General features: G+C 61.4%; 58 protein-coding genes, 2 tRNA genes and 1 pseudogene (1 of these 61 cut by a window edge). 38 read left to right on the forward strand and 23 right to left on the reverse strand.

Annotated elements, in window-relative coordinates; all coding sequences use genetic code 11:
* The first annotated feature begins 362 nt into the window (after positions 1-362).
* From AC0L2P_RS22365 to AC0L2P_RS22375, 3 genes are all read left to right on the forward strand, one after another.
* Positions 363-448: transfer RNA gene (locus AC0L2P_RS22365), tRNA-Leu, on the forward strand.
* Positions 449-742: 294 nt separating this feature from the next.
* Positions 743-1,018, forward strand: coding sequence for a type II toxin-antitoxin system TacA family antitoxin (locus tag AC0L2P_RS22370; RefSeq protein WP_473504082.1), 276 nt, complete (start codon positions 743-745; stop codon positions 1,016-1,018).
* Positions 1,015-1,533 (forward strand): GNAT family N-acetyltransferase, encoded by a 519-nt coding sequence (locus AC0L2P_RS22375; protein ID WP_473504084.1) that lies wholly within the window; start codon positions 1,015-1,017, stop codon positions 1,531-1,533. Before AC0L2P_RS22370 ends, AC0L2P_RS22375 begins: the two co-directional genes overlap by 4 nt.
* A gap of 190 nt (positions 1,534-1,723) precedes the next feature.
* Here the strand turns inward: AC0L2P_RS22375 and AC0L2P_RS22380 are convergent, their stop codons facing one another.
* Positions 1,724-2,302 carry an NUDIX domain-containing protein gene (locus AC0L2P_RS22380; protein ID WP_473504085.1) on the reverse strand — a complete coding sequence of 193 codons (579 nt, stop codon included), beginning with the start codon at positions 2,300-2,302 and terminating at the stop codon, positions 1,724-1,726.
* Between the two features lie 153 nt (positions 2,303-2,455).
* On the opposite strand from AC0L2P_RS22380, the gene AC0L2P_RS22385 reads away from it, so the two are divergent.
* From AC0L2P_RS22385 to AC0L2P_RS22450, 14 genes are all read left to right on the forward strand, one after another.
* A complete protein-coding gene (locus AC0L2P_RS22385) occupies positions 2,456-3,556 on the forward strand; it encodes an NADH:flavin oxidoreductase/NADH oxidase (protein WP_473504087.1) in 1,101 nt (366 codons plus the stop codon).
* A 177-nt stretch (positions 3,557-3,733) separates the two neighbouring features.
* A complete protein-coding gene (locus tag AC0L2P_RS22390; protein ID WP_473504089.1) occupies positions 3,734-4,015 on the forward strand; it encodes a DUF982 domain-containing protein in 282 nt (93 codons plus the stop codon).
* Between the two features lie 28 nt (positions 4,016-4,043).
* Positions 4,044-4,283 carry a DUF2188 domain-containing protein gene (locus AC0L2P_RS22395; protein WP_023674770.1) on the forward strand — a complete coding sequence of 80 codons (240 nt, stop codon included), beginning with the start codon at positions 4,044-4,046 and terminating at the stop codon, positions 4,281-4,283.
* Positions 4,284-4,447: 164 nt separating this feature from the next.
* Complete coding sequence (locus tag AC0L2P_RS22400; RefSeq protein ID WP_473504091.1) at positions 4,448-5,533, forward strand: ABC transporter ATP-binding protein; 1,086 nt, start codon at positions 4,448-4,450, stop codon at positions 5,531-5,533.
* Between the two features lie 33 nt (positions 5,534-5,566).
* Complete coding sequence (locus tag AC0L2P_RS22405; protein WP_473504093.1) at positions 5,567-6,892, forward strand: ABC transporter substrate-binding protein; 1,326 nt, start codon at positions 5,567-5,569, stop codon at positions 6,890-6,892.
* A 187-nt stretch (positions 6,893-7,079) separates the two neighbouring features.
* The gene (locus tag AC0L2P_RS22410; protein ID WP_473504186.1) at positions 7,080-7,931 is read left to right on the forward strand and encodes a carbohydrate ABC transporter permease; all 852 of its coding nucleotides are present in this window, start codon (positions 7,080-7,082) and stop codon (positions 7,929-7,931) included.
* Position 7,932: 1 nt separating this feature from the next.
* The gene (locus tag AC0L2P_RS22415) at positions 7,933-8,826 is read left to right on the forward strand and encodes a carbohydrate ABC transporter permease (RefSeq protein ID WP_473504095.1); all 894 of its coding nucleotides are present in this window, start codon (positions 7,933-7,935) and stop codon (positions 8,824-8,826) included.
* 257 nt (positions 8,827-9,083) lie between these two features.
* Positions 9,084-9,833: a competence/damage-inducible protein A gene (locus tag AC0L2P_RS22420; protein WP_473504097.1), complete on the forward strand. Its 750-nt coding sequence runs from the start codon at positions 9,084-9,086 to the stop codon at positions 9,831-9,833.
* A gap of 77 nt (positions 9,834-9,910) precedes the next feature.
* Positions 9,911-10,744, forward strand: coding sequence for a universal stress protein (locus AC0L2P_RS22425; protein ID WP_473504099.1), 834 nt, complete (start codon positions 9,911-9,913; stop codon positions 10,742-10,744).
* Between the two features lie 111 nt (positions 10,745-10,855).
* A complete protein-coding gene (gene gpt, locus AC0L2P_RS22430; RefSeq protein ID WP_473504101.1) occupies positions 10,856-11,356 on the forward strand; it encodes a xanthine phosphoribosyltransferase in 501 nt (166 codons plus the stop codon).
* A 197-nt stretch (positions 11,357-11,553) separates the two neighbouring features.
* Entirely contained in the window at positions 11,554-12,042 is a 489-nt protein-coding gene (locus AC0L2P_RS22435; protein ID WP_473504103.1) for an NUDIX hydrolase, read from the forward strand.
* 639 nt (positions 12,043-12,681) lie between these two features.
* Entirely contained in the window at positions 12,682-16,446 is a 3,765-nt protein-coding gene (locus AC0L2P_RS22440; protein WP_473504105.1) for a vitamin B12-dependent ribonucleotide reductase, read from the forward strand.
* Positions 16,447-16,522: 76 nt separating this feature from the next.
* Positions 16,523-16,855, forward strand: a complete 333-nt coding sequence (locus AC0L2P_RS22445) for an AAA family ATPase (protein WP_473504187.1) — start codon at positions 16,523-16,525, stop codon at positions 16,853-16,855.
* A 285-nt stretch (positions 16,856-17,140) separates the two neighbouring features.
* Positions 17,141-18,160, forward strand: coding sequence for an ATP-dependent nuclease (locus AC0L2P_RS22450; protein ID WP_473504107.1), 1,020 nt, complete (start codon positions 17,141-17,143; stop codon positions 18,158-18,160).
* Positions 18,161-18,214: 54 nt separating this feature from the next.
* Here the strand turns inward: AC0L2P_RS22450 and AC0L2P_RS22455 are convergent, their stop codons facing one another.
* Both AC0L2P_RS22455 and AC0L2P_RS22460 read right to left on the reverse strand, forming a co-directional pair.
* Positions 18,215-18,757: a DUF2314 domain-containing protein gene (locus AC0L2P_RS22455; RefSeq protein WP_473504109.1), complete on the reverse strand. Its 543-nt coding sequence runs from the start codon at positions 18,755-18,757 to the stop codon at positions 18,215-18,217.
* 174 nt (positions 18,758-18,931) lie between these two features.
* The gene (locus AC0L2P_RS22460) at positions 18,932-19,951 is read right to left on the reverse strand and encodes a glycoside hydrolase family 25 protein (protein WP_473504111.1); all 1,020 of its coding nucleotides are present in this window, start codon (positions 19,949-19,951) and stop codon (positions 18,932-18,934) included.
* A gap of 259 nt (positions 19,952-20,210) precedes the next feature.
* On the opposite strand from AC0L2P_RS22460, the gene AC0L2P_RS22465 reads away from it, so the two are divergent.
* Positions 20,211-21,125: a hypothetical protein gene (locus AC0L2P_RS22465; RefSeq protein WP_473504112.1), complete on the forward strand. Its 915-nt coding sequence runs from the start codon at positions 20,211-20,213 to the stop codon at positions 21,123-21,125.
* Between the two features lie 115 nt (positions 21,126-21,240).
* Here AC0L2P_RS22465 and AC0L2P_RS22470 read toward each other — a convergent pair whose 3' ends face one another.
* The 5 genes from AC0L2P_RS22470 to AC0L2P_RS22490 all read right to left on the reverse strand — a co-directional run bounded on the left by AC0L2P_RS22470 (position 21,241) and on the right by AC0L2P_RS22490 (position 24,000).
* Positions 21,241-21,453, reverse strand: coding sequence for a hypothetical protein (locus AC0L2P_RS22470; RefSeq protein ID WP_473504114.1), 213 nt, complete (start codon positions 21,451-21,453; stop codon positions 21,241-21,243).
* Positions 21,454-21,564: 111 nt separating this feature from the next.
* Positions 21,565-21,963 carry a GFA family protein gene (locus tag AC0L2P_RS22475; protein WP_473504116.1) on the reverse strand — a complete coding sequence of 133 codons (399 nt, stop codon included), beginning with the start codon at positions 21,961-21,963 and terminating at the stop codon, positions 21,565-21,567.
* A gap of 199 nt (positions 21,964-22,162) precedes the next feature.
* Positions 22,163-23,119, reverse strand: a complete 957-nt coding sequence (locus AC0L2P_RS22480) for an alpha/beta fold hydrolase (RefSeq protein WP_473504118.1) — start codon at positions 23,117-23,119, stop codon at positions 22,163-22,165.
* A 24-nt stretch (positions 23,120-23,143) separates the two neighbouring features.
* Positions 23,144-23,629 (reverse strand): SRPBCC family protein, encoded by a 486-nt coding sequence (locus tag AC0L2P_RS22485; RefSeq protein ID WP_473504120.1) that lies wholly within the window; start codon positions 23,627-23,629, stop codon positions 23,144-23,146.
* A 122-nt stretch (positions 23,630-23,751) separates the two neighbouring features.
* On the reverse strand, positions 23,752-24,000 hold the full coding sequence (locus AC0L2P_RS22490) for a ParB N-terminal domain-containing protein (protein WP_352492428.1): 249 nt from the start codon (positions 23,998-24,000) through the stop codon (positions 23,752-23,754).
* A gap of 155 nt (positions 24,001-24,155) precedes the next feature.
* Between AC0L2P_RS22490 and AC0L2P_RS22495 the strand changes: the two genes are divergently transcribed.
* The 5 genes from AC0L2P_RS22495 to AC0L2P_RS22515 are packed head-to-tail and all read left to right on the forward strand — an operon-like array spanning position 24,156 to position 29,655.
* Entirely contained in the window at positions 24,156-25,796 is a 1,641-nt protein-coding gene (locus tag AC0L2P_RS22495; RefSeq protein ID WP_473504122.1) for a N,N-dimethylformamidase beta subunit family domain-containing protein, read from the forward strand.
* Between the two features lies 1 nt (position 25,797).
* Entirely contained in the window at positions 25,798-27,165 is a 1,368-nt protein-coding gene (locus tag AC0L2P_RS22500; protein WP_473504124.1) for an aminotransferase family protein, read from the forward strand.
* A gap of 10 nt (positions 27,166-27,175) precedes the next feature.
* Positions 27,176-28,105, forward strand: coding sequence for a 3,5-dioxohexanoate:acetyl-CoA acetone transferase (gene kce, locus AC0L2P_RS22505; RefSeq protein ID WP_473504125.1), 930 nt, complete (start codon positions 27,176-27,178; stop codon positions 28,103-28,105).
* Positions 28,106-28,114: 9 nt separating this feature from the next.
* Positions 28,115-28,627: a GNAT family N-acetyltransferase gene (locus AC0L2P_RS22510; protein ID WP_473504127.1), complete on the forward strand. Its 513-nt coding sequence runs from the start codon at positions 28,115-28,117 to the stop codon at positions 28,625-28,627.
* Complete coding sequence (locus AC0L2P_RS22515; protein ID WP_473504129.1) at positions 28,624-29,655, forward strand: histone deacetylase family protein; 1,032 nt, start codon at positions 28,624-28,626, stop codon at positions 29,653-29,655. The genes AC0L2P_RS22510 and AC0L2P_RS22515 overlap by 4 nt, the downstream gene beginning before the upstream one ends.
* 18 nt (positions 29,656-29,673) lie before the next feature.
* On the opposite strand, the gene AC0L2P_RS22520 is transcribed toward AC0L2P_RS22515, so the two are convergent.
* The 4 genes from AC0L2P_RS22520 to AC0L2P_RS22535 all read right to left on the reverse strand — a co-directional run bounded on the left by AC0L2P_RS22520 (position 29,674) and on the right by AC0L2P_RS22535 (position 34,012).
* Entirely contained in the window at positions 29,674-30,939 is a 1,266-nt protein-coding gene (locus AC0L2P_RS22520) for a cysteine desulfurase-like protein (RefSeq protein WP_473504131.1), read from the reverse strand.
* A gap of 47 nt (positions 30,940-30,986) precedes the next feature.
* Complete coding sequence (locus AC0L2P_RS22525; RefSeq protein WP_473504133.1) at positions 30,987-32,054, reverse strand: aldo/keto reductase; 1,068 nt, start codon at positions 32,052-32,054, stop codon at positions 30,987-30,989.
* A gap of 390 nt (positions 32,055-32,444) precedes the next feature.
* Entirely contained in the window at positions 32,445-33,539 is a 1,095-nt protein-coding gene (locus AC0L2P_RS22530; protein ID WP_473504135.1) for a glycosyltransferase family 4 protein, read from the reverse strand.
* A gap of 149 nt (positions 33,540-33,688) precedes the next feature.
* Positions 33,689-34,012 carry a hypothetical protein gene (locus tag AC0L2P_RS22535; protein ID WP_473504137.1) on the reverse strand — a complete coding sequence of 108 codons (324 nt, stop codon included), beginning with the start codon at positions 34,010-34,012 and terminating at the stop codon, positions 33,689-33,691.
* 23 nt (positions 34,013-34,035) lie between these two features.
* On the opposite strand from AC0L2P_RS22535, the gene AC0L2P_RS22540 reads away from it, so the two are divergent.
* The 10 genes and pseudogenes from AC0L2P_RS22540 (at position 34,036) to AC0L2P_RS22585 (ending at position 41,214) form a co-directional block, all read left to right on the forward strand.
* Complete coding sequence (locus AC0L2P_RS22540) at positions 34,036-34,392, forward strand: SPW repeat protein (RefSeq protein WP_473504139.1); 357 nt, start codon at positions 34,036-34,038, stop codon at positions 34,390-34,392.
* 123 nt (positions 34,393-34,515) lie between these two features.
* The gene (locus AC0L2P_RS22545; protein WP_473504141.1) at positions 34,516-34,956 is read left to right on the forward strand and encodes a DUF2231 domain-containing protein; all 441 of its coding nucleotides are present in this window, start codon (positions 34,516-34,518) and stop codon (positions 34,954-34,956) included.
* A gap of 49 nt (positions 34,957-35,005) precedes the next feature.
* Positions 35,006-35,782: pseudogene (locus AC0L2P_RS22550) on the forward strand (PQQ-dependent sugar dehydrogenase); the annotation flags it as partial.
* 39 nt (positions 35,783-35,821) lie between these two features.
* Positions 35,822-36,013 carry a hypothetical protein gene (locus AC0L2P_RS22555; protein ID WP_473504143.1) on the forward strand — a complete coding sequence of 64 codons (192 nt, stop codon included), beginning with the start codon at positions 35,822-35,824 and terminating at the stop codon, positions 36,011-36,013.
* Positions 36,014-36,073: 60 nt separating this feature from the next.
* Positions 36,074-36,889 (forward strand): cytochrome c oxidase subunit II, encoded by an 816-nt coding sequence (gene coxB, locus AC0L2P_RS22560; protein WP_473504145.1) that lies wholly within the window; start codon positions 36,074-36,076, stop codon positions 36,887-36,889.
* Positions 36,890-36,979: 90 nt separating this feature from the next.
* Positions 36,980-38,749 carry a cytochrome c oxidase subunit I gene (ctaD, locus tag AC0L2P_RS22565; RefSeq protein ID WP_473504147.1) on the forward strand — a complete coding sequence of 590 codons (1,770 nt, stop codon included), beginning with the start codon at positions 36,980-36,982 and terminating at the stop codon, positions 38,747-38,749.
* A complete protein-coding gene (locus AC0L2P_RS22570) occupies positions 38,746-39,450 on the forward strand; it encodes a cytochrome c oxidase subunit 3 (protein WP_473504149.1) in 705 nt (234 codons plus the stop codon). Before ctaD ends, AC0L2P_RS22570 begins: the two co-directional genes overlap by 4 nt.
* 13 nt (positions 39,451-39,463) lie before the next feature.
* Complete coding sequence (locus AC0L2P_RS22575; protein ID WP_473504151.1) at positions 39,464-40,186, forward strand: heme-copper oxidase subunit III family protein; 723 nt, start codon at positions 39,464-39,466, stop codon at positions 40,184-40,186.
* Positions 40,187-40,196: 10 nt separating this feature from the next.
* The gene (locus tag AC0L2P_RS22580; RefSeq protein WP_473504153.1) at positions 40,197-40,601 is read left to right on the forward strand and encodes a cytochrome C oxidase subunit IV family protein; all 405 of its coding nucleotides are present in this window, start codon (positions 40,197-40,199) and stop codon (positions 40,599-40,601) included.
* 139 nt (positions 40,602-40,740) lie between these two features.
* Entirely contained in the window at positions 40,741-41,214 is a 474-nt protein-coding gene (locus AC0L2P_RS22585; RefSeq protein WP_352869084.1) for an aminoacyl-tRNA deacylase, read from the forward strand.
* Positions 41,215-41,277: 63 nt separating this feature from the next.
* Here the strand turns inward: AC0L2P_RS22585 and AC0L2P_RS22590 are convergent, their stop codons facing one another.
* The 5 genes from AC0L2P_RS22590 to tig form a co-directional block, all read right to left on the reverse strand.
* Positions 41,278-42,090 carry a DUF2189 domain-containing protein gene (locus AC0L2P_RS22590; protein WP_473504155.1) on the reverse strand — a complete coding sequence of 271 codons (813 nt, stop codon included), beginning with the start codon at positions 42,088-42,090 and terminating at the stop codon, positions 41,278-41,280.
* A gap of 314 nt (positions 42,091-42,404) precedes the next feature.
* Positions 42,405-43,337, reverse strand: a complete 933-nt coding sequence (locus AC0L2P_RS22595) for a heme o synthase (protein ID WP_473504157.1) — start codon at positions 43,335-43,337, stop codon at positions 42,405-42,407.
* A gap of 147 nt (positions 43,338-43,484) precedes the next feature.
* Positions 43,485-43,865, reverse strand: a complete 381-nt coding sequence (locus tag AC0L2P_RS22600) for a c-type cytochrome (RefSeq protein WP_473504159.1) — start codon at positions 43,863-43,865, stop codon at positions 43,485-43,487.
* A 169-nt stretch (positions 43,866-44,034) separates the two neighbouring features.
* Positions 44,035-44,559, reverse strand: a complete 525-nt coding sequence (locus AC0L2P_RS22605) for a hypothetical protein (RefSeq protein WP_473504161.1) — start codon at positions 44,557-44,559, stop codon at positions 44,035-44,037.
* A 160-nt stretch (positions 44,560-44,719) separates the two neighbouring features.
* A complete protein-coding gene (tig, locus tag AC0L2P_RS22610; protein ID WP_473504189.1) occupies positions 44,720-46,195 on the reverse strand; it encodes a trigger factor in 1,476 nt (491 codons plus the stop codon).
* Positions 46,196-46,538: 343 nt separating this feature from the next.
* On the opposite strand from tig, the gene AC0L2P_RS22615 reads away from it, so the two are divergent.
* A tRNA-Leu gene (locus AC0L2P_RS22615) sits at positions 46,539-46,623 on the forward strand.
* 87 nt (positions 46,624-46,710) lie between these two features.
* Here AC0L2P_RS22615 and AC0L2P_RS22620 read toward each other — a convergent pair.
* Together AC0L2P_RS22620 and AC0L2P_RS22625 are read right to left on the reverse strand one after the other, a co-directional pair.
* Positions 46,711-47,295: a GDYXXLXY domain-containing protein gene (locus tag AC0L2P_RS22620; RefSeq protein ID WP_473504163.1), complete on the reverse strand. Its 585-nt coding sequence runs from the start codon at positions 47,293-47,295 to the stop codon at positions 46,711-46,713.
* Positions 47,292-48,410 carry a DUF2157 domain-containing protein gene (locus AC0L2P_RS22625; protein ID WP_473504165.1) on the reverse strand — a complete coding sequence of 373 codons (1,119 nt, stop codon included), beginning with the start codon at positions 48,408-48,410 and terminating at the stop codon, positions 47,292-47,294. The genes AC0L2P_RS22620 and AC0L2P_RS22625 overlap by 4 nt, the downstream gene beginning before the upstream one ends.
* Before the next feature lie 221 nt (positions 48,411-48,631).
* Here AC0L2P_RS22625 and AC0L2P_RS22630 point away from each other — a divergent pair, with 221 nt between their 5' ends.
* The gene (locus AC0L2P_RS22630) at positions 48,632-48,772 is read left to right on the forward strand and encodes a DUF1127 domain-containing protein (protein ID WP_091596947.1); all 141 of its coding nucleotides are present in this window, start codon (positions 48,632-48,634) and stop codon (positions 48,770-48,772) included.
* A 47-nt stretch (positions 48,773-48,819) separates the two neighbouring features.
* Entirely contained in the window at positions 48,820-48,960 is a 141-nt protein-coding gene (locus tag AC0L2P_RS22635; protein ID WP_023678914.1) for a DUF1127 domain-containing protein, read from the forward strand.
* 349 nt (positions 48,961-49,309) lie between these two features.
* Here AC0L2P_RS22635 and AC0L2P_RS22640 read toward each other — a convergent pair whose 3' ends face one another.
* On the reverse strand, positions 49,310-49,861 hold the full coding sequence (locus AC0L2P_RS22640; RefSeq protein ID WP_473504167.1) for a hypothetical protein: 552 nt from the start codon (positions 49,859-49,861) through the stop codon (positions 49,310-49,312).
* Between the two features lie 149 nt (positions 49,862-50,010).
* Here AC0L2P_RS22640 and trmFO point away from each other — a divergent pair, with 149 nt between their 5' ends.
* The gene (trmFO, locus tag AC0L2P_RS22645) at positions 50,011-51,420 is read left to right on the forward strand and encodes a methylenetetrahydrofolate--tRNA-(uracil(54)-C(5))-methyltransferase (FADH(2)-oxidizing) TrmFO (RefSeq protein ID WP_473504169.1); all 1,410 of its coding nucleotides are present in this window, start codon (positions 50,011-50,013) and stop codon (positions 51,418-51,420) included.
* A gap of 78 nt (positions 51,421-51,498) precedes the next feature.
* Entirely contained in the window at positions 51,499-51,753 is a 255-nt protein-coding gene (locus tag AC0L2P_RS22650; protein WP_473504171.1) for a type II toxin-antitoxin system ParD family antitoxin, read from the forward strand.
* A gap of 17 nt (positions 51,754-51,770) precedes the next feature.
* Here AC0L2P_RS22650 and AC0L2P_RS22655 read toward each other — a convergent pair whose 3' ends face one another.
* The 3 genes in view from AC0L2P_RS22655 to secDF are tightly spaced (at most 25 nt apart) and all read right to left on the reverse strand, a layout consistent with a single transcriptional unit that may run on beyond the window.
* Positions 51,771-52,595, reverse strand: coding sequence for a phytoene/squalene synthase family protein (locus tag AC0L2P_RS22655; RefSeq protein WP_473504191.1), 825 nt, complete (start codon positions 52,593-52,595; stop codon positions 51,771-51,773).
* Between the two features lie 25 nt (positions 52,596-52,620).
* Positions 52,621-53,010, reverse strand: coding sequence for an Mth938-like domain-containing protein (locus tag AC0L2P_RS22660; RefSeq protein WP_473504173.1), 390 nt, complete (start codon positions 53,008-53,010; stop codon positions 52,621-52,623).
* Positions 53,011-53,025: 15 nt separating this feature from the next.
* Positions 53,026-55,500: the 3' portion of a protein translocase subunit SecDF gene (gene secDF / locus AC0L2P_RS22665; protein WP_473504175.1), read on the reverse strand. 78 nt of this gene lie beyond the right edge of the window; 2,475 of the gene's 2,553 nt are visible here — the last part of the coding sequence; the start codon falls outside the window, past its right edge — the gene reads right to left on this strand; its stop codon occupies positions 53,026-53,028.

The raw sequence follows: 55,500 nt of genomic DNA on the forward strand, positions 1-55,500 counted from the left end.
CCCCCCGCCCCACCCCCCCCCGCGGCGGGGGCTCCCCCGCCCCGCCTCTCCCCTACTTTCGTGGGGGCGAGGAACCCCAAGCTGGAATGAAGCCACGATTCTTCGCTGAAGGAGCAATTTTGTTCTTGCTTTGTGCCGGCAGCTATGCTACTAATTTGGCTATGGTGCTAATTGGCTCCAACGACCCGCCCGCCGAGGCGGGTTTTTGTTTTGGCGGGTTTGTCTCAGTTTTCGCGGTGGACACTCGGAACCGCTACGGCTTCGACTCGGAGCTCTCGATGCATCCACCGGCCGCGCCACCAACCCGCGACCGCACAAGACGGCTTGACGGCCCCTGCCCGGCATCTGAAAAGGACTGGCCTGCGGACGTGGCGGAATTGGTAGACGCAAGGGACTTAAAATCCCTCGATCTCTGATCGTACGGGTTCGATTCCCGTCGTCCGCACCAGTTCGTGCCGCCAAACTATACCTAAACAGGTATATTTCTTCTGATGAGCCCGGCCCCATTTCGCGGCAGTGCGAGATTCGACCGAAGGATGAGGCAGCTTTCTATCGCAAGCACGGCCTCTTGCCACCTCAGAGCCGTCCGTTGTCGTTGCTTTTACGGATTGCAACGGCATTGAAGCTGCTCGGTTGAGCCTTAGGCTTAGGTGCCCTCTGAGTTATAACTCAAGCTAAGGCGAAAGGGTTGATGTTGTACGGATTGAATCCGTATTACATAATTAAACCGAAGGATATGCCCATGCCCCGCAATGTCAGTGACAATGGCCGAATCGATCTCCGGATTCCGCCCGAAGCAAAAGCCGTGATCGCACGCGCAGCGGCTTTGTCGAACGTCGGTCTAACCGAGTTCGTCACGCGCTCCGCGCTGCGTGATGCCCAAGCCACGATCGAACGCGCCGAACATCTCGCCCTGTCAGAACGCGACAGCCTGCGCGTCCTCGACCTGCTCGAAAATCCGCCGGCGCCCACCGAACGTCTTATCCGTGCCGCCAAGGCCGGTCAGACCCTCGCGTGAATTCCGTCACCTGGCAGGAAGTGCCGATCAGCAAACAGCTTGACCGTACCGCCTTCGACTGTGGCGACGCGGACCTCAATACCTACCTACAGCGCTTCGCGCGTCAAAACCACGAAAACGGCGGCGCAAAAACCTTCGTCGCCGTGACGGCGGAAGATCCATCGCACATCCTCGGATTCTATTCCCTCAGTCCCGCCTCGATAGACTATGCCCGCACACCGACGATCGCCAGGCGCGGCCTAGGCCGCTACGACGTGCCGGTCTATCGCCTCGGTCGCCTTGCAGTGGATCGCGCGATACAAGGCCGTGGCCTCGCTGGCGGTTTGCTGCTCGCCGCCGGGAAACGCTGCATAGCAGTTGCGCAGGAAGTCGGCGGCGTAGCCCTGTTTATCGACGCCAAAGGCGATCAGGCCGCACGCTGGTACGAGAGCTACGGTGCGGTCCGTCTCGATGACGCGCCGCTATCCCTGGTCCTGCCTTTCGCCGTGATCGCCAAGGCAATAGCTGCGATCTGAACGGCGCGGTATGTGGCCCTGCATGGTGCCAACGTGCTCCTCCCATCAAGTGCGCTTCGCGCTGCTTCTATTGGGAGCGCGTCGATACATGCGCCGAACTATCGCGATACTCCTTCTCGTCGCTCTGCCGAACCGTGACGGCGATATCCACCGACTTGCCCTAATCCGCGCCTAGCCGAGATCGACCACCTCACCTCCCGATCGGATTCAGCTTCAAATGCTGGATTAGGATGATCGTCTTGGCGTCGATAATCCGACCGTCGTAGATGCCGGCCAGTGCTTCGTCGAGCGGCATTTCCAAAACCTCGATGTCCTCGCCTTCGTCGTGGGCGCCGCCGCCGTCGGAAATGCGGTCGGCGGGCGAGTAGCGGGCGACGAAGAACCAGAGCCGCTCGGTAACGCTGCCGGGGCTCATATAGGGCGAAAACAGCCGCTGCACGTCCTTCAGCCGGTAGCCGAGTTCCTCCTCGGCCTCCTTGCGGATGCAGGTTTCGGGATCGTCTTCGTCGAGCAGGCCGGCACAGGCCTCGATCAGCGGATCCTTGTGGCCGGTGACATAGGCCGGGTAGCGGAACTGCCGCACCAGAAGCACCGTCGAGCGGTCGGGATCGAAGGGCAGGATCACCGCGCCGTCGCCGCGATCGTAGGTCTGGCGGGTGTGCGTTTCCCATTTGCCGTCGCGCCGGCGATAGTCGAAGACGGTCTTTTTCAAAACCGCCCATTCGTCGGAAATGACTTCCTCAGAGCGGATGCGAATGCGATCTTCCATAGTGGACTCCCTGTTGCCGCGGCAAGGCGTAGCCGCGAACGGCGGTTCGTGCAATCGGGTCACCAATTGGTCCAGTGCGCCGGTTCACCCTCTCGTGTCTGGCGCATCTGCAAGTGCCTGCCTAAATAGCGGCAACCCTTTCCGGAGTTTTTTATGACCTCATCGCTTTTCCAGCCGATCACCCTCGACGGCCTCACCTTCCCGAACCGCATCGCGGTCGCGCCGATGTGCCAGTATTCAGCCGAGGACGGCTCGGCCAGCGACTGGCACCTCTATCACTGGATGAACCTGGCGATGTCGGGTGCCGGCATGGTCACCGTCGAGATGACCGATGTCGAACGGCGCGGCCGCATCTCGCATGGCTGTCTCGGCCTCTATTCCGAGGACAATGAGGCGGCGGCGCGACGCACGCTGGATGCAGCCAAGCGCGTCGGCGCACCGGGCACGAAATTCGGCACGCAGCTTGCGCATGCCGGCCGCAAGGCCTCGAACCGCAAACCCTGGGAAGGCGGCGGACCGCTGAGCGCCGATCAGGACCCGTGGCCGATCGTGTCGGCCTCGGCGATCGCCTACGACACCGGCTGGCAGGTGCCGCGGGCGCTGGAGGATGACGAAATCCTGCAAATCATCGAACGCTTCGCCGAAGCGGCCCGGCGGGCCGAGCGGGCCGGCTTCGACTTCATCGAGCTGCATGCCGCGCATGGCTATCTGATCTTCCAGTTCCTGTCGCCGCTCTCCAACCAGCGCACCGACCGCTGGGGCGGCTCGCTGGAAAACCGCATGCGCTTCGCCGTCGAGATCGCCAAGGCGGTGAAGAAGGCAGTGCCCAGGCTGATGCTGGGCGCGCGTCTGTCGATCAAGGAATGGGTCGATGGTGGCTTCGAGGTCGAGGATGCGATCGAAGTGGCAAAAGCGCTGAAGGAAGCCGGCGTCGCCTATCTCTGCTGCTCGAGCGGCGGCAATTCGCCGTTGCAGAAGCTGCCCTCCGGGCCCGGCTACCAGGTGCATCTGGCCGAAGCGGTGCGCAAGGCCGTCGGCATCCCGACGCGGGCCGTCGGCCTGATCGACGATCCGAAACAGGCCGAGGCAATCGTTGCCGACGGCCGCGCCGACATGGTGGCGCTGGCGCGCGCCTTTCTTGCCGATCCGCGCTGGGGCTGGCGCGCCGCGGCCACCTTCGGCGAAAAAATCCACCCGGCGCCGCAGCTTGCCCGCTCGGTGACGACGATGCAGCACTGGATGAAGGCGAACTGACGGGGGGGTTCCGCTGAGCCGCCCAAGGCAATCGCTTCGCACGGAAATGGCGCTCGACCGGCCCTCACCTAGGGCAGCGCAAACCTGGAATGATTGCCCCGACTGCGACTATTGAGCTATTTTCGCCTGAGCTAAAATAGCAGTTGCAACCAAATCGGCCGCTCCGCGTTGGCGGCGATGATGGACAGCAAGCCATTTGAAAAGCCGGTCGTGGTCGAACTCGGCCATGTCGGCAAGTATCGGCATATCCGCAGTACCCAGGAGGCGGCGGAGTGCCTGATGACGGTCTGGCCACTCAATCGCGGGCCGCGTCATCGTGATGCCCTCGACACTTGCCTAAAAGTGCTGGAAGGTTATCGTTCGACGGCGGATGCGCGCCGGGCACTGATCGAAGCCGCCAGGGAATCGGACGTGCTGGTCGCAGACGACAGGCTGCCGGCCGACGACAGGCTGCATTGAGGCAACGGGCTTTCAACCGGAGGGTTTCATGGCGAAACTGACCTACAAGATCGTTGAGCATGACGGAGGCTGGGCCTACAAGGTCGGCTCGACATTCTCCGAAACGTTCCCCACCCATCAGGACGCATTGCGCGCCGCCGAGATCGCTTCCGCCGAACAGCAGGTTGCCGGCAACACTGACGGCATCCAGTACGAGGACGCCGACGGCAAATGGCACGACGAGCTCGCAGACGGTCGCGACCGGCCGCAGACCGAGGTTTCGGATTAGCGGTGTGTCGATATCCAGGTGTGCCGGCGTGCTTTACAGCCAGGTTTGGTAGCGCTACCGTCTCACATCGCGCGTGACCGGGGAGGAGCCTGGGCGCTGTCGCGGGCCAGGCAGGAAAGCGGTTTCCTTCGAAGTCGTTGCGGGAATCAATCGGGAGGAGATCGATGGCGTCTGTCGCAATCGGCGATGTCTACAAATCATTTGGAACCGTCGAGGTCCTGCACGGGGTCAGCGTCGATATAAACGACGGCGAGTTCGTCACGCTGGTCGGTCCTTCGGGTTGCGGAAAGTCGACCCTGCTCAGGATGATCGCCGGCCTGGAAAAGATCTCGCGCGGCCAGATCGCGATCGGCAAACGTATCGTCAACAACGTTGCGCCAAAGGAGCGCGACGTCGCCATGGTCTTCCAGAACTATGCGCTCTACCCGCATATGACGGTTGCCGAGAACATGGCATTCTCGCTGATGCTCAAGGGCGTTCCCAAGACGGAGAGCGATGCCGGCGTGCGGCGCGCGGCCGAAATCCTGGGACTGGTGCCGCTGCTCGACCGTTATCCCCGCCAGCTTTCAGGCGGCCAGCGCCAGCGCGTCGCCATGGGCCGGGCGATCGTACGTGACCCGCAGGTCTTCTTGTTCGACGAGCCGCTCTCCAATCTCGATGCCAAGCTCCGGGTGCAGATGCGCGCCGAGATCAAGGAACTGCATCAGCGCCTGAAGACGACGACGGTCTACGTCACCCACGACCAGATCGAAGCGATGACCATGGCCGATAAGATCGTCGTCATGCATGACGGCATCGTCGAGCAGATCGGGCCGCCGCTGGAGCTCTACGACCGGCCGAACAATCTCTTTGTCGCCAGCTTCATCGGCTCGCCTGCCATGAACATGCTGAGGGGCGAGATCGTAACCGACGGCTCGCCGTCATTTCGCGGCGCCGGAGGGATTTCGGTCCCGTTGGCCTCGGCCCTTTCCATCGGCAATGGTGAGCCGGTCGTGCTGGGGATACGGCCCGAGCATTTACGGCTGTCCGACCATCAGGGCATTCCGGTCACCGTCGTGGTGGTCGAGCCGACAGGGTCCGAAGTGCAGCTCATCGGCCGCACCGCCGGCGGCGAGGAGATTGTCGCCAATTTCCGGGAACGCCATTCCTTCACGCCGGGCGAAACCATCCGGCTTACGGCCGAGCCTGGCCTTATCCATCTCTTTCACGGCAAAACCGGACAGCGGTTCGAAACACCCATCAAGCAGTAGGACGGCAAGGACAATAAGCAGGAGGAAGCGAGCATGAAATTCACCAGACGTGACGTGATCCGCACCACCGCCGGCGTGGCGGCGGGAGCCTTGGGAAGCCGGCTCATCGGCTCTCCCGCCTTTGCCCAGGAGGGGTTGAAATACAAGCCCGAGGACGGCGCCAAGCTCAGGCTGCTGCGCTGGTCGCCCTTCGTGCAGGGCGACGAGGATCAATGGCTGGCTAACACCAAGCGCTTCACCGAAGCGACCGGCGTCGAGGTCCGCGTCGACAAGGAAAGCTGGGAGGACATTCGCCCCAAGGCGGCGGTCGCCGCCAATGTCGGCTCCGGCCCGGACCTGATGTTCGTCTGGTTCGACGACCCGCACCAATATCCCGACAAGCTGCACGACGTGACGGAGCTGGGCGAATATCTCGGCTCGAAATATGGAGGCTGGTACGACGGACCGCACCAATATGCGACGCGGCAAGGCAAGTTCCTCGGCCTGCCGCTGGCGACCATCGGCAACGCCATCGTCTATCGCGAAAGCTGGGTGAAGGAGGCCGGCTTCTCCGAGTTTCCGAAGGATACGGCAGGCCTGCTCGAGCTTTGCAAGGCATTGCAGGCGAAGGGGCACCCGGCCGGCTTCACGCATGGCCACGGCGTCGGCGACGGCAATAACTACGCTCACTGGCTGTTGTGGAGCCACGGCGGTAAAATGGTCGACGAGAGCGGCAAAGTGACGATCAACAGCCCCGAGACGCTGAAGGCGATCGAATACGCGCAGGCGCTCTACAAGACCTTCATTCCCGGTACCGAAAGCTGGCTCGACGTCAACAACAACCGCGCCTTCCTGGCCGGCGAATTGAGCGTCATCGCCAACGGCATTTCGGCCTACAACACCGCCAAGATCAACAAGGACAAGGATCCGAAGTTGACCGAGATGGCCAAGGACATCCGCACCACCAATCTGCCGATCGGTCCGGTCGGGAAATCCGTCGAGCTGTTCCAGGTGACCACGGCCGTGATCTTCGACTACACGCCCTACCCCAACGCGGCCAAGGCCTACCTGCAGTTCATGTTCGAGGATCCGCAAATGTCGCAATGGATCACGTCGTCAGCGGGCTATTGCTGCCAGACGCTCAAAGCCTTCGACAACAACCCGGTGTGGACGGCCGATCCGAACAATGCCGCCTACGCCAAGGCCTCGGCGACGCTGCGGCCCAACGGCTATGCCGGCCCGCTCGGCTATGCCTCGGCAGCGACCATGGCCGACTATGTGCTGGTCGACATGTTCGCCAAGGCGGTGACAGGCCAGGCGACGCCGCAAGAAGCGATGGAAGAAGCCGAGAAGCGCGCAAACCGCTACTATCGCGTTTGAGCCGGGTTCAGCCGGGCAGCCATGCTGCCCGGCTTCGAATCGCGCATGGCCGCCCGGCCGTTCAATGAGACCTTAGAGGAGCCGACCCATGGCCGTGACCTCCGCTGCCGCCCAGCCACGCCGGTCGACGCTGTCGCGCATTTTGACGTTCGTGTCTGAAAGTCATAACGCGCTTGGTTTCGGCTTCATGCTGCCGGCGGCGGCATTGCTGCTTGTCTTTCTGACCTATCCGCTCGGGCTCGGCGTCTGGCTCGGCTTCACCGATGCCCGGATCGGCCGCCCCGGCATCTTCATCGGCCTCGAGAACTATGAATATCTGTGGGATGACGCCGTCTTCTGGCTCTCCGTCTTCAACACCTTGCTCTACACGATCAGCGCCTCGATCCTGAAGTTTGCGCTGGGCCTCTGGCTGGCGCTTATCCTCAACCAGAACCTGCCGTTCAAATCGTTCTTCCGCGCGATCGTCCTGCTGCCCTGGGTGGTGCCGACGGTGCTGTCGGCCATTGCCTTCTGGTGGATCTACGATTCGCAGTTCTCGATCCTGTCCTGGGCGCTGATGGAAATGGGCCTGATCGACCATCGCATCAATTTCCTTGGCGATCCCGAGAATGCGCGGGCTTCGGTCATCGCCGCCAATGTCTGGCGCGGCATTCCTTTCGTGGCGATAACGCTGCTTGCCGGCCTGCAGACGATTCCTCAGTCGCTCTACGAGGCCGCCACGCTCGACGGCGCCAGCCGCTGGCAATTGTTCCGCTATGTGACGCTGCCGCTGCTGACGCCGATCATCGCCATCACCATGACGTTTTCGGTGCTGTTCACCTTCACCGACTTCCAGCTGATCTATGTGCTGACGCGCGGCGGGCCGGTGAACGCCACCCACCTGATGGCGACGCTGTCGTTCCAGCGCGGCATTTCCGGAGGCCAGCTTGGCGAAGGCGCCGCGATCGCGGTGGCCATGATCCCGTTCCTGCTGGCGGCGATCCTGTTCAGCTACTTTGGCCTGCAACGCCGCAAATGGCAGCAGGGCGGCGGAGATTGACATGACCGCGATCGAAACAAGCAAACGCCCGGAACTCGACGAAGGCGGCATGGGCTACCTGCAGAGCGTGCCGCGCCGCGTGGTGACGGTCTACCTGCCGCTGCTGATCTTCGTCATCGTGCTGTTGTTTCCGTTCTACTGGATGACGATCACGGCGGTTAAGCCCAATCTCGAGATGACCGACTACGCCAATTTCAATCCGTTCTGGGTGGTGCATCCGACGCTCGAGCATATCCGCTACCTGCTCTTCGAGACATCCTATCCGGGCTGGCTGCTCAACACGATCATCATCTCGACGGCCGCCACGTTCCTGTCGCTACTGGCTGCGGTGTTCGCTGCCTATGCGATCGAACGCTTGCGGTTCTCCGGGGCGCGGCAGGTCGGCCTCGCGGTGTTCCTCGCCTATCTCGTGCCGCCCTCGATCCTGTTTATTCCGCTGTCGGTGATGGTGTTCAACCTTGGGCTTTACGACACGCCCTTCGCGCTCATCCTCACCTATCCGACCTTCCTGATCCCGTTCTGCACATGGCTGCTGATGGGTTACTTCCGTTCGATCCCGTTCGAGCTGGAAGAATGCGCGCTGATCGACGGGGCGAGTCGCTGGCAGATCCTCACCAAGATCGTGCTGCCGCTATCGGTGCCGGGCCTGATTTCCGCGGGCATCTTCGCATTCACCCTGTCATGGAACGAGTTCATCTACGCCTTGACCTTCGTCCAGTCGTCCGAAAACAAGACTGTGCCGGTCGGCGTGCTCACAGAGCTGGTGCGCTCGGACGTCTATGAGTGGGGGGCGCTGATGGCGGGAGCGCTGATCGGCTCGCTGCCGGTGGTGGTGCTCTATTCGTTCTTTGTCGAGCACTATGTTTCCTCGATGACCGGAGCGGTGAAGGAATAGCGCCCGTGGGTGGGCCCTTTCCTTCTCCCCTTGTGGGAGAAGGTGGATTGGCGCGCAGCGCCAAGACGGTTGAGGGGTGCTGGCCGGAGTGCCGACTGCGCCAAGCTGGAGCACCCCTTATCCGACCGAGCTTCGCTCGGCCACCTTCTCCCACAAAGGGAGAAGGAAGAAGCGGCGGCGAGCTGCGCCGGGTCCTGGCGTATTGCCGCCGGCCGTCCGCCGCGCTATCTCAGGCGACCCGTTTGCCGGAGTCTGCCATGACCGAAATCGTCACCGCCGCCATGCTCGTCATCGGCGACGAGATTCTGTCCGGCCGCACGAAGGACAAGAATATCGGCCACCTCGCCGACATCATGACGGCGATCGGCATCGACCTGAAGGAAGTGCGCATCGTTGCGGATGAGGAAGACGAGATCGTCGCTGCGGTGAATGCGCTGCGCGCCCGCTACACTTATGTCTTCACCACCGGCGGCATCGGCCCGACGCATGACGACATCACCGCCGATTCCATCGCCAAGGCCTTTGGCGTGCCATGCGAATACGACGCCAGGGCCTACGCCCTGCTGGAAGCAAGCTATGCTACCCGCGGCATCGAATACACCGAAGCGCGCAAGCGCATGGCGCGGATGCCGCGTGGGGCGGACCACATCGATAATCCGGTGTCGGTTGCACCGGGCTTTCGCATTGGCAACGTCCATGTCATGGCCGGCGTGCCGGCGATTTTCCAGGCGATGCTCGACAATGTCGTGCCGACATTGCGGGCCGGCACCAAAATGCTGTCGGCAACCGTGGAATGCCCCTTCGGCGAAGGCCTGATCGGCGGGCCGCTGGGCGATATCCAGAAGATGCATCCGGATGCGATCATCGGCTCCTACCCGAAATATGGCGACGGCAAGTTCTGGACGGAACTGGTGGTGCGGGCCCGCAGCCAGCAGGCGCTGGACTCGGCACGCTCCGACGTAGAGGTTATGGTGGCGAGCTTGACCAGGGCAAGCAGGGTGGGCTGATCGGCCGGCCCGACGGAACCAGCATCGCGCAGTGACGTTTGTCACGCGTGGGATTGCCGTAAAACTGAGGGATTGCAATGCGCTTCAAGACCATCGTCGCCATATTGCAGAACGAACTGGACGCCGAGCGCGTCCTCGACTGCGCGATCCCGCTGGCCAGCCGATTCCAGAGCCATCTGATCGGCATCCATGCCGAGGCGCTGCCCGTGCCCTACACCTCGGCCACCGGCTTTCCGGATACCGAGTTCCTGCAGGTTTCCGCCGACATGAACCGGGAGCGCGCCGAGAAGCTGCAGGCGGCCTTTCACAAGAGCGTCGAGAATTCCGGCCTGTCGTTCGAATGGCGCAGCCTCGAGAGTTTTTCCGGCGACAGTGCGCTGACCGGCATCTCGACCGTCCGCACCGCGGACCTTATCATCGCTGCGCAGCGGGAATCGAGCGGCGATCCCAGCGCCGACGTCGACACGCTGGTCTACGATGCCGGCCGGCCGGTGCTGGTGGTGCCGCATTCGGGTCCCCTCGTCACCAGCTTCAAGCATGTGCTGCTCGCCTGGAACGGCAGCAAGGAAGCCGCGCGCGCTGCCTTCGATGCCCTGCCCTTCATCATCGAGGCCGAAAAGACGGACATCGTCGTCATCGACCCGCCGGACACGCTCGACGAGGCGCCGGAAACAGCCGGCGCAGAGATCGCCGCCTCGTTGTCCAGGCATGGCGCGACCGTCAGCGTCTCGGTACTGAGGTCCGGCGGCGCCTCGGTCGACGACATCATCCAGACCAGGGTCGCCGAAACGGGTGCGGACCTGCTCGTGCTTGGCGCCTACAGCCATTCCTGGCTGCGCCAGCTGCTGTTCGGCGGAGTGACGCGAACCGTGCTGCGCACCGCACCGGTGGCGGCTTTCCTGTCGCGGTAAGTTCACAGAGATAGCTTGCCACTCCCCTTGCCAAGGCCAAGCCTTTCCAGTTAATTCCGCGCGCATTCCATAGTGTCTGCGCGATGCGCGCTTTGCGGAGTGCCGGAAAAAATGTCCCTGCCCGAAAAAGCCTTCCCGGTCTCCTGGGACCAGTTCCACCGCGACGCGCGCGCGCTCGCCTGGCGGCTTGCCGGCGCCAACAAGGGGCAATGGAGGGCGATCGTCTGCATCACGCGCGGCGGCCTGGTTCCGGCCGCCATCATTTCGCGCGAGCTCGGTATCCGCATCATCGAGACGGTCTGCGTCGCCTCCTACCACGATTATACCAGCCAGGGGCAGTTGCAGGTGCTGAAGGAGGTCACGCCGGCGCTGCTCGCCGATGACGGGGCCGGCGTGCTGATCATCGACGACCTCACCGACACCGGCAAGACGGCGGGCATCGTGCGCGCGATGATGCCCAAGGCGCATTTCGCCACCGTCTATGCCAAACCGAAAGGCAGGCCGATGGTCGACACCTTCGTCACCGAGGTCAGCCAGGACACCTGGATCTATTTCCCATGGGACATGGGCTTTACCTACCAGAAGCCGATCGCCGACGATCACGCCGGGTGATTCGCGCAATGTGTTCCCTTCGGAACGCACTGGCGCATACTCCTTGAAAAAGTGCCGTCGCGGACGATATTTCCTGAATCTACGCCTCTCGGCGTAGTTAACAAGTCGATATGAAGTTTTTTACTTTCATTGCTTATGATTAGCCGTAAGATTCACGAGACGGCAAATGATTCTGGGAGCTGGGGCAAGCTTCTCCGATGTTGACGAGGCCAACGACGCATAACCATCTGGCCGAAAGGGTCCGGCGACTCTTCGGTACGGCGCCGTGTCGCCTGCAGGTTGCGGCCTTGCCCTGGCGCGATAGCGGGCACGGCGTCGAGATCATGCTGATCACCAGCCGCGACACCGGCCGCTGGGTGCTTCCCAAGGGCTGGCCGGAAGCAAAAGAGCCGCTTTGCGAAGCGGCGGCGCGCGAGGCCGGGGAAGAGGCCGGGCTGCGCGGCACGATCTCGCATCATGAGGCCGGCCGCTATTTCTATGCTAAGGTGCTGGCATCCGGCGAGGAAGTGCCCTGCGAGGTGCTGGTGTTTCCGCTGCAGGTCGACAAAGTTGCCGACCGGTGGAAGGAAAAGCGCGCCCGCATCCGCAAATGGGTCAGCGCCGACGAGGCTGTACGCATGATCAACGAGCCCGACCTTTGCCAGATCATCGCCCATTTCGGTGCTGACCCGCATCGCTTCAACTGAGTCGGCTTCGGCCCTCGCCGCGGCGAACGGCCTGCGAGTGTCGCCGACACCAGGCTTGTCGCTGCAAAAACGGAAATCAGCGCGCTTCTGTCCCCGTTATCCACATATGTGACACACAAGATGTTGGGGTCATAAAAGCTACGCAAACGAATCCTTGACGCCGCAAAACGAGTCGCCTTTTATAGGCCATGCGCTCCTGTTGAGAGCGCGACCGGAAAAGTTTCGAGGCCGGTCTTTTTCCCGGAATATGTGCGTTTTGATCCGCATTCCCGCCTGTTCACGAGGCTGGCGAAGGCGTGGGATTTTGAAGTCTTGGGGGCGAAAGAGGAGGATTGTCGGACTTGAATAAATTGTCTGTTAATACTATATTTAGTGTTTGCAGGTAGGTTCGACGCTAGATAATGTGAATTTCCCTCGACCGAGGGCGTTACAAAAAGTTTTCAGTTTTGAGGGACCCACAGGGTCCGTGAGCGCGTCGGACAGCGGCCTCGCAAGAGGTTCGACCGGCGGGGCGGCGGAGACTGTGACGATGAGAGCCGGGGTTTTCGAACGCCGGTAGACGGCGGACATGCGCGTTTCGTCAAGAGGGCAGAAATCCTCTGGGAAAAGCGCTATATGTAGACAAAAGGGACCGGACCAATGCGCATCGAGCGTCGTTTCACCAAGCCAGGACAATCTGCCTATGCGGAGATCGAATTCCGCAAGGCGCTTTCCGAGATCAAGAATCCGGATGGCTCGGTGGTGTTCCGCTTGGACAACATCGATGTGCCGGCGCAGTTCTCCCAGGTTGCCGCCGATATCCTGGCGCAGAAATATTTCCGCAAGGCGGGCGTTCCCGCGCGGCTGAAGAAGGTCGAGGAGAGGCAAGTCCCCTCCTTCCTGTGGCGCTCCGTCGCCGACGAGGCGGAATTGGCCAAGCTGCCGGAAGCCGAGCGCTACGGTTCCGAGACCGACGCCCGCCAGGTCTTCGACCGGCTTGCCGGCACCTGGACCTATTGGGGCTGGAAGGGCGGCTACTTCAAGTCAGAGCAAGACGCGCGCGCCTTCCGCGACGAGCTCGCCTACATGCTGGCCACCCAGCGCGTCGCGCCGAATTCGCCGCAATGGTTCAACACCGGCCTGCACTGGGCCTATGGCATCGACGGCCCGAGCCAGGGCCATTTCTATGTCGACCCGTTCACCGGCAAGCTGACCAAGTCCAAGTCTTCCTATGAGCATCCGCAACCGCATGCCTGCTTCATCCAGGGCGTGCAGGACGACCTCGTCAACGAGGGCGGCATCATGGACCTGTGGGTGCGTGAGGCGCGCCTATTCAAATATGGCTCCGGCACCGGTTCCAACTTCTCGTTCCTGCGTGGCGAAGGCGAAAAGCTGTCGGGCGGCGGCCGCTCGTCGGGGCTGATGAGCTTCCTCAAGATCGGCGACCGCGCGGCGGGCGCCATCAAGTCGGGCGGCACGACGCGTCGCGCGGCGAAAATGGTCATCGTCGACGCCGACCATCCCGATATCGAGGAATTCATCGACTGGAAGGTCAATGAGGAGCAGAAGGTCGCATCGCTGGTCACCGGCTCGAAGATCGTCAAGAAGCACCTCGAAGCGATCATGAAGGCCTGTATCAACTGCGAAGGAAATGGCGACGATTGCTTCGACCCGGCGGTCAACACCGCGCTGAAGCGCGAGATCAAGGCGGCTAAGAAGGACGCGGTGCCGGAGAACTACGTCTACCGCGTCATCCAGTTCGCCAAGCAGGGCTACACCTCGATGTCGTTCAAGACCTACGACACCGACTGGGATTCCGATGCCTATCTCACCGTTTCCGGCCAGAACTCCAACAATTCGGTGTCGCTGAAGGACGATTTCCTGCGCGCCGTCGAGCAGGACGGCGACTGGCATCTCACCGCCCGCAAGGACGGCAAGGTGCTGAAGACGCTGAAGGCGCGCGATCTCTGGGAAAAGATCGGCTATGCCGCCTGGGCGTCGGCCGATCCGGGCCTGCATTTCAACACGACAATGAACGACTGGCACACCTGCGCCTCGGCCGGTGCGATCCGGGCGTCCAACCCGTGCTCGGAATACATGTTCCTCGACGACACCGCCTGCAATCTGGCCTCGATCAACCTTCTGCCCTACCGCAATGCCGACGGCACAATCGATATCGCCGCCTACGAGCACACAGTGCGGCTGTGGACCATGGTGCTGGAAATCTCCGTCATGATGGCGCAGTTCCCGTCGAAGGAGATCGCCAAGCTCTCCTACGAATACCGTACGCTCGGCCTCGGCTACGCCAACATCGGCGGCCTGCTGATGACCTCGGGCATTCCCTATGATTCCGACGAGGGCCGCGCAATCTGCGCCGCCCTCACCGCGATCATGACCGGCACCGCCTATGCCACCTCGGCCGAAATGGCCGCCGAGCTCGGCGCCTTCCCCGACTACGACCGCAATGCGCAGAACATGCTGCGCGTCATGCGCAATCACCGCCGCGCGGCTTACGGCGAAAGGGACGGCTACGAGAAGCTCGCCGTCAACCCGGTGCCGCTGGTCGCCTCGGATCTGAGGCAGCAGGAACTTGCCGATCATGCCAAGGCCGCCTGGGACCGCGCCATCGAGCTTGGCGAGGAGCATGGCTACCGCAACGCGCAGGCAACGGTGATCGCACCGACCGGCACGATCGGCCTGGTGATGGATTGCGACACCACCGGCATCGAGCCCGACTTCGCGCTGGTGAAATTCAAGAAGCTCGCCGGCGGCGGCTATTTCAAGATTATCAACCGCGCCGTTCCGGAAGCGCTGCGCACACTCGGCTATTCCGAGAGTCAGATCGCCGAGATCGAGGCCTATGCCGTCGGCCACGGCAATCTCAACCAGGCGCCGGGCATCAATCCCGGCTCGCTCAAGGCAAAAGGCTTTACCGACGAAAAGATCGCGGCGCTCAACGGGGCGTTGAAGTCGGCCTTCGACATCAAGTTTGTCTTCAACCAGTGGACGCTGGGTGCCGACTGGGTGAAGGAGACGTTCGGCTTCACCGACGAGCAGCTCAACGATTTCTCGTTCGAGATGCTGCCGGCGCTTGGTTTTTCCAAGAAAGACATCGAGGCCGCCAACATCCATGTCTGCGGGGCGATGACGCTGGAAGGCGCGCCGTTCCTGAAGCCCGAACACCTGCCGGTGTTCGACTGTGCCAGCCCGTGCGGCAAGATCGGCAAGCGTTCGCTGTCGATCAACAGCCACATCATGATGATGGCGGCGGCGCAGCCCTTCATCTCCGGCGCCATTTCCAAGACCATCAACATGCCAAACGAAGCGACGGTGGAAGACGCCAAAGGCGCCTACATGCTGTCGTGGAAGCTGGCGCTGAAGGCCAACGCGCTCTATCGCGACGGCTCGAAGCTCTCGCAGCCGCTCAATGCTTCCCTGCTCGCCGACGGCGAAGAGGACGAGGACGAAGCCGTTGAGCAGCTGATCGCGGCACCGGCCGCTCAGCGCGCCGTGCAGGTGACCGAAAAGATCGTCGAGCGCGTCGTCGAGCGTCTCTACCGCGACCGCGAAAAACTGCCGAACCGCCGCAAGGGCTATACGCAGAAGGCGGTCGTCGGCGGCCACAAGGTCTATCTCAGGACCGGCGAGTTCGATGATGGCCGCCTCGGTGAGATCTTCATCGACATGCACAAGGAAGGTGCCGCCTTCCGGGCGATGATGAACAACTTCGCCATCGCCATCTCGCTCGGCCTGCAATATGGCGTGCCGCTCGACGAGTATGTCGAGGCCTTCACCTTCACCAAGTTCGAGCCGGCCGGCATGGTGCAGGGCAACGACGCCATCAAGAACGCCACGTCGATCCTCGACTATGTGTTCCGCGAACTGGCCGTGTCCTATCTCGGCCGTCACGATCTCGCCCATGTCGACCAGTCGGATTTCGACAAGACCGCACTCGGGCGCGGCATCAACGAAGGCAAGGCGACGCCCTTCTCCAAGGGCCTGACCCGCGGTGCCTCGCCGGTCAAGCTGGTGTCGGGCATGGGTGCCGAGCCCAAGGGCTTTGCGGGCTCGGGCTCCGGAACTCCAGCCCGTACCGCCCCGACCGCCTTCTCCGGCTCCAACGTGCTGACGCTGAAGCCGGCCAGCGACGAAGCCGTCGCCTACAAGCGCGACTACGAGGAGCGCGCCAGGGAACTGGTCGAGGACATCGTCTACGCGGAAGCCTCCGACCCGACGGAGCTGTTCACCGACGAGGCCGCCAAAGAAGCAGCCGAAGCCAAGGCGCTTGCCGCCAACCGGCGCCAGCAATCGCTGATGCAAGGCTACACCGGCAACGAATGCTCGGAATGCCATAACTTCACGATGGTGCGGAACGGGACTTGCGAGAAGTGCGATACGTGCGGGGCTACGAGCGGGTGTAGCTGAGGAATTCTCGTGGAGACAAACGACCTTGGACAACCGGTCAGATAGGGCATTTCGGTGCCCTATCTGAATGCCTAAGATGCTCTTTTCATACCCAATTAGATTTTCAAATTTCAGATCTATAAGAGAGACAGTTGAGCTACCTTTTTCCAAGAAGATCACATTCGTAGTCGGGCCTAACAATGTTGGAAAGTCCAACGTCCTGCGATTCCTAGCCATACTATTTAATAAAGCAGAGGCGCAGTTAAACGAACTTTACGATTTCCCCACCGGTGAGACCTTTTCAAGAATATCGATTACAGTAGATAAAAACTATACCCAGCAAAAGCTTTCTGAAGCAACAAACGCAAGCCGACTTCTTCAATTCCCAGGGTCGGATAGTTTTGAGCTTTATTATCAAATGGGAAAATAACGATTCACTACAGATCCCGCAGAACACTCTCAGCTTTATTCCGTCTTTGATAACAACTATTTCGCCGACAGTTTCCTTTCAGACTTTGGACAGTCGTCCGGAGTCGATTCAAATAAATCGATGTTCTTACACCGACTCTCGATCGATAGGAACTTAGCCGGCACCACTTACCTACCAAACGTCCGCTTTATCACGGAGCCCGGACAAGAGCCTCCCCAGTTCGCTAAATCACCCTTTCCAGGTGAGACAGCGGCCTTTGGCCAGGTAATAGATCGGTTTTCTCAGATGGACCGGCCCACATATGAAAACTTAGAAAGCTATGGAAGACAGCTAAAACAGATAAGCGATTTTATATGCTTCGTTATGGACAAAAAAACTGTCGAAATAAGCGTCCCAAGAGAGAAGACGACAATTCTGGTTTCGATAAATGGAGAAGTGAGACCCTTAGCAAGCCTTGGCACTGGTATTGAGCAGTTGCTGATGATAGGTCTGGTTTCGATGGGTTTTCCGGGAAAGCTAGTCTTGATCGATGAACCAGAACTGCATCTACACCCTTGGGCCCAAAAGAGGATTATGAAGTACTTAAACGAGCGCGTTGACGCCCAATTCGTAATAGCGACACACTCTGCGGCTGTTCTAGACTCGGTCGATGCGGACATCATACAGATTTCGCAAGATAACGATCAAACTACAGGGCGCACTATTCAAACTAACGCAGAAAGGTTTCGCGCTGTAAGGGACCTAGGACATTCTCCAAGTGAGTTGTTGCAAACAAAGTTTGCGATTTGGGTCGAAGGTCCATCAGACAGAGTGTATATCAATCATTGGATCAAGAAAATCGACACCACACTTGTAGAAGGAATAGACTACACAATAGTTTTTTATGGCGGAAAGATACTAAGCCACCATTCATTCGAGGATATCGAATCAGATTTGGTAAAGGCAATTTCCCTATCCCGTTCTTTCGCAGTCGTGATGGACAGCGATCGGAAGCCTGAGAAACCAAATATAAACTCCACGAAAGGGCGCGTTAGAGACGAAGTGGGCAGAGAAGGCGGGCTCTGCTGGATAACTGACGGTAGAGAGATAGAGAACTACCTTCCAGACCATGTCGTTGAGTTACTAGCGGCAGAAATCAAGGGCGTTTCGGTTCGAGCAGACAAGCGTGAACAGATACTCGATCCAGAGCAAGTAAACAAAACCGACTTCGCTCGGAGGGCAGTAGCCATCGACACCGACGAATGGCCTCTCGACTTAAAGAAGGCGATTACTGAGTTGGTGAACAGAATTCAGGCTGCGCGCTAGCATGGTCTTCTCCATTGTCGGATGGGCAAGGAGAAAGGAAGAGGCGCCCCCCCCTCAATCCTTGAACGTCACCCCGTACCTTTCAGCTTTTTCCTTGGGCATGTCGGCGAGTGCCTGGCGTACCGTGTAGCCACCGTAGATTTCGCCGCCGTTCCTGACCATCCAGTCCTCGACATCGGCTTCGGCGACCGTCATCCTGTCGCCCATCTTGTACTTGTTGCCGTTGACCGGCACGTCGGCGAGCAGGCCGATGAAGCTACCGTCGTCATAGCCGACCAGCTGCATCCAGATGTGCTCGGTGGCGCCGTTCTGTGTCAGCGGGAATTTCACGGTGTAGGTGCCGGGCGTGCCGGCGGCGATCAGCTGGTGGAAACGCGGCAGCGTCGAGCGGCCAGACTTCTTGGCGGCTTTCATCGCCTCGTCGCCAGTATAATAGGCAACGACGTTTTCCTTGACCGGGCGCGGTGCCGTCGGCGAGGCCCCCGGCGCCGCCTCCGGGATTGCAACCGGCTTGTCGCTCGACCGAACTCCCGTGCCATTATAAAACCCGTAGCCGACGCCCGCGACCAGCGCGATTACCAGGACTGGATTGCGCATTGACCCCTCCATGCGATGATCACGCGCCTGTTTACCAAGCCGGCATTGCAGGACCGCTAAGGAACAGGGTGAGCGGGCTGTTAGCAAAACGCTGAAAATTGCTATCGATATCCTGATGCAGCGAAACAGCAGTCGCGGAGGTGCCGTCGGCAATGATGTCGCCCTGTAGGTGTTTCAGTCGGCGTTGGCGACGGTCGTTTGTCCACCGGCCCATGCCCGCCATGCCCGGGCATCGCCATGGAACACGTTAAGGTCGATGCGGCCACTTACGCCGTGCGACAGGCCGGAGCCGGAATATTGCCAGAACAGCCATTTGCGGCCGGGATAGACCTTTGACGGGTGCGCGGCCACGGAGCGCAGCCAGAATGGATAATCCGGGAAGGCACCCTTGAGATTGTCGCGGTAGAAGTCGGGCGCGGTGTAGATGATCGGCCGCTGGCCGTAGTGGCGCTCGAGCTTGTCCATGAACACCTGCATTTTTTCCAGCACCTTTTGCCGCGACGGGCGGCGCTTGCAGCTGGATTCGCCGTTCCACTCGACGTCGATCACCGGCGGCAGCGCGCCCTCGACCCTCGGCACGTTGCGGATGAACCAGTCGGCCTGCTCGCCGGCGGTGCGGCACCAGTAGAAGAAATGATAGGCGCCCCGCTTGAGGCCGGCGGCGTCGGCATTGCGCCAGTTCCTGGTAAACATCGGGTCGAGATGATCGCCGCCGTCGGTCGCCTTGATGTAGGCGAAGTTGGCGCCCTGGGCGCGCAGCTTTTGCCAGTTCACATTGCCCTGCCAGCGCGAAACGTCGACGCCATGGACCGCAAGGCGCCTTGGCGAGGAGGACTTGCCGAAATTGATCGGCTTGGCGTCGCGAAAACCATAGCGCGTGACCGGCTCGGCAAGCATTGCCGGTGCGGCGCGTGTCAGCCGCTTCGGCGGCGACATCAGCGCGATCACCTCGGCCGGCGGTTCGATGCTTTGGTCGGGCTCCAATGTAGCCACCGGCCGTTCGTCCTGCTCCTGTTCGGCAAAAGCTGGCGCAGCATCGGTTTTCGCCACGGATGCCACTGGCGCGGGCGGCCGCACGACCGAGCTGGTGGTCTCGCTGGACGGCACTTGCAGCGCATCCACGCCGGAGGTCGACGTGCAGCCGGCAAGGCACAGCGCTGCGATCGAAAAGATGACGACGCCTGATAACCGCATCTGGACCTGTACGCAAAACACAACAGACCGAAGGCAGGACAGCGCCGCCGGACAAACCAAGCTGGATTCCTAACAAGAAACTACCAACAAAGTTTGAATCGAATTGTTAGGGCTTTGCATCGGGACGTTCGCCCGGACGGAGGGCGTTATCCCTCCAACGTTCGGCCATGTCGCTGCCTCGCAATCCTGCTTGACAACTCACGGCATGAGATTAGCCTTCGCTAATCTTACAGTGTAAGGTCATACTTGGGAGGAAGTCATGCAGCCCGCCGCCCTATCAGAATTGCAGCCTGTAGCCCCGCCGGAGCCACACTCGCCTGCCATCGGGATCGAAAAGATATCCCGCGACCTAAGCCGCGCCATCGAACGCGCCGAGGTCAAGGCATGGCTCGATCTCTATCACGCCGCCCCGGCAGACTTTGCCGCAATGCAAGGCCTTGCCATCGCCGAAGATGGCGATCTCGTCTGGACCACCTGCACGACGATCACGTTCATCCATTTCAACTGCGTCAAGAATTTCGGCGTCGAGAGCGCGGCCACCGAGAGCCGGCTCGATGCGCTCCTTTCGCATTATCGCGACGCCGGCGTTCTGCGGCCCTGGTTCTACACCAATCCGCACACCGAGCCCGCGACGCTGAGCTGCTGGCTCGAGGCACGCGGCCTGCAGCGTCAGGGCGGCTGGGAACGCATCTTTCGCGACGCCACGCCATTACGGGCGGAGCCGCTTTTCCCGACGAAGGATGTCTCGGTCGAGCGGGTGACGCCGGCAACGGCAAGGGAATGGGCAGGGTTCATCGACAGCCAGTACCGGCTGCCGACCTCACCGTGGTTGCTGGCGCTGGCCGGCCGGCGCGGCTGGCATCATTACATGCTGCGGCGGGAAGGCGCGGTGGCGGCGGTGCGTTCGATGTTCATCGGTGCCGACGGCATGGCCTGGAGCGGCATCGACGCGCCGGTTCCCGGCATCATGGCGCCGAGCTTCGACCTCGATGCAATGCTCGGCGAAACGATGGTGCGCGACGGACTTGCGGCCGGTGCAAAACTGTTCGTGGCCGATATCGAGGCGCCGCACGCCGAACGAAACGGGCCGGCTTATCGCCACTATGCGCGCCTCGGCTTCAAGCTCGCTTATTTCCGCAGCCATTACAGCTATTTGCCGGCAAATTCCGGCTGACCGATTCAAGATCCCAACGCATGTCGCGCAAAAGTGTGCAGCGGTTTTGCGATAAGACATGCATCAAAACAGAAACTAAAGCGCGTCGCAGGAGGCCGGTCGAATGCGGCGCGCTTTAGCCGCATAGCCACAGCTTGTGGCAGGTCGTGGCCAGCAGGTGGGCCGGCGGTACAAAACGATCGTTGACCGGCACATCGTCGTCCGCCCGGCGGACCTTTTCCTCGAGCAGCGTGCGAAGTTCCGCCGGCTGCACGCGGTCGCGCTCCATCACCAGCTTGATCATCGGATCACTCAAGAGCTCGTCCAGGGTATTGATGCTGTCGTTCATTCCGTCGCCTCCTCGACTGCCGCCCGCACGCAATAGATAGGCAGCAATGATGGCCCACCAATGACGCTTTGCCGGCTATCTCGTGTCGCTTCGGATTAAATTTTGTCCATCTCAGTTGGGCGGTGGCGCGCCTTCATATTGCGGCAGGCCGTCGTCGAGCTGCACCCAGGGCTGTTTCGAGGCGGTCCAGATATGCATCTCAGGCCTGAACACGCTGGGATCATCGAGCGAGCCGGTAGTGACGCCGACAATGCCGGCGGAATCGCGTCGGGAAAACATCGTCGTGCCGCATCGCGGACAAAAGCCGCGCTTGAGATCCGGCGACGAATTCGCCATCGCCAGCGGTCCGTCGACCATCACATCATCGATGCGGAACAGCACGCGCGCGTTGAAGGCGCCACCCAGCGCCTTCTGGCATAACCGGCAATGGCAGACGCGCTCATTGATCGGTGCCGCCTCGGCGCGGTAACGCACTGCCCCGCACAAACACCCGCCCTGATATCCAGCCATTGCTCTGATCCGTCATTTGGAGAAGATCGGCGAACCGTAGCGACGGGCATGGCAGCGTCAATTGAAAAGCTTTGATAGGGGCGCCATCGGTTCCTGTGATCCGGCCGATACACGATTGGCTCGACGCGCCGGGCCCAAGGCCTCATGGGCGAAAACCGGCCATCTCGCGGGAGATGGCCGGGAGACAGTTGTCCGAATGTCAGTTCGTTTCGTTGACGACCTCATCCCAGGTCTTGACCTTGGTCTCGCCATTGAGGAACGGCAGCGCGGCAGCTGTCAGTTCGGGCGCGAAGAACACATCGTAGTGGGTGCGGTTCGGCAGGATCGCCAGACGGTTCTGCGACAGGTTCTCGCGCATCCAGCCGGCGTCCTTCAATCCGCCGCCAAGCATCTGATAGAACTTGATCTCGTGCTCGGGCCGGTACATGTCGCTGTCGCCGAACACCAGCATCACCGGCATTTTCAGCTTCGGCACATCGGCGGAATAGTCGTAATCCTTGCGCATATAGGCGCCGAGCTGTTCGAGCAGTTTCGGAAAATCCTTCGGATGCGGCGCGACCGCGACGTAGGATTTGTACATCGGCGTGTCCTTCATCATGTCGGCCATCGCCGCGCCGACCTGTGCCTGCTGGCCGCGCATCTCGGCATAGAAACCATCCGCTGCGTAGCCGGTCGAGACCAGGACGAGCCGGCGCACCGCCTCGGGATGCTGGACGGCCATGCGGAAGGCGACGCCGCCACCCAGCGAATAACCCATGACGTCGACCTTGTCGTAGCCGAGCGCCTTGACGATCGCCGCCATGTCGTCGCCTATCGCTTCCAGGCTGAGCGGCCGGTCACCCAGCGCGGTGCGGCCATGGCCCTGCAGGTCGACCCCAATGACGGTGCGGTTTTCGGCAAGTTTCGGCAGGATCGGCGCGAACATGTCGGTGGTGCCGAGACCGCCATGCAGCAGAAGCAGCGGCTCGCCCTTACCATAGACGGCGTAATAATAGTTCAGGCCGTTGATCGGCAGCAGGCCGGATTTGTCCGGCGTCGGCAGTGTTGCGGTTGCGGTCGTCATGGCAGGCTTGGCCTCCTCTGCGTTGATGGTGCCCGGCGCGGCAAACAGCGCGGCGGCCGAGGCGAAAATGGCGAAGAATATCGATCTGGACATGTCAGTCTCCCTCTCCCGTCTGCATCAAAGTCGCTTCGCGACCTCCTCGAGCTGTTCGGCGCACTGGCCCCAGCCGTCGTGAAAACCCATTCTCTCGTGCTGTTCGCGGTCGGCGACCGACCAATGCGCAACCCGGGCGGTGTAGCGGGTCTTGCCCGTGCCCTCGTCCTCGAAGGTCAGCACGACCGTCATGAACGGCTTTTCGGACGGCTCCCACGCCTTGGTATAGGCATCGGTGAAGACGAGCTTTTTGCCCGGTATGACTTCGAGGAAGATGCCTGGATTCGGGAACTCCTTGCCGTCGGGATCGGCCATGACGACAAGGGTTGAGCCACCGGCGCGAACATCCATCTCCGCGCGCGGCGTCGTCCACGGCTTCGGCGCGAACCATTGCGTCAACAGCTTCGGCTCGGTCCAGCAGCGATAGACGTTCTCACGCGGCGCATCGATGATGCGGGCGAGAACCAGCTCGCGGTCGGAGTTGGGTTCGATGTCGAGCTTGGTGGTCATGGCGTTTCCTCACATGTCGGTTTTGGCTTTCGTGTCTAGGACGAACCAACAAGACGCAAGCCGACACGGTCCGTGAGAAAAAATCCGCGGGACGGGAGATTCGAACGGGGAACTGAGTGGCGTCAGTGACGCTTGGCTTGCACCAGATAGGCGTCGATCTCGGTCTCGCCGAGCCACTTGGCCGCTTCCAGCCGATGCAGCCCTTCGACCAGGATGTGGCGCTTGCCATCATGGCGCACCTGGATCGGCATCTTCATGCCGTTTTCCAGAATGTCCTCGGCCAGATGGCGGACGGTTTCGGGATGCAGCGTCTTCTTGCGCGCGGTCGGCACGTAGATGTCGTCGACCCTGACCTTTTGCACTCTCAGCATGTCGGCTCCCGTGCGGACAACGCCGCCCTTTGTGAGATAGTCTGTTTGGCCGGCAAGGCCAAGGGAGCAGCCCGGCAGTCGCTGGCCCGATCGTTTCCAATTGACGGTCGGTGGGCGGATGGCCGAAATGGCGGCCTTCGACCTCAGCGGTGTCCATGAGCCATCTGCCGACCGAGTTTCCCGATTTCGGACTGACGCCGGAGCAGCGACGCCAGGCAGTACGCAGCCATTACTGGGAATGGCCGGGGATGGATGGCGGGCGCGGCGAAATCTGGTGCTACAGCGACCGTTTTTCCTACTGTCCCGGCGAGATGGTGGCGCTGCATGTCAGCTCGACGGCCACCAGTTTCGGCATCGCGATCGTCCGCGACGGCGGTGCGGAAACGATACTGGTCGAAAAGACCGGGATTGCGGCGCGCTGGCAGGATACGCCGGATCAATGTTCGGTCGAGGGCTGCGGCTGGGAAGCCTCCTTTGAAGTCCGCATCGGCGACGATTGGCCGTCCGGCGCCTATCGCGTGACGCTGACGGCAGATGGCCGGGACGGTAATGCGATCCGCTGCCACCATCTTTTCATTGTCGCGCCGCGGCCCGGCAAGAAACCCGGCCGCGTGCTGCAGGTGGCCGCCACCGGCACCTGGCTCGCCTACAATACATGGGGCGGTTCCAACCACTACGAGGGCATCACCGGGCCAGGCCGCGACCAGTATGCACGAATGGTGTCGACCCAGCGGCCGTGGTGCCGCGGCTTCGTCGTGCTACCCAAGGACGCGCCGCGCGTGCCGCTGGAAATCGCGGTGCCGCCGAAAACCGTGCCGCGCTATCCGCATATGGAATGGGCCTTTGCCACCGGCCATTCCAAGAAATACGCCTCGTCAGGCTGGGCAAGCTATGACAGCCATTTCTTCCGCTTCGCCGAGCGTGCCGGCTATGCCGTCGATCTCGCCAGCCAGCACGATCTGCATTTTGCGCCCGACGTCCTCGACGGCTATGACTGCGTCGTCTTCGTCGGCCACGACGAATACTGGACCTGGGAAATGCGCGACGCGGTCGACACCTATGTCGAGCGCGGCGGTCATGCGGCGCGCTTTGCCGGCAATTTCATGTGGCAGACCAGGCTGGAGGACGAAGGCCGCCGGCAGGTCTGCTACAAATACCGCGCCCGCGCCGAGGACCCGGCCTATTGCGGCGGCGACATAAGGCGCGCAACCAACTCCTGGGAAGCGCCGGAAATCGGCCGGCCGGGTGCATCGACGTTCGGGCTCAACGCGACGCGAGGCGTCTATGCCGGCTGGGGCGGCTGCGCGCCGCGCGGCGTGCGCGGCTTTCCCGTCTACCGGCCGGAGCATTGGGCCTTTGCCGGTACCGGCATCTACTATGGCGACCTGCTCGGCGCCGACAGCCATGTCTATGGTTACGAGGTCGACGGGCTCGATTTCGAGATCCGCGGCGGCCTGCCTTACCCCACGCCGGACAGCGGCGCACCGGACGGCCTGCAGGTGCTCGCGGTCGGCATGGCTGCCCAGGTCGAGGAAAGCGCCGATATTGCGTTCGAGGACCAGTTCCTCGGCGACGAGGATGGTCGCTTCACCGCCGAAACGCTGTTCGGCGAGGCAAGCGACGCCAATCTCGACAAGGTCAAACGCGGCAACGGCATGATCGTCAATTTCCCGCGCGGCAAGGGCGAGGTGTTTCACGCCGGAAGCTGCGAATGGGTCGCCGGCCTGCTAAGGCAGGATGCGATGATCGAGTGCGTCACCCGAAATGTCCTCGACCGCTATCTCGGAAAGCCATGACATGCTGAAGTCCCCTGCCCCGGAAGCCCGCGAAGCCTCGCATCTGTTTTATCTGTCCAGCCTGCGCCGGCCGTTGATCGACCGCGCCGAAGGCATCTACATGTGGACGCAGGACGGCCGCCGCTTCATCGACGGATCGAGCGGGCCAATGGTCGCCAATATCGGCCATTCCAACCGCAACGTGCTCGACGCGATGAAGCGGCAGATGGACCGCGCCACCTTCGCCTATCGGCTGCATTTCGAGAATGAGCCGGCGGAGGAGCTCGCGGGCGAATTGGCCGCCAAACTCCCCGAGGGCCTGGACCGCATCTTCTTTGTCTCCGGCGGCTCGGAAGCTACGGAATCCTGCATCAAGCTGGCGCGGCAATGGGCGGTCGCCACCGGCCAGCCCAGCCGCTGGAAGGTGATCACGCGCTTTCCTTCCTACCATGGCGGCACGCTTGGCGCGCTCGCCGTCACCGGTGACGACGCGCTGGCCGAAAGTTTTGCGCCGATGATGCAGGTCATGCCGACGGTGCCGGCGCCCATCGCCTGGCGCGACCGCGACAATCTTTCGATGGAACAGCGCGGAATCCGCTACGCCGACATGCTGGAGGAAAAGATCCTCGCCGAGGGACCGCGAAGCGTGCTCGCCTTCATCATGGAGCCGGTCGGCGGCGCTGCCACGGCAGCACTTGTGGCGCCGGACAGCTATTATCCGCGCATCCGCGAGATCTGCGATCGCTACGGCATCCTGCTCATCCATGACGAAGTGATGAGCGGTGCCGGCCGCACCGGAAAATTTCTCGGCGGCGACCACTGGAACTGCAAGCCGGATCTCGTCGCGCTGTCGAAAGGGCTGGGCTCCGGCTACGCGCCGCTTGGCGCGCTGGCGGCTCCGATGCGGCTTGTGCAGCCGTTGCTCGCTTCCGGGGGCTTTCAGCACGGCCATACCTATGCCGGCAATCCGCTCGCCTGCGCCGCCGGGCTCGCCGTGCTCGGCGAGATGGACCGTCTCGGCCTGATCGCCAATGCGGCCGACATGGGCGAGCTTTTAATGGACCAGCTTAAGCGATTGGCGAAGCGGTTTCCGTTCATCGCCGACGTCCGCGGCAAGGGCCTGCTCACCGGTGCCGAAATGGTCGCCGATCCCGACACGCTGAGGCCGATCGAGCCGGCAAAGAAGGCCACCCAGCGGCTGCTCGACCTCGCCTATGAGCGCGGCCTGATCATCTATGGACGCAAGGTCAAGGGCGGCGTCGACGGCGACAATTTCATGGTCGCGCCGCCGATGATCGTCACCGCCGCGCAGATCGGCGAGATCATATCCATCATCGGCGACTCGCTCGAAGTGCTGGCCGGCGAGCTCGATCTGCCGGTCGAAAGCTGAGAGGAAAACCATGGCGCCGCGAAAAGTCATCATCACCTGCGCCGTCACCGGGTCGGTGCACACGCCGTCGATGTCGCAGCATCTGCCAGTGACGCCGGACCAGATCGCCGCCGACGCGATCGCCGCCGCCGAGGCCGGTGCCTCGATCCTGCATCTTCACGCCCGCGACCCTAAGGACGGGCGGCCGACCGCCGACCCCGAGGTGTTCATGCAATTCCTGCCGCGCATCAAGCAGGCGACCGATGCGGTGATCAACATCACCACCGGCGGCTCCTCGCTGATGACGCTCGACCAGCGGCTGGCCGCGCCGCTCAGGGCCGCGCCGGAAATGTGTTCGCTCAATATGGGTTCGATGAATTTCGCGCTGTTCCCGATGCTCGAGCGGCCGCGGGAGTGGCAGCACGAATGGGAGCCGAAACTGCTCGAAGCGACCCGCGACACGATCTTCAAGAACACCTTTGCCGACATGGAGAGGGTGCTCGAAAAGCTTGGGCGCGGATGCGGCACGCGCTTCGAATTCGAGTGCTACGATGTCGGCCACCTCTACTCGCTGGCGCACTTCCGCGACCGCGGGCTGGTGTCGGGACCGCTGTTCATCCAGTTCGTGTTCGGCATCCTCGGTGGCATCGGCGCCGATCCCGAAAACCTGATCCACATGAAGCGCATCGCCGACAAATTGTTCGGCGACAGCTACCAGTTTTCGGTGCTGGCCGCCGGACGCCACCAGATGCCGATGATCTCGATTGCCGCGGCGATGGGTGGCAATGTCCGCGTCGGGCTGGAGGACAGCCTCTACGACGGGCGCCAATTGGCCAAGTCCAATGCCGACCAGGTCCGCCGTATCCGCAGCATGCTGGACGGGCTGTCGCTAGACGTCGCGACGCCGGCCGAGGCACGCGCCATGCTGGCGCTCAAGGGCGGCGACCGGGTGGCGTTCTGAGATGCGGCCGTGACCAATCCGCCGTCAAAAGATATTGTCATCCGGTCTGGCACCGTCGAGGACGTCGAGACCATCCACGCCGCACTCCTTCGGCTCGGCGCGCATGTCGGCGCACATCAGGAGATCACCTCGACAGCTCAGGATCTCCGCACCTATGGCTTTAGCGAAAAGCCTGCCTTCTCGACCTTGATCGCCGAAGTCGATGGCGAATTTGCCGGGCTTTGCCTGTATTTTCCGATCTTCTCGACATGGATGGGCCGGCCCGGCGTCTATGTGCAGGACCTCTATGTCGGGGACCGGTTTCGCGGCCGCAGGATCGGCGAGCGCCTGTTGCGCCGGGTCGCAGCGCAGTGCCGTAAGGCAGGCGGCGTCTATCTCAGGCTATCCGTCGACACCGACAACGAGACCGCCAAGGCTTTTTACGAACGGCTCGGCATTGCCTGGTCGAGCTACGAGCAAGTGCAAAAGATCGTCGGCGAGGCCTTTTTCGCCTTTGCCGATGCACCGGAGGAGCCAACATGAAAACCTTCTATGCCGAAGAACAGAGACGCCACGACCCGAAGGCGTTCCTCTCAAGCGGCGCGCCGCAGCCCAATCCGGAAAAACCGGAACGGGTCGAGCGATTGTTAGCCGGCGCAAAGGCTGCCGGCTGCACGATCGAACGGCCGCGGGATCACGGGCTCGGCCCGATTGCGGCGGTGCATACGCCCGAATATCTCGATTTCCTCCAACATATCTTCGCACGCTGGCAGCGCATCGAGGGCGCCTCGGCCGAAGTCATCCCCAACATCCATCCGATCGCCCGGAACGGCTCCTATCCGGCCTCGGCGGTCGGCCAGGCCGGCTACCACATGGCGGACACCGCCTGCCCGATCTCCGGCCAGACGTGGCAGAGCGCGCTTTGGAGCGCCTGGAGCGCGGTTGAAACCGCCGAGGCGGTTATGTCGGGAGCGCCGGCCGCTTACGCGCTGTGCCGGCCGCCCGGCCATCACGCCTTTGCCGATGTCGCCGGCGGCTTCTGCTTCATCAACAATTCGGCGGTCGCCGCACAGGTTCTGCGAAGGCAAGCGGCGCGGGTGGCGATCCTCGACGTCGACCTGCATCACGGCAATGGCACGCAGGGCATCTTCTATGCCCGGCCGGACGTGCTCACAGTGTCGCTGCATGCCGACCCGGTGCGTTTCTATCCGTTTTTCTGGGGCCATGCCGACGAGCGCGGCGAAGGGCCCGGCCTCGGCTACAATCTCAACCTGCCGCTAGCGCGCAAATCCGGCGACGCCGCATTCCTCGAAGCACTGGATGTGGCTTTCCGGCGTATCCGCGCCTTTGCGCCAGAAGCACTGGTGGTGGCGCTCGGCCTCGACGCCTTCGAGGGCGATCCGTTCGGCGGGCTGTCGGTGAGCACAGCCGGCTTTTCGCGCATTGGCGAGGCGGTCGCCGAGCTCGGCCTGCCGACGGTCATCGTCCATGAAGGCGGGTATCTCTGCGACGAGCTCGGCGACAATCTCAACGCCTTCCTCACCGGTTTTGGCGGCGCCCACAAGCGATGATCCGCCCGCGAGGCGTGCTCAGGATCGTTCCTGCCGCAGCATGGCGATAACGCGGTGCACACTCTCCAGCGTCTGGTCGATCTCGGCTGAAGTGTTGTAATGAGCGATGCCGATGCGCACGACGCCCTGCTCGGCCGGAATGCCGAGCTGGTGCACGATCTCCCAGGCGTAGTTGTGGCCGGACCATAGGAAGATGTTTTCCGCATTCATCTGCCGCACGATCGTCTCCGGCACGATGCCTTGGACGGTGAAGGACACGGTCGGCACGCGCTCATCGATCCGCTTCGGATCGGTGATGCCGTGGATGGTCAAGCCGGCAATATCCGACAGACCGTCGATCAACTGTTGCGCCAGCGGGTTCTCGTAAGCGATTGAAACTTCGAAGGCCTTGGCGATTTTCTGGCGGCGCGACCCTTGCGCGCCGGCTGCCGCGCCCAACTCGGCAAAATGATCGACAGCCGCCGACAGGCCAGCCATCAATTCAATTTGCGGCGTGCCGAGTTCGAAGCGCTCCGGCAGGGCATTGGACGAGCAGCGGCATTTGTACGGCTGCAACGCATCGACGACGTCCGGCCTGCCCCACAAGATCCCCATATGCGGGCCGAAGAACTTGTAGGCCGAGCAAATCAGAAAATCGCAGCCAAGGTTTTGAACGTCAATCAAGCCATGCGGCGCGAACTGGACGGCATCGACGTAGACCAGCGCACCAGCCTGCTTGGCGATGCCGGTCAACGCCTTCACCCGGTTGATCGAGCCGGTGAGATTGCTGGCATAGTTGAGCGCAACGAGCCGCGTCCTCTCGGAAAGCAGCGCGGCAAGAGCCGCCACCTCGATCTGCCAGCTCTGCTGGTCGAAAGGCAGCCAGCGCACGACAAGGCCAAGATCTTCAGCCAGTTGCAGCCAGGGCGAGATGTTGCCCTCATGGTCCATGCGGGTGAGGATGATCTCGTCGCCTGGCTTCATCGTACGGCCAAGCGTTCGCGACATGTGGTAGGTCAATGTCGTCATGTTCGCGCCGATGATTATTTCCCGCGGACTTGCCGCGCCAAGGAAATCCGCCATCGCCAGATGGGCCTCGTCGACAATGTTTTGTGCTGCAATGGTGGTTTCGAAGAAGCCGCCGAGATTGGCATTGGTGGTCAGCAGGCTGCGTGACACCGCGTCCGCCACCGCCTGCGGCACTTGCGTGCCGGCAGGATTGTCGAGATAGATGCGCCTGCGGCCATTGTCGCTCAGCGACAAGGCCGGAAATTTTGCGCGCACCGCGTCGATCCGGAAGTCCATGGCTGTTGCCTCCCCTTATGACTATCGGACAACCATGTCCCGAAGCATCAAGGGCACGGATTGCCGACGCGCTGGTGGATCGCGTCGACGGCTTTCTGCATGTCCTCGGTCCAGACCACGTCGGCGGAAGAGAGCGCCATTTCGAGTTGCGAAATGGTAGTGGCGCCGATGATGTTCGAGGTGACCAGGGGCCGGTTCGAGACATAGGCATTGGCAAACAGCGCCGGCTCCATGCCGAAGGTGCGCGCCAACCGGTTGTATTCGAGCTGCACCTCGGCAGCATTCGGCGTTTCATAGCGCTGGCCGCGGTTGAACAATTGCGAGCGCGAGCCCTGCGGCCGCGCGCCATAATCGTATTTGCCGGTCAAATAGCCTTGCGCCAGCGGCGAATAGGCAAGCAGCGACACCCGCTCGCGCTCGCAGACTTCGGCAAGGTTCACCTCGAAGGTGCGATTGACGAAATTATAAGCGTTCTGCAACGAGGCGACGCGCGGGCCGAGGCCCTTGTCGGCTTCGGCAATGAAACGCATGACGCCCCAGGAATTCTCGTTCGACAGGCCGAAATGGCGGATCTTGCCGGCCCGCACCAGTTCATCGAATACGGCAAGCGTCTCGGCGATCGGCGTCTCGCCTTCCGGCACGCCGGCGGCATCGGACCGTCGCTGTACGGCGCCGATGCGGTTCGGATTGGCGCCCCACGGCACGTCCCGTTCCGGCCAATGGATCTGATAGAGATCGATGTAATCGGTGTTGAGCCTGGCGAGTGACTTATCAATAGCGTCGAAGATATCGGCGCGCACCAGCTTAGACGGTCGGTCGCCGCGAAACCAGGTGTTGGCGGTGCGACCAACCACCTTCGAGGCGACGATCACCTGGTCGCGATTGCGCTTCTCCTTCATCCAATTGCCAATGATTGTCTCGGTTCGGCCTTGTGTCTCCGCCTTGGGCGGGATCGGATAGAGTTCGGCGGTGTCGATGAAATTGACGCCGCGAGCAAACGCCAGATCCATCTGGGCGTGACCGTCCGTCTCGGTGTTCTGCTGGCCCCAGGTCATAGAGCCGAGGCAAATCTGCGACACGAAAAGATCGGTCTGGCCGAGGCGGCGTTTGTGCATGGAGTTTCTCCGGCGGGATTTTTTTGCGCGGCTGCGCGAGGAGGAAGCAATAGCATACAGGAAAGCGCCGCCCGCTTCCAAGCCCGCCGACTGCAGGCCATGCGACTTTCCCAGGACCCGGCGAACGGGTTTATCCCTGCAGGTAACAAAAAAGCCGGACTGCATTTTCATACAGTCCGGAAGTTCGCCAGGAATGGCGAGGAAAAGCCGGCCAGGTCGGCATTGATCCGTACGGTCGAAATGCCGGAGAAGTTTCGCCGGACCAGCCGAATTATTTCAAAAAAGATCGGGGCAGCATGGCTACCATCGGAATGCTGCACTGCACAACGTCATGATCCGCCTATGCTGGAGGCCGCGACCATTGTGGTCTGCATGTGGATTGTCGGGCCCCTAGCCCGGCGCGGCCACCATCGCGACGTTTCTGGAGAGCTCGTTTGTGGGGTCAACTCCGTCTGCTCTGCCGCTCGTGAGCGCCCGGTAGAGTGCCACATAATCGCTGCACATGCGCTCGACCGTGAACCGCCTTTCGAACGTCTGCCGCACTCGTGCGCGATCGAGGCTGTCCAAACACCGGAGCGCGCCCACAGCTTCCTCCACCGTATCCACGACCCATCCGGACACACCGTCATCGATGATCTCCGGGACGGCGCCACGCCGGAACGCAACCACGGGCGTACCGCAGGCCATTGCTTCGATCGTTACGAGCCCGAAGGGCTCCGGCCAGTCGATTGGGAACAAAAGCGCTTTCGCATTGCCCAGAAAGTCCGCCTTTTGCCGCTCATCGATCTCGCCAATGAACTCCACGTTCGAATGCCGCAGCACTTGCGGCTCGACCCTTTCCTTCCAGAACGACTGGTCCACCTTGTCGATCTTGGCGGCGATCTTCAGCGGAACCCCGGCCCGCGCTGCTATTTCCATGGCCGGTTCCGGCCCCTTTTCCGGCGAGATACGACCGAGAAACGCGAGATAGCCAGAGGGGTTCGGGTGGAATGGCAAAAGATCGCGGGGCAGGCCGTGATGCACGGTTCCAACCCAGTTCACGGGCGGCATGGGCCGGCGCTGGTCGAAGGAAATCGAGACCAGGGGAACGTCGTCGAACATCGCATAAAGCTGCGCCAGATCGGGCAGGTCGAGCCTGCCGTGAAGCGTGGTAACCGTTCGCGTTGCAAAATCCCGAATTATGGGGAAGTGCAGAATGTCCACGTGGAAATGCAAAACGTCGAATTCATCGGCTCGCCGGCGCACCCGTTCAAGCATCATGACATGGTGGGGAACACCGTCGTGAACCCTGGGGTTCAGACGCAACGCGACGTCGCAACACGGCACCAATTCGGCTGAGGTACGAGAATCGCCGCTGGCGAACAGCGTCACCTCGTGGCCCTGTCGGACAAGTTCTTCGGTCAGATACGAAACAATTCGCTCGGTTCCGCCGTAGGTTCGGGGCGGCACGGATTCGGTTAGCGGCGCGATCTGGGCTATCTTCATTATCAAAATCTTTTCGGCGGCAACCGCCGTCTTTCAAACAAGCTTCGGCAGCAACCAAGACAAATGAGAGCTTCCGGTTGCGAAGTATTCTATGCAGAGCGTATTTATAGTTGTGCCGTCCGTGCTCCTCTCGCGAAATCAGGTTGCCCTTATTCATTTCCTCTGGATCCAAGAACTGCGATCCCTGAGAAATGTTTCACCGGCTCGATAAAAAGACGGAATGAGCTACCCGCCACTGCCCCGCCGCCCCTGACCAGGCGGCTTTCAATTTGCTCGATCACCACCAATTGATCCGGGCGTGCGGGGTGCCCAACGGAACATAAAGCCCGGAATTCAGTTAGATAGCCGGATTTGACTGGAGTTCGCCAGATGCGCAACTCCGGCCGGGCAAGGGCACTGCCGTGACACGGGGTGAGCGGCTTCGGGCGTATCGCGCCGAACTCAGGCACCACCTTGCCGAACTCGGGAGCCATAAACGCTCCCTATGGAGGATGCCATGAACCAGTGGACAAACGCCAGGCTCTGTGACGTTGCCAACCTGATCCTTGGGGCAATTCTGTTCTTCTCTCCCTGGATCTTCGGCTTTGCGGCAGGCCCGCAGACGCAGAACGCCCTCGGCAGCGGAATCTTGATCGTCGTGCTTTCGGTTGCCGCCCTCGCAGCATTTGCCGTGTGGGAAGAGTGGGTGAACCTGGTCGTCGGACTGTGGGTTCTCGTATCGCCCTGGGTGCTTGGATTCCAGGCGACCACGGCGATGACCGTGCATGTCGTGATCGGCATTCTGGTCGCCGTGCTGGCGGCGATCGAGCTCTGGATGATGTATCAGAACCCGCCGACCCAGTCCGCCGCGTAACAGGCGCAGCCAGCCAGCGCCCTTTTTGGGCCTGACGAATCGATCAGTCGTCTGCCGGCCTCTCGGCAACAGCCGCCGGAGGCCGGGTAGACGGTTTTTTTGGGACGAAAAGGATGGCGCATCATGGTCGGTGACAATCCGCGTTCGACGGCAAGGATTGCGGGACATCCTATTCATCCGATGCTCGTGCCGTTTCCGATCGCCTGCTTCGTCGGCACCCTGCTGACGGATCTGGCCTACTGGCGAACAGCGGAAATGATGTGGGCTGCTTGGCTGGTTACCGTGGGCGTGATCATGAGTAGCCTTGCAGCGATCGCGGGGCTGATCGATTTCCTGGCTAATCCGCTGATAAGGGCACAGCCCCCCGCCTGGCCGCACCTGCTCGGCAATCTGCTGGCGCTGGCGTTGTCCATTATCAACATGCTGGTGCACACCCGTGATGCATGGACCTCCATCGTCCCCACCGGCTTGATCCTCTCGGCGGTTGTCGTGCTCATCCTCATCTTCACTGGTTGGCTGGGCTGGTCCATGGTGTACCGGCATCATGTCGGAGTGGCGGACTGATGCGCGTAGCAAGTTCGATCAGACCGGCCGGGCGCATCGCGCCAACACCGGTGAGACAAAGATCACCGCGCCCGGAACGCCGCTCACCGCCCTGCCCGGCGGCCCGATCGACCATCATTGGACGAAGAGCCTGGTGGCAAGCCCCGACGGCTCGCTGCTCTATGTCGGCATCGGCTCGAACAGCAACGTCGCTGAAAACGGCATCGAGGCGGAGAAGGACCGCGCCGCCATCTGGCAGGTAGACAGGGCTACCGGCCGGTCGCGCATTTTCGCCAGCGGCTTGCGCAATCCAAACGGCCTGAGCTGGGAGCCGCAGACCGGGGCGCTCTGGGCAGTGATCAATGAGCGCGACGAGCTCGGCCCCAATCTCGTGCCGGATTATCTGACCTCGGTAAAGGATGGCGGCTTCTACGGATGGCCATACAGCTATTACGGCCAGCATCTCGACCCCCGCGTCATGCCCCAGCGTCCGGACCTGGTCGCGAAAGCGATCGTTCCGGACTATGCGCTGAGTTCCCATGTCGCCCCTCTGGGACTGGCCTTCTATACCGCTAACAGCCTCCCCGAGACATATCGCGGCGGCGCTTTCGTTGGCGAGCATGGCAGCTGGAACCGGACGCGCTTCAATGGCTACAAGGTGGTATTCGTACCATTCAGCGGCGGCCATCCGAGCGGCGCCGCACAGGACGTGGTGACTGACTTCCTGGACAAGGACAACAAGGCGCGCGGCCGGCCGGTCGGCCTGGCCGTCGACAGAACCGGGGCCTTGCTCATCGCCGACGACGTTGGCAACACAGTTTGGCGGGTGACATCTGCCAGCCAATAAAGTGCCTCCACTCCCCTTGTCGAGCTGTCGATCGAGCAGGTGGAACGGACACCGCTCGAAGCAATCGTGCGGACGTTCTTCGTCATGCTGCTGTTCCTGCAGAACCTGTGCGCGACGATCCCCGACCTGCCCCTGATCACCGTCGAACCGAAGGACCGCCAGTGCCGAGAAACGGTATTTTTGCCCTTCCCACAGCCGGCTCTAGAATTTTCATCGCAAATCAAGTTATGATGCACTTGGTATTTCCCGGGACGGCTTTGCGCCGCTTGGAATACCGGGAGGAAACGGGACATGGCCGTTGCGCTTGTACTCGTTCTGATAGTCGTGGGCTCGGTGTTGTTCCACTTCCTGAGCCCATGGTGGTGGACGCCGATTGCCTCAAACTGGGACTATATCGACAACACCATCATCATAACTTTCTGGATCACCGGCGTCGTCTTCGCCGCCGTGGTTCTTTTCATGGCCTATTGCGTCTTCCGCTTCCGCCATCGGGAAGGCAATCAGGCGGCATATGAACCTGAGAACAGGCGGCTCGAATCCTGGCTGACGGTCGTCACCGCGGTTGGCGTCACGGCTTTGCTCGTTCCCGGCCTGTTCGTCTGGAGCCGGTTCGTCAACGTTCCAAGCGACGCAACCGAGGTCGAAGTCGTCGGCCAGCAGTGGCAATGGAGTTTCCGCCTCCCCGGCAAAGACGGCAAGCTCGGCACGTCCGACACCCGCGACGTCAAGGCTGAAAATCCGCTCGGGCTCATCGCTACCGATGCCAATGGCCAGGACGACGTCGTGGTCGAAGCGGCCGACCTGCATTTGCCGGTTGGCAAACCGGTCAAGATGCTGCTCCGCTCGATCGATGTGCTGCACGATTTCTACGTGCCGGAATTCCGCGCCAAGATGGACATGATCCCGGGCTCGGTCACCTATTTCTGGTTCACTCCGACCAAGACCGGAACCTTCCAGGTCCTGTGTGCCGAACTCTGCGGCCAGGGACATCCGATGATGCATGGCGTGGTCATGGTCGATACTCAGGAAGACTATCTGGCGTGGCTTGGCCAGCAGCAGACCTTTGCGCAGCTGTCCGCGCCCCAGCAGATGGGCTCGGCAGAGTAGGAAACCGGAACGACGGCGCGCCGTCGGGATTGAAAATAGTGCGGCAGGCCCGAACTGTCGGGCGGCCCGAAAGGGCACGGAGGTGTTCCTATGGTCGATATCACACCTGCAGATGCGGTACCGCCGGCCGAAGTCGCGGAAATGGAACTCTACCATCCGCACAGCTGGTGGACGAAATACGTTTTCTCGCAGGACGCCAAGGTCATCGCCATCCAGTATTCGGCGACCGCGACAGCGATCGGCATGGTGGCGCTGGTGCTATCCTGGCTGATGCGGCTGCAGCTCGGCTTCCCCGGCACATTCGACTTCATCACCCCGGAAGCCTACTATCAGTTCATCACCATGCACGGCATGATCATGGTGATCTACCTGCTCACCGCACTCTTCCTGGGCGGCTTCGGCAACTATCTGATCCCGCTGATGGTTGGCGCTCGCGACATGGTCTTTCCCTATGTCAACATGCTGAGCTATTGGATCTATCTGCTCGCCGTGCTGGTCCTGGTGTCGAGCTTCTTTGCGCCCGGCGGACCGACGGGTGCCGGCTGGACGCTCTATCCGCCGCAGGCGGTCATGACCGGTACGCCAGGCGGCCAGGACTGGGGCATTATCCTGATGCTCGTCTCGCTGATCCTGTTCATCATCGGCTTTACCATGGGCGGCTTGAACTATGTCGTGACGGTGCTGCAGGGGCGCACGCGCGGCATGACGCTGATGCGCCTTCCGCTCACCGTCTGGGGTATTTTCACCGCCACCGTCATGGCGCTACTCGCCTTCCCGGCGCTGTTCGTCGCCTGCGTGATGATGCTGCTCGACCGGGCGCTCGGTACAAGCTTCTTCATGCCGGCGATCGTCGAAATGGGCGAACAGTTGCAGCACGGCGGCGGCAGCCCGATCCTATTCCAGCATCTGTTCTGGTTCTTCGGCCACCCGGAGGTCTACATCGTCGCGCTCCCGGCCTTCGGCATCGTATCCGACCTGATCAGCACCCATGCGCGCAAGAACATCTTCGGCTACCGCATGATGGTCTGGGCCATCGTCGGCATCGGCGCGTTGAGCTTCGTGGTTTGGGCGCACCACATGTATGTCAGCGGCATGCATCCCTATTTCGGCTTTTTCTTCGCCACCACGACGTTGATCATCGCGGTGCCAACAGCCATCAAGGTGTACAACTGGGTGCTGACCTTGTGGCGTGGCGACATCCACCTCACCATACCGATGCTGTTTGCCCTGGCCTTCATCGTCACCTTCGTCAATGGCGGGTTGACTGGGCTATTCCTCGGCAATGTCGTGGTCGACGTTCCGCTGTCGGACACGATGTTCGTCGTCGCTCATTTCCATATGGTCATGGGGGTCGCCCCGATCATCGTGATCTTCGGCGCGATCTATCACTGGTATCCGAAGGTCACCGGCCGGATGCTGAATGAGACACTGGGCCGGTTCCACTTCTGGGTCACCTTCCTCGGCGCCTATCTGATCTTCTTTCCCATGCACTATCTCGGCTTGATGGGCGTGCCGCGGCGCTACAACGAATTGACCGACATGACGATCATGACGGAATCGGCCCACCACCTGAATTCGTTCATCAGCATCATGGCGTTCATTGTCGGCTTTGCCCAACTGGTGTTCCTGTTCAATCTGATCTGGAGCATCCGCCAGGGCCGTGAGGCAGGCGGCAATCCGTGGCGGGCTACGACGCTTGAGTGGCAGACGCCTGAAACACCGCCCGCCCACGGCAATTTCGGCAAGGATCTGCCGATCGTCTATCGCTGGGCCTATGACTACAGCGTACCGGGAGCCAAGGAGGACTTCATACCGCAAAATGTTCCGGGCTCCTTCGCGCCCTCCAGGGAGCCGGCATGAGCGTAATCCTGGTCTTCCTGCTCGTGATCGCCGGTATTGCCGGGTGGTGGCTCTCGCATCAGCGGCTAATGACGAAGCCGTGGCTCGAGCAAGGTATGGTCGGGGACTTTGTCGCCTTGGACCGATCGGCGCTGCCGACGGCAAAGATCGGTCTCGGCGTCTTCCTTGCCGTCGTCGGCTGCCTGTTCGCGCTGTTCACCAGTGCCTACTTCATGCGCATGGCGCTGTCGGATTGGCGGCCGCTGCCCATCCCGCCCCTGCTCTGGCTTAACACCGGCGTACTGGTCTTGAGCAGCATTGCGATACAGTGTGCTTCGCTCGCGGCGCGCAAGGGTCAAGTGGACATGGTCAGGCTCGGTCTCGCCACCGCTGGGCTCACGTCGCTCGTCTTCCTGATTGGACAGCTTGTGGCATGGCGGGAACTGAGTGCGGACGGCTATTTTCTGGCGTCCAATCCGGCCAACAGCTTCTTCTACCTGCTAACGGGAATGCATGGTCTGCACATACTGGGAGGACTGGTCGGCCTGGGCAGAACGAGCGTCGGCGCCTGGAACGGTGCGCGGCCGCTGCGGCTTCGCCTCAGCGTCGAGCTGTGCGCCATGTACTGGCATTTCCTGCTTTTCGTCTGGCTCGCCATCTTCGCTCTTCTGGCCGGCTGGGCGTCGACTTTGATCGACATATGCCGAGGGTTGCTGACCTAGGAGGAACGGGCGGATGGCAGAGACGACACTGACCCACATCGGCCGAACAGGGCAGCGGCCCGCAGGCTGGCAAGGCATCGCCGCCGACTGGTCCTCGGATCAGCGGGCGTTCAAAAACGTGTCCTGGGGCAAGGCCATGATGTGGATCTTCCTGCTCAGCGACACGTTCATCTTCGGCTGCTTCCTGCTCTCCTACATGACCGCGCGTATCTCCACACGCGTGCCGTGGCCCAATCCGAGCGAGGTCTTTGCCCTGCGCATCGGCGGCTCCGACATTCCATTGATCCTTATCGCCATCATGACCTTTGTTCTGATCTCGAGCAGCGGAACGATGGCGATGGCGGTCAATTTCGGCTACCGCCGCGACCGCCGCAAAACAGCAGTCCTGATGCTCTTGACCGCGGCACTCGGCGCGACCTTCGTCGGCATGCAGGCCTTCGAATGGACCAAGCTGATCACCGAGGGCGTGCGGCCTTGGGGCAATCCATGGGGCGCTGCCCAGTTCGGCGCATCCTTTTTCATGATTACCGGCTTCCACGGCACGCATGTGACGATCGGGGTGATCTTCCTGATCATCGTGGCGCGAAAGGTCTGGCGCGGGGACTACGACGTCGGGCGGCCCGGCTTCTTCACCAGCCGGAGGGGCCGCTACGAAAACGTCGAAATCATGGGGCTTTACTGGCATTTCGTCGACCTGGTCTGGGTGTTCATTTTCGCATTTTTCTATCTTTGGTGAGAGGCAGGACATGGCTGAAGCAACCGCAAACGGCCTGGGACAACACGCGCTGGACAGCTCCCATACGCATGATGCGACGACGGCCGGCGTTACCCCGGCGGAGGTTCATCAGGAGCACCCGATCAAGCTCTACCTAGTCGTCTGGGCATGGTTGTTCATCCTCAGCACCTGCTCCTATCTGGTCGACTATTTCGGTCTCCACGGCTATCTCAGATGGTCGCTGATCCTGATCTTCATGATCCTCAAGGCAGGACTGATCGTCGCCATCTTCATGCACATGGCGTGGGAACGGCTGGCGCTGACATATGCAATCATCCTGCCGCCGGTGCTGGTGCTGGTGTTCGTGACGATGATGGTCTTCGAAGCGGACTACACGCTTTTAACCCGAATGGCGTTTTTCGGGGCCGGGCCCTGACATGCAATCCGGATCCAGGCTGTTCGGTCCTGGAGAGTTCGCCTTGAAACAATCCACGGCTGGTCCATTTCTGTTGCTATCGGAAACGACAGGCGATGCCGGCCACATGCGTCGCGAACACCAGCAAGGGGCGCCCAAGATGACCATCGCAAACAGACTGAAGGATTTCATCGATAGGAAAGGAATTTCCTACGACACCGTCGAGCATCACCGCACGGCGACAAGCAGACAATCCGCCATTGCGGCACATGTGCCTGGCAGCATAATGGCCAAATCGGTGGTCGTTCACCACGACCGTGGCTACGCGCTGGCCGTGGTTCCAAGCACGCACAGGATAGAACTCGCGACATTGCAGGATGTCATGGACAAGCCTCTTGGGCTGGCCTCCGAAGACGAGGTGGTCTCGTTGTTCGGCGATTGCGACGTCGGCGCTGTGCCGCCGATCGGCGCTGCCTATGATGTGCCGGTGGTCCTCGACGAAAGCCTCGGCGACGCTCCCGAAATCTATTTCGAAGGCGGCGACCACAAGACGCTTGTGCATGTGAGCGGCAAGGATTTCCGCGACCTGACAAAGGACGCGCGCCAGGCCCGTTTCAGCCACCCAGCCTATTGAAAGCTCTGCCCCACCCTGCCCGCACCGGCACTTTCGCCGGTACGGGCACGGCAGGTTTTCAGCTCACGGTCTGGTGGCCGGCGGCGATTCCACAACTTTCCGATAGACATGCCAGGTGGCATGACCAAGGATCGGCAGCACGACCGCCAACCCGGCGAACACCGGCAGCGAGCCGATGATCAGGGCGACGGCGACGATAAGACCCCACACCGCCATCACAATCGGGTTGGCCAGCACAACGCGCACCGAGGTGTGGATGGCTTCGTAGGCGCCGACATCGCGGTCGAGCAACAATGGGAATGCGACGACCGTGGTGCACAGCACAACCGCGGCGAACACGAAGCCGATGGCGTGACCCAGGATGATGAGCGTCCAGCCGCGTCCCGTAGCGAATATTTCACTGATGAAGCTGGACAGCGATTGCGGCGGCGCCGGGCCGAATACGGTCTGGTAAAATATCTGGGCCGTCAAAAGCCAGGCGATGAAGATCGCAAACAGCATGACGCCGACAGCTGCTATGGCCGGCAGCGCCGGAGAACTCCTGACTTCAAAGGCGTGCCTCCATGAGGCTTCGAGCCCGGCTTCCCGTCGCCGGCTGATCTCATAGAGGCCGATCGCCGCGAACGGACCAATCAGTGCAAAGCCGGACACAAGCGGAAACAGCAATGGCAGCGTGTTGTTGCCTGATGTCCAGACAGCAAGCACGACTCCCGCAATCGGATAGATCAGGCAGAGAAAAACGATGTGCGACGGCTTGACCATGAAATCATCGACGCCACGCCTGAGCGCATCAAAAAGATCGGAGACACCGATTTTTCGAATTCTGGTGTGTTCCAGCGTCTCGCTGGCGCCTGCTATCACGTGAAAGCTTGCCATGACCATTCCTCCAGACCGGGTCCGGTAGGGTCGCGTTTTACGGTGCTGCCGTTCTGCATGATTGGCCACGCAAACCGCGACCTGCACCATGATCAACATACTCTCATTCGAGAGACTTGTCGCGCTTTGTAAGAAGTCCCCGGTGTAAGAGGCCCCGGTAGCGCGACTAGCTCTGGATGCCTTTCTTCGATATTCTCTTCTAGTCGAAGGTGAAGGTCATGGACGGAAGGACAGTTCTCATACTCGGACTTGGCGTCGTTATTCTGCTGTTGCTGGGATTTTGTGCTCTGCCAACGTGATGTTTTGAACCCGGGTCAATAGCCAGCTGATGCGACCACTCGCATTACAATGGTGTCGGCAAGCAACGCCGCAAAAATTGCGAAAAGATAGACAATCGAATACGCAAACAGCGCCTTTGCCGGCTTCATCTCCTTGTCGGCGACGAGAACCTTCCAGGCCTGCCAAATGAAACCTGCGCCCAACGCGGCTGAAACAGTGCCGTAATATCCGCTGGCAAAGCCGAAGCCCCAAGGAAGCACGCCGATTGGCGCCAATAGCAGCGAATAGGCGAAGATTTGTCTCCTGGTCGAGTCCTGGCCTGCCACATTCGGCATCATCGGGACGCCTGCCGCGGCATAGTCGCCGACCTTGAAAAGGGCCAGCGCCCAGAAATGTGGCGGCGTCCAGAGGAAAATGATCAGAAACAGAATGAGGCTTTCAACGCCGATTGCGCCGGTTGCAGCCGCCCACCCGATCACCGGAGGAAGGGCGCCTGCCGCGCCGCCGATGACGATGTTCTGTGGCGTCGAGCGCTTCAGCCACATTGTGTAGACAACGACATAGAAAAAGATGGTGAACGCCAACAATGATGCGGCAAGCCACCCCACCAGCACGCCGAGCGTCATGACCGACAGTGCGGAAAGCACCAGACCGAAGCTGAGAGCTTCGCCAGGCGTGACGCGGCCGGACGGAATTGGTCGCTTGGACGTGCGAGACATCAAGGCGTCTATATCTGCGTCGTACCACATATTGAGCGCGCCGGCGGCTCCCGCTCCAACCGCGATTGCGCCGATGGCAATTACGGCGATAATGGGATTCATCACGCCGGGCGCCATCATCAGGCCGACGAAGGCAGTAAACACGGCAAGCGCCATGACCCGTGGTTTCAAAAGCGCAAAGAAATCACCCGCCGTCGCCTCCGAGAGGCGGAGGCCGGTATCCTTGAGACGGCTTTCTTCAGTCGACATTCAGGACGACCACCGATGGGAACCGCAGCCTAGCCGGCCAATGTCTTTTTTGCAACGAGCCGCTCTCCCCACCGACACTGCCGGCAGATTGCGGCCGAGGCTATGCCTCGACCTGTTTCGATATCAATATCCGGCGGAAGAGACGGGCTATTTGGAGAATTGCTTCAGATAGGCGATGACGTTGGCAATGTCCTCGTCTTTCTTGAGGCCGGGAAACGCCATCTTCGTTCCTTTGACCATCGCCTTGGGATCGCGAAGATAGGTCGTCAACGTGGCCTCATCCCATTTGACGCCGGATTTACCCGCCTCGACCATGGCTTTCGAATAGCTGAACCCCGGATGCGTGCCGGCGGTCCGGCCGATGACGCCGTTCAACGACGGACCGACCTTGTTCTGATCCTTGTCCGCGACGTGGCAGACCTTGCATTTGGCGAATACCTTCTCACCCGCGGCGGCATCCTGTGCCTGGGACTGATTGGTAATGAACGTCGCGACGGACACGACGGCGAAAAATGCGATTGCACGCATGGCATTTCCTCCCTGATCGCCAATTTGCCCTGGCTGACCTGCATCGCTGGTATGCGTTCTTGAATGGCAGAACGGATATCCACTGCCTTGAGTTGCGGCACCTACATACCACAGAACCCGGCCGGCAGGTAGAGTTCGGCCATGCAAAGGTTTAATACGGACAATCTGCTCAAGGCAATTTGGTGTTGCAGGTGGCAGCGATCCGGCCGACCGCCTCTTCAAGGCCGGTAAGGTCGAAGTTCGCTTCGCCGCGCCCCGACAGCAGCCCAAACCGCCAGGACAGCAGCAGCCGGTCCGCGGAGATCAGTCGCCTGACTCCGTCGGCGCCGTCGCGGACCAGCATCCTGCCGCGCGGGCCGACCGACCAGCTTTCGTTGAGCTTGCCGGATTGGCCGACAGTCACCGACATGGCGATGGTTCGGCTGGCGGAAACGGTGTCGCTCAGCTGCAGCCATTCGCTCCAACGCGGTTCGCCGGCGGTCCGGCAGGCGATCGTCAAAACCGGGCTGTAGCTTAATGCGCCGCCGCCGGTGATGAGCTTGTTGGTAGCGTAAAGCGAGGCGGTGACAAGGCCATCGCTGCTTTTGTCGAACTGCCAGTTGTCGAGGACCGTATCAGCCTGGGCGATGCCGCAGACCGACGCAAGCAGGAACGCCGCCGCCACCACGCTTCCGATACCGAGGAACTGTCTCAACGAGACCTCCAACAACCGCTGCGATCCGCAACCCAGCGCACATAATCATCAAAGCTTCGTATCGCTACCTCGACCGCCAGATGCGTGAAATCCGTTACGTCTGCGCCACAACGAAAAAGGCCGCCTCGAGAAGGCGGCCTTTCGGAATTCAGCAAGGACGTTATTCAGCGTCCTTGAGGGCCTTCTTCTTCTGAGCGGCCTTTTTCTTGGGCTCTTCAGCGTCGTCGTCGGCCTTCTTGGCGTCGGCCTTTTTCGCAGCCGCCTTCTTCGCCGGCTTCGCCTTGCTCGTCCCCGTATCCTCGTCGTCGGCCAGCAGCTCTTCCTTGCCGACCTTCACGTCCGTGACCGAGATCTGGCCGAGCAGATGGTCGACCACCTTCTCTTCGAACATGGGCGCGCGCAACGTGTTCAGGGCTTCGGGATTGTTGCGATAGAATTCGAAGGCTTCCTGCTGCTGGTTGGCCGGATAGCGACGCACCTGCTCGAACAGGCCGCGCTGCAGTTCCTCGTCCGTCACCGTGACGCCTGCCTTCTCGCCGATTTCGGCGAGAACCAGGCCGAGACGCACGCGGCGCTCGGCAAGCCGCATATATTCGGCACGCGCTTCTTCTTCCGTCGTCTCTTCGTCGGCAAAGGTGCGCCCGGCGGCTTCGAGATCGCGATTGACCTGGTTCCAGATGTTGTTGAACTCGGCCTCGACGAGCTTGGACGGCGCCTCAAACGAGTAGGCAGCGTCGAGTTGGTCGAGCAACTGCCGCTTGACCTTCTGGCGCGTTATCGAACCGAACTGATTCTCGATCTGACCGCGCACCACCTCGCGCAGGCGCTCCAGCGATTCCAGGCCGAGATTCTTGGCCATCTCGTCGTTGATCTCAAGCGCGCCGGGCTTCGACACTTCCTTGACCGTCACGTCAAAAGTGGCTTCCTTGCCGGCCAGATGCGCCGCCTGGTAGTTTTCCGGGAAGGTGACCGTGATCTGCTTCTCGTCGCCAGCCTTGCTGCCGACCAGCTGGTCCTCGAAGCCGGGGATGAATTCCTTCGAGCCAAGCACCAGCGGTTGATCGGTGCCGGCGCCGCCGCTGAAGGCTTCGCCGTCGATCTTGCCGACATAATCGATGGTCACCCGGTCGCCCTCGGCGGCCTTGCCGGTCTTCGGCTCGTAGGTGCGGGCGGATTCAGCGACACGCTTGACCTGCTCGTCGATCTCTTCATCCGGCACGTCAAACACCTGGCGCGTCACCTTGATGTCGGAGAAATCCTTGATCTCGATCGGCGGAATGACCTCATAGTTCAGGCGGAACTCGAAATCAGCGCCGCCGGCCAGGATCTTCTCGGCCTCCTTCTCGTCCTCGGTCATGATCACTTCGGGCTGCATGGCGGCCTTTTCGCCGCGCCCGGTGATGATCGAACGGGTCGAATCGTTGAGGATCTCGTTGACCACTTCGGCCATGAACGATTTGCCGTAGACCTTGCGCAGATGCTGCACCGGCACCTTGCCGGGGCGGAAGCCGTTGATGCGGACCTTGTTCCTGGCATCGGAGAGCCGCGCCATCAGCTTGGCTTCCATGTCACCGGCCGACACGGTGATCTTGATCTCGCGCTTGAGACCGGAGTTGAGCGTTTCGGTGACCTGCATCATAAAACCTTTGTTTCCACCAATGAGGCCGTCAAACGGCCCCTGCCGTTTACAGCCTGCCGGTATGATCTTGCCGGGAATGGCTTTTGGTGCGGGACTTGGCGATCTGTCCGCCCAACGCGGCACAAATCCTCCAGAAATACGCTCCAAAATGTGAATAAGTCTTTGTTTTTCCTACTTCTTATCACATTCTGCAGAAGCGGATCGTCGCGTCCCGTCACATTCGACACGCCTTTTGTCACAGGCGACGCTGATTTTCAACCATCTTTGCATTCCGGCCAATGATGCCGATATCGCCTCTGACATTGACAGAATGATGGCTACATGGGATTGGCCGGGCAATGCGGATGTGGCGGAATTGGTAGACGCCCTGGATTTAGGTTCCAGTGCCGAAAGGCGTGGGGGTTCGAGTCCCTTCATCCGCACCACCCTTCGCTCTTCGAGCTTCGGGTGGCAGGCCACCTGAGCCAACTCGACAGACGAAGGCAATCCTCCGAAGCCTTGGCGAAGGAGGACTAATAAAGCGGCTCCTCGAACAGCGTCTTGTCGCCATCCACCAGCGCCTTGATCTGCGCCGTGCCGTCTTTGGCAATCGCGACACGGATGCCGAACGGCCGCACCCGCATGTCGTTCTGGATCGCCATCCCCTCGCCTTCCGGCAGATAGAAGCGCTCGATGCCGTACTCCGGCGCGATCGTCGTTGCTCCCTGGCTGATATCCCAGCCCTCGGAGACGTGTCCGACGATATCGGCTTCATCGGATGCTGCCGGCACCGGCGCTTGCCCGAACCAAGCCGCGGTCGGCCACCAATAGCCATCGACACCCTGTTTCAGCCTGACCACGATTGACGTTTCCTCGCTGGAAAGCTTGCCGGCCGGAATGTTGCCGATCAGCTTCACCGGTATGCGCGAAATGTCGTAGCCGAGCAGAATGTAGTCACCGCGCAAGAGATCGCGCGGATCGATCGGCTCGACCTTGAGCAGAACCTGCTTGCCATCGCGCAGAATCGCCGCGCGTCCGGCGATGATCCAGCTCAGGAAGCCGATCTGGACGAGCGCCAGCACTACCGCCGAGATGATCAGTCTTTTGCCGGTCATCATGCTGCCGCTCCCGTCACGTCCGGGGTGTTCATGCGCTTTTCTATGCGGATGATAATGAAAGCAAGGAAGGCGAGAAGCACCGCCGCCGCGAGGAAGAAACCTGCCGTGTCGAGCATTGACTGCAGCATCACCACATAGATGATGGCGAGTTCGAAGGCGAAGCCCGCATAGGCAACCCAGCGCAGTCCCCGGCTCTCGCGGCCGCCCAGCACGATTGCCGCGACGATGCCGGCCAGCGCAACAGCCGAGGCAATGGCGAAGCCGCTATTGTAGCTGCTTTCATCCGCCAGTTCGAACTGGATCATCGCCAGGCCGGTGAGAAAGCCGATCAGCGCGTGCAAGGGCAGCCTGCCGCCCAGTTGCAAGACCCTGTCGACCGGCCCGGCCGCAAAAATCGCCGCGCTAAAAAGCAGCACCGACGCGACAACGAGCGGGATGGCGACTTGCAGCGTCTCGTATTCCATGACCAACAGCACGAGGTAAAAGAGGACCGACAGGATGATCAGGTGGCGCGCCGCCTGGCTGCGTGTCCAGAACGAAACGGCGAACAGCACCAGCGCCATGACCACGAAGAGATGCGGAAATTCCGTGCGCCGGAAGTAGTCGAACCCTCTCAGGAACAGCCAGGCATCGGCAATGCCGACGGCTGCGACGGTCAGCGGGTTTGAGCGCAGCGCCATCGCCGCCAGCGCCGTGCCGGCGCCCCAGGTGATCAAGGCAGAGGCCTCGTCGCCCGACAAATGATACATCTGGCCGATCAGCGCGATCGAACCGCCGAATGCCGCTGCCGCGACGATCCACAGCGCCTCGCCGATTGCCGCATGGTCGCGCATCTTCAGCACCGCGCCGCCGACATAGCCGGCAAGGATAACCGCAAAAAGTGCTGCGACCCGCACCAGCCGCGGGATGACTTCCCAGTTGGCGGCGATGAAGATCAGGATAGCCGCGCCGAACAGGAGCGCCGCCATCATCGCCAGGACCGAGCCGAAGCTCAGCGATTTGCGTTCGCTGGCCTCGACGTCGCGCGTTAGCGCCTCGGCTGTCGGCGCGTCGATCAGGCCGGCCTGCTGCCATCGTGCGATATCCGACCTGACCCGTGACGAATAACTCGCCATGCCCCTCCCCCTTGCTTGGTCCTTTTTTAGCTCGTCCGCCCAAGCGTTTGATCTTACGGCATTTTCCGATTTTGGCGGAACCGGACGCGCGTTAATGTTGCATTGCACAATTTGCATTGCTGCCATGCACCAATAGCGCTTTTAAATCGATATGACCCCACCTATTTTCATGGTGCACACAAAGACGGAATGATCCGAAAGAAAGACGAAACGAGACTACCATGAACCTGATCCGCAATTATCGCAACTGGCGCCGCTACAGGGACACCGTGTCCGAGCTGAGCCGCCTGAGCACCCGTGAACTGACCGATCTCGGCATCAGCCGCAGCGACATTCACTACGTCGCCCGCAAGGCGGTCTAATCCTTCGGGCCGCAAATGGTCCGATCAGTTTTGAAAAGAGAACGACAATGAACCTGATCCGCAACTATCGTAACTGGCGCGTCTACCGCGAGACGGTTACCGAGCTGGGTCGCCTGTCGAACCGGCAGCTCAACGATCTCGGCATCGTCCGCGACGAGATCAAGATGGTCGCTCGCAGGGCGATCTAACCACAAGATTTCGCCAGGGTCGACCTCCTCCCCGACCCTGACGGATACGGTCAACCTTCAGCTCCTCCCGAGGGTTGACCACAAAAACGGCGCCCGCCGGACCTCCTCCCCCGGCGGGCGTTGTTCTCCAAAAGGGTTTCGCCCCTTTTAAAACTGGCGAAAGAGATTTCGTCAAAGCCGACCTCCTCCCCGGCGATGGCGAATACGGTCGATCTTCACCTCCTCCCGAGGATCGGCCAACAAAACGACACCCGCCGGACCTCCTCCCCCGGCGGGTGTTGTTGTTTTGGGGTCTAGGCACTCCGAAGCTGCTTTGGGAAGAGCCGTATTTGCGAGACGGCCCCTATCGTCAGTCCAGCGCCCCGCTTTTCAGCACGCCCCGTTCCCTCCACTGGCTCAGCGGAAAGATGTCCGGCGCGCCGCCCATCGGCGCATACCAGGAATCCACCACCCATTCCGTACCGCCGCGGTCGCTGATCACCGCCGTCCAATGCGGATAGCGCCCGTCGACAAACAGGCCTCGCGAGGCCTTGTCTTCGACCTTGTGAAACCTGAGCAGTTTTCGCTCGGCAAGATAGACCAGCAACGCATGCGTATTGGTCGATTCGTCGACACAATCCATTTGGCCCCTGATGCGTGATGCACCGAATTCTGACTGCGGCTGGTCACGAATGCCGATTGCCTGGAAAATGCGCTGTTCGAAATAGCGGACCGCCTTCGAAATAGCGGAACGCTCGGCCTGAGGTGAACCGGCGCCCGCACGCAGGATAGAGCTGAAACGCGCACCGTCACTGGGGCCAAGCGCCAGCATTGTGCGATAGTTGCAACCGTAACCATGGCATATGGGGATCCGCTTGGAAGCCGTCGCGGCCAGTTCGCCGGCCGCCGCTGATCCGCCCACGGCGATCACGACTGTCAGAAATGTCGCTCTGGCAAAGACCCCGAGACTCCCGCCCATTCGCGATAGTAGACTATTGCAGCGCGTGGCGGCAACAGCGCGGCTGATTCGTGTAATTGCAATCGCCGCGCCAAGGGATTATTTCGGCGCTCATGAACAAGAATTCCATTCACGTCATCGGCGGCGGTCTTGCCGGCTCCGAGGCCGCCTGGCAGGCGGCTCAAGCCGGCGTTCCCGTTGTCCTGCACGAAATGCGTCCCGTCCGCGGCACCGATGCGCACAAGACCGACGGGCTGGCCGAGCTCGTCTGTTCCAATTCCTTCCGCTCCGATGATGCGCAAACCAATGCCGTCGGCCTGCTGCACGCCGAAATGCGGCTGGCCGGTTCACTGATCATGAGCGCCGGCGATGCGCATCAGGTGCCGGCCGGCGGTGCGCTCGCCGTCGACCGCGACGGATTTTCCGAAGCGGTCACCAGGAAGCTCGAAGCGCATCCGCTCATTACCATCCGGCGCGAGGAAGTGCGCGGCCTGCCGCCGGCGGACTGGGACCAGGCGATTATCGCCACCGGTCCGCTGACAGCGCCTTCACTCGCCCAATCGATCGCGGAAGTCACCGGCGCCGCCGCGCTCGCCTTTTTCGATGCCATCGCGCCGATCGTCCATTTCGACACGATCGACATGGACATCTGCTGGTTCCAGTCGCGCTATGACAAGGTCGGCCCCGGCGGAACCGGCAAGGATTACATCAACTGCCCGATGGACAAGGAGCAGTACCTTGCCTTCGTGCAGGCTCTGGTCGACGGCCAGAAAACCGAGTTCAAGCAGTGGGAAGGCACGCCCTATTTCGACGGCTGCCTGCCGATCGAGGTGATGGCCGAGCGTGGCGTCGAGACATTGCGCTATGGGCCGATGAAGCCGATGGGGCTGACCAATGCGCACAATCCGTCCGTAAAGGCCTACGCTGTCGTCCAGCTCCGCCAGGACAACGCGCTGGGCACGCTCTACAACATGGTCGGCTTCCAGACCAAGCTGAAGCACGCCGAGCAGGTGCGCATTTTCCGCACCATCCCCGGGCTGGAAAACGCCGAATTCGCCCGCCTCGGCGGCCTGCACCGCAACACCTACATCAATTCGCCGACGCTGCTCGACGCTTCGCTGCAGTTGAAGTCGCGACCCGGCCTGCGTTTTGCCGGCCAGATCACCGGCTGCGAGGGCTATGTCGAGAGCGCAGCCATCGGCTTGCTTGCCGGGCGCTTCGCCGCCGCCGAAAGGCTTGGCCATGCGCCGTCGCTGCCGCCCTTGACCACCGCTTTCGGCGCGCTTCTCAACCACATCACCGGCGGTCATATTGTCTCCGACGATGAGCCGGGGAAGCGCTCTTTCCAGCCGATGAACGTCAATTTCGGCCTGTTCCCGCCCGTGGACGCGCCAAAGATCGAAGGCAAGCGACTGCGCGGCAAGGACAAGACGGTCGCCAAGCGGCACGCGGTGACGTCGCGCGCGCTCGCCGACTGCCGCGAATGGCTTGGGCCGCCTTCCCTAGCGGAAGCTGCGGAATAGTGCCGATCTCAGTTCTTGCGGATTTCGCGGCGGAGAAGTAGGATAATATCCTACTTTGTGTCGCGAGGCCGAAATCCCATGGAATCCGCTGAGAAACTGTCCGTCACCGTAACGCCCGCCATGGCGCGTATGATCCGGGAAAAGGTCGAGGACGGCTCCTACGGATCGGCGAGCGAGGTCATCCGCGCCGCACTTCGTGCCTTCCAGCGCGAAGAGGAAGAACATGCCGAGCGCATGGCCTCGATTCGGGCGCGCGTGAAGGCCTCGATCGAGGACACAAGGCCTGATGTTCCGCTGGAGCAGGCAATTGCAAGAGTGAAAGTCTTGCGCTGAGGTTGTGCCAGCAGCCTTCATACCGCCGGCCAGCCTTGCGTCGCGCGCCGAAACAAGAGCCAATGCCGACGCAGGGCCGAGAGCCGGACCACATCGTTGAGGGGCGAGCGTCGAGTCTCCATCTTGCCGAGATAGGCGCCCGTCAGAGCCAGTGGCAGAAAGGCCGGGCGCAGCGAAACCGGCAGAGCGAACGCCCCCCGCTTGAAAGCGGAAAGATGCTCGCGTGCCAGCGCGATCATCGCGGCGACAGCGCGTTGCGCTCCAGGCCCGCCGTCGCCTGTAACGAACTCTTGCGGCGATGTTCCTGCCGCGGCCAAGATGTCGGCCGGAACAAAGCATTGCCCGCGCTTGCGATGTAGCGGCAGCAGAAGCAGGAGACCGGTCATCGCCTGCGCACACCCTGCCCTGCCGGCAAGTTCGGCAAAGCGTGGTGCTTCGCCCGGGTCGAGCACCATCGCCGCAAGCTGGATGAGTGCTGCGGCAGTCTCGCCGCAATAGCCTTCGAGATCGGTGCGCGACGGCATCGGGTCGTCATAGAGATCGAAGATGCGCGCTTCGAGCATGTTGTCGAAAGCGGCCTTGGGCAGGCGGTGAGCGGAAATAGTCGCCCTCAGCGCGTCCGCCACGGGATGGCCAATCTCTGCGTCATCCTCTTCGGCGGCGATGACATCGCGCCACCATTGCAGCCGGACCTCGCCCGGCAGCGCTTCGCGGATCCGATCGCGAATGCCGGCGATTTCGGCGTTGAATGCATAGAGCGAAAACAGCGCGTCCCGCTTGTCTTCGGGCGCGTAGAGTGCGCTGAGATAGCGGTCATGGTCGGCGGCACGCGCCGTCTCCATGACGACTTTGGTGTTTTCGGCCACGTCAGTCGACGGCGATGAGCGCTGCGGCCACGGCGCGGTCTTCCGCCAGCAGCACATTATAGGTCCGCACCGCCGCCCCGGTCGACATCGGATCGGCGGAAATGCCCGCTTCCTTCAGCGCGGCACGCAGCGCTGCAGGCAACGGCCTCAGATCCTCACCGCTGCCGACCAGCAGGATCTCGACCTTGGCGGCCTCGTTGAACAGCTTGGCGAAATCCCCTGCCGTCAGCGCCAACGGATCCGCCGGCTCCCAGCCATAGATGCCAGAAGGCAGGCACAGCAGCGAGCCGCGATGCGACATGTCGGCAAAGCGGAAGCCGCCATTGCCGTAAGCTTCGATCGGTGCGCGGCCGGGGAAATGCGCCTCGCGGATGACAATGCCCTTGGCCACTTTTGAGGCAAGCCGTCAGGTGGCTATGGCTTTGCCGCCGCCCACCGGCTTTTCCTCATCGGACGCTGTGGCCTGCGGCCGCAGCTTGAACAGGATAAGCAGTGGCGCGGCGATAAAGATCGACGAATAGGTGCCGAACACGACGCCGAACAGCATGGCCATGGTGAACGAGCGGATCACCTCGCCACCGAACAGCACCAGCGCCAGCAGCGCCAGGATCGTCGTCACCGAGGTCAGCGTCGTTCTCGACAGGGTCTCGTTGATGGCGTTGTTCAGCAATTGCGGCAGCGGCATTCGTTTGTATTTTCGCAGATCTTCGCGAACACGGTCATAGACGACGATCGTGTCGTTGAGCGAATAACCGATGATGGTGAGGATCGCCGCCAGCGACGACTGGTTGAATTCCAGCCCTGTGAGGACGAAGAAGCCGATCGTCATGACCACGTCGTGCACCGTCGCAATGATGGCGCCGACCGCGAACTGCCATTCGAAGCGGAACCAGACATAGATCAGGATGCCGAGCAGCGCGACAAGCATGGCGATGGTGCCTTGCTTGGCGAGCTCGCCCGAGACCGTCGGCCCGACCACTTCGACGCGGCGAAAATCATACTGGTCCTGCAGCTCGCCGCGCACCTTGTCGATGACGGTCTGCTCGGCGTTCTCGCCGCCCTCTTGCGTACCGACGCGGATCAGCACGTCGTTCGGCTCGCCGAACTGCTGAACCTGCACCTCGCCGATATTGAGTTCCGTCAGCCTGCCGCGGATGTCGGCGAGGTCGGCATTGCCGGTCTTGGACTGGACCTCGATCAGGGAGCCGCCCTTGAAATCGATGCCATAATTGATGTCGATGGTCATGAAGCCGACGACCGACAGGATCGAAAGCACGCTCGACAACGCAAAGGTCCAACGGCGGATGCCCATGAACGGAATTCTCGTTCCGGGCGGAATGAAGGTCACCGGCGCCCGTGGCAACTCCTTCGGACGGGCGCGGCGAAGCCAGATCGACACCAGCAAACGGGTGAAGGTGAAGGCGGTGAAGACCGTGGTCAGGATACCGATGGCGTAGGTGACGGCAAAGCCCTTCACCGGCCCCGTTCCGAGCCAGAACAGCACCACGGTCGCGATCAGCGAGGTCACGTTGGAATCCACGATGGTCGCCAGCGCCTTGCTAAAACCGGTATCGATCGCCTGGATGACCGAGCGGCCGGCACGTCGCTCCTCGCGGATGCGTTCATAGATAAGGACGTTCGAATCGACCGCCATGCCGATGGTCAGCACGATACCGGCGATACCGGGCAGGGTCAGCGTCGCGCCAAGCAGCGACAGCAGCCCGACGATCATCGCCACATGCACCGCCAGCGCGATATTGGCGAGGAAGCCGAGGAAACCGTAGGCGACGAACATGAACGCCACCACCAGGATCGATCCGATCACGCCGGCGACCTTGCCGGCATGAATGGAATCCTGGCCAAGTCCCGGCCCCACCGTGCGCTCTTCGATCACCGTCAGCGTCGCCGGCAAGGCGCCGGCGCGCAGCAGCACGGCGAGATCGTTGGCGCTCTCAGCGGTGAAATTTCCCGATATCTGGCCGGTACCGCCGGGGATCGGTTCACGGATCTGCGGTGCCGAAATCACCTGATTGTCGAGGATGATGGCGAACAGTTTGCCGACATTCTGTGATGTCGCCTGGCCGAACCGCTGCGCGCCTTTTGAATCGAAGCGGAACGAAACAACCGGCTCGTTGGTCTGGGAGTTGAACGTCGCCTGGGCATCGACGAGGTTTTCGCCCGAAACGATGACGCGGTTCTCGATCAGATAAGGAACCGGCGGGTCGTCCTGCGAATACAGCACCGAGGACCCCGGCGGCGGACGGCCGTTCAGCGCGTCCTGCACCGGCATCGATTGGTCGACCATCTGGAAGGTCAGCTTTGCGGTCTGGCCAAGAATTTCCTTCAGCCGCTGCGGGTCTTGGAGACCAGGCACCTGGACCAGGATGCGGTCCTCGCCTTGCCGCTGCACGATCGGCTCGGTGGTGCCGAGTTCGTTGACGCGACGCTCGACAACCTGGATCGCCTGCGTCAGCGCCGTCGAGGTGCGATATTTGATCCCCGCATCGGTGACGGCAAATTTGAGCAGGCCGGGCTCGGAATCATCCAGCGTCATCTCCTGGATCGAGCCGCCGCTGAACAGGCCGGCGGCCACCGGATTGGTCAACGGTTTCAAGGCTGTCTTGGCAGCGTCGATCCGTGCGGGATCAGTGATGCGGACCTGCACCGTGCGGCCCGTTCCGGAAAGACCGGTATAGCCGATCTTGGCATCGCGCAGCAGCGTCCTGATTTCGTCGCGCGTCGTCTCCAGCCGATCCTTGATCAGATCGTTCGGATCCATCCTGAGGAGGATATGCGAGCCGCCCTGCAAGTCGAGCCCGAGCGTCATCTGCCGCTTCGGCACCCAGTCGGGCAACTTGGCCAGCGTGCTGGCGGAAAAAAG

Source organism: Mesorhizobium sp. WSM4836, from assembly GCF_055811815.1.

Coding starts and splice junctions, on each gene's coding strand:
- gpt (WP_473504101.1), top strand. CDS start 10,856: ATGTCCCTGCCCGAAAAAGCCTTCCCGGTCTCCTGGGACCAGTTCCAC.
- kce (WP_473504125.1), top strand. CDS start 27,176: ATGGCGCCGCGAAAAGTCATCATCACCTGCGCCGTCACCGGGTCGGTG.
- AC0L2P_RS22465 (WP_473504112.1), top strand. CDS start 20,211: ATGCAGCCCGCCGCCCTATCAGAATTGCAGCCTGTAGCCCCGCCGGAG.
- AC0L2P_RS22485 (WP_473504120.1), bottom strand. CDS start 23,629: ATGACCACCAAGCTCGACATCGAACCCAACTCCGACCGCGAGCTGGTT.
- AC0L2P_RS22425 (WP_473504099.1), top strand. CDS start 9,911: ATGCGCTTCAAGACCATCGTCGCCATATTGCAGAACGAACTGGACGCC.
- AC0L2P_RS22650 (WP_473504171.1), top strand. CDS start 51,499: ATGGAATCCGCTGAGAAACTGTCCGTCACCGTAACGCCCGCCATGGCG.
- AC0L2P_RS22490 (WP_352492428.1), bottom strand. CDS start 24,000: ATGCTGAGAGTGCAAAAGGTCAGGGTCGACGACATCTACGTGCCGACC.
- AC0L2P_RS22440 (WP_473504105.1), top strand. CDS start 12,682: ATGCGCATCGAGCGTCGTTTCACCAAGCCAGGACAATCTGCCTATGCG.
- AC0L2P_RS22570 (WP_473504149.1), top strand. CDS start 38,746: ATGAGCGTAATCCTGGTCTTCCTGCTCGTGATCGCCGGTATTGCCGGG.
- trmFO (WP_473504169.1), top strand. CDS start 50,011: ATGAACAAGAATTCCATTCACGTCATCGGCGGCGGTCTTGCCGGCTCC.
- AC0L2P_RS22415 (WP_473504095.1), top strand. CDS start 7,933: ATGACCGCGATCGAAACAAGCAAACGCCCGGAACTCGACGAAGGCGGC.
- AC0L2P_RS22420 (WP_473504097.1), top strand. CDS start 9,084: ATGACCGAAATCGTCACCGCCGCCATGCTCGTCATCGGCGACGAGATT.
- AC0L2P_RS22470 (WP_473504114.1), bottom strand. CDS start 21,453: ATGAACGACAGCATCAATACCCTGGACGAGCTCTTGAGTGATCCGATG.
- AC0L2P_RS22495 (WP_473504122.1), top strand. CDS start 24,156: ATGAGCCATCTGCCGACCGAGTTTCCCGATTTCGGACTGACGCCGGAG.
- AC0L2P_RS22390 (WP_473504089.1), top strand. CDS start 3,734: ATGATGGACAGCAAGCCATTTGAAAAGCCGGTCGTGGTCGAACTCGGC.
- AC0L2P_RS22630 (WP_091596947.1), top strand. CDS start 48,632: ATGAACCTGATCCGCAATTATCGCAACTGGCGCCGCTACAGGGACACC.
- AC0L2P_RS22450 (WP_473504107.1), top strand. CDS start 17,141: ATGGACCGGCCCACATATGAAAACTTAGAAAGCTATGGAAGACAGCTA.
- AC0L2P_RS22635 (WP_023678914.1), top strand. CDS start 48,820: ATGAACCTGATCCGCAACTATCGTAACTGGCGCGTCTACCGCGAGACG.
- AC0L2P_RS22500 (WP_473504124.1), top strand. CDS start 25,798: ATGCTGAAGTCCCCTGCCCCGGAAGCCCGCGAAGCCTCGCATCTGTTT.
- AC0L2P_RS22585 (WP_352869084.1), top strand. CDS start 40,741: ATGACCATCGCAAACAGACTGAAGGATTTCATCGATAGGAAAGGAATT.
- AC0L2P_RS22395 (WP_023674770.1), top strand. CDS start 4,044: ATGGCGAAACTGACCTACAAGATCGTTGAGCATGACGGAGGCTGGGCC.
- AC0L2P_RS22535 (WP_473504137.1), bottom strand. CDS start 34,012: ATGGCTCCCGAGTTCGGCAAGGTGGTGCCTGAGTTCGGCGCGATACGC.
- AC0L2P_RS22435 (WP_473504103.1), top strand. CDS start 11,554: ATGTTGACGAGGCCAACGACGCATAACCATCTGGCCGAAAGGGTCCGG.
- AC0L2P_RS22600 (WP_473504159.1), bottom strand. CDS start 43,865: ATGCGTGCAATCGCATTTTTCGCCGTCGTGTCCGTCGCGACGTTCATT.
- AC0L2P_RS22370 (WP_473504082.1), top strand. CDS start 743: ATGCCCCGCAATGTCAGTGACAATGGCCGAATCGATCTCCGGATTCCG.
- AC0L2P_RS22445 (WP_473504187.1), top strand. CDS start 16,523: ATGCTCTTTTCATACCCAATTAGATTTTCAAATTTCAGATCTATAAGA.
- AC0L2P_RS22410 (WP_473504186.1), top strand. CDS start 7,080: ATGCTGCCGGCGGCGGCATTGCTGCTTGTCTTTCTGACCTATCCGCTC.
- AC0L2P_RS22575 (WP_473504151.1), top strand. CDS start 39,464: ATGGCAGAGACGACACTGACCCACATCGGCCGAACAGGGCAGCGGCCC.
- AC0L2P_RS22460 (WP_473504111.1), bottom strand. CDS start 19,951: ATGCGGTTATCAGGCGTCGTCATCTTTTCGATCGCAGCGCTGTGCCTT.
- AC0L2P_RS22580 (WP_473504153.1), top strand. CDS start 40,197: ATGGCTGAAGCAACCGCAAACGGCCTGGGACAACACGCGCTGGACAGC.
- AC0L2P_RS22385 (WP_473504087.1), top strand. CDS start 2,456: ATGACCTCATCGCTTTTCCAGCCGATCACCCTCGACGGCCTCACCTTC.
- AC0L2P_RS22405 (WP_473504093.1), top strand. CDS start 5,567: ATGAAATTCACCAGACGTGACGTGATCCGCACCACCGCCGGCGTGGCG.
- AC0L2P_RS22520 (WP_473504131.1), bottom strand. CDS start 30,939: ATGGACTTCCGGATCGACGCGGTGCGCGCAAAATTTCCGGCCTTGTCG.
- AC0L2P_RS22540 (WP_473504139.1), top strand. CDS start 34,036: ATGAACCAGTGGACAAACGCCAGGCTCTGTGACGTTGCCAACCTGATC.
- AC0L2P_RS22480 (WP_473504118.1), bottom strand. CDS start 23,119: ATGTCCAGATCGATATTCTTCGCCATTTTCGCCTCGGCCGCCGCGCTG.
- AC0L2P_RS22530 (WP_473504135.1), bottom strand. CDS start 33,539: ATGAAGATAGCCCAGATCGCGCCGCTAACCGAATCCGTGCCGCCCCGA.
- AC0L2P_RS22475 (WP_473504116.1), bottom strand. CDS start 21,963: ATGGCTGGATATCAGGGCGGGTGTTTGTGCGGGGCAGTGCGTTACCGC.
- AC0L2P_RS22515 (WP_473504129.1), top strand. CDS start 28,624: ATGAAAACCTTCTATGCCGAAGAACAGAGACGCCACGACCCGAAGGCG.
- AC0L2P_RS22625 (WP_473504165.1), bottom strand. CDS start 48,410: ATGGCGAGTTATTCGTCACGGGTCAGGTCGGATATCGCACGATGGCAG.
- tig (WP_473504189.1), bottom strand. CDS start 46,195: ATGCAGGTCACCGAAACGCTCAACTCCGGTCTCAAGCGCGAGATCAAG.
- AC0L2P_RS22545 (WP_473504141.1), top strand. CDS start 34,516: ATGGTCGGTGACAATCCGCGTTCGACGGCAAGGATTGCGGGACATCCT.
- AC0L2P_RS22380 (WP_473504085.1), bottom strand. CDS start 2,302: ATGGAAGATCGCATTCGCATCCGCTCTGAGGAAGTCATTTCCGACGAA.
- coxB (WP_473504145.1), top strand. CDS start 36,074: ATGGCCGTTGCGCTTGTACTCGTTCTGATAGTCGTGGGCTCGGTGTTG.
- AC0L2P_RS22455 (WP_473504109.1), bottom strand. CDS start 18,757: ATGCGCAATCCAGTCCTGGTAATCGCGCTGGTCGCGGGCGTCGGCTAC.
- AC0L2P_RS22620 (WP_473504163.1), bottom strand. CDS start 47,295: ATGATGACCGGCAAAAGACTGATCATCTCGGCGGTAGTGCTGGCGCTC.
- AC0L2P_RS22655 (WP_473504191.1), bottom strand. CDS start 52,595: ATGGAGACGGCGCGTGCCGCCGACCATGACCGCTATCTCAGCGCACTC.
- AC0L2P_RS22525 (WP_473504133.1), bottom strand. CDS start 32,054: ATGCACAAACGCCGCCTCGGCCAGACCGATCTTTTCGTGTCGCAGATT.
- ctaD (WP_473504147.1), top strand. CDS start 36,980: ATGGTCGATATCACACCTGCAGATGCGGTACCGCCGGCCGAAGTCGCG.
- AC0L2P_RS22590 (WP_473504155.1), bottom strand. CDS start 42,090: ATGGCAAGCTTTCACGTGATAGCAGGCGCCAGCGAGACGCTGGAACAC.
- AC0L2P_RS22595 (WP_473504157.1), bottom strand. CDS start 43,337: ATGTCGACTGAAGAAAGCCGTCTCAAGGATACCGGCCTCCGCCTCTCG.
- AC0L2P_RS22400 (WP_473504091.1), top strand. CDS start 4,448: ATGGCGTCTGTCGCAATCGGCGATGTCTACAAATCATTTGGAACCGTC.